General features: G+C 70.9%; 40 protein-coding genes. 17 read left to right on the forward strand and 23 right to left on the reverse strand.

Going from position 1 to position 40,399, the window contains the following annotated elements; translation table 11 throughout:
• Nucleotides 1-136 precede the first annotated feature (136 nt).
• From ACFSCV_RS14305 to ACFSCV_RS14340, 8 genes are all read left to right on the forward strand, one after another.
• Nucleotides 137-553, forward strand: a complete 417-nt coding sequence (locus tag ACFSCV_RS14305) for a Dps family protein (protein ID WP_378800248.1) — start codon at nt 137-139, stop codon at nt 551-553.
• Between the two features lie 88 nt (nt 554-641).
• Entirely contained in the window at nt 642-926 is a 285-nt protein-coding gene (locus ACFSCV_RS14310) for a hypothetical protein (RefSeq protein WP_378800249.1), read from the forward strand.
• A 175-nt stretch (nt 927-1,101) separates the two neighbouring features.
• Entirely contained in the window at nt 1,102-1,308 is a 207-nt protein-coding gene (locus ACFSCV_RS14315; RefSeq protein WP_378800250.1) for a NepR family anti-sigma factor, read from the forward strand.
• Nucleotides 1,305-1,853, forward strand: a complete 549-nt coding sequence (locus ACFSCV_RS14320) for a sigma-70 family RNA polymerase sigma factor (RefSeq protein WP_378800251.1) — start codon at nt 1,305-1,307, stop codon at nt 1,851-1,853. Before ACFSCV_RS14315 ends, ACFSCV_RS14320 begins: the two co-directional genes overlap by 4 nt.
• Before the next feature lie 45 nt (nt 1,854-1,898).
• A complete protein-coding gene (locus tag ACFSCV_RS14325) occupies nt 1,899-3,254 on the forward strand; it encodes a histidine kinase dimerization/phosphoacceptor domain -containing protein (protein ID WP_378800252.1) in 1,356 nt (451 codons plus the stop codon).
• 60 nt (nt 3,255-3,314) lie between these two features.
• The gene (locus ACFSCV_RS14330; protein ID WP_378800253.1) at nt 3,315-5,132 is read left to right on the forward strand and encodes an ABC-F family ATP-binding cassette domain-containing protein; all 1,818 of its coding nucleotides are present in this window, start codon (nt 3,315-3,317) and stop codon (nt 5,130-5,132) included.
• 22 nt (nt 5,133-5,154) lie between these two features.
• Nucleotides 5,155-5,970, forward strand: coding sequence for a TrmH family RNA methyltransferase (locus ACFSCV_RS14335; protein ID WP_378800254.1), 816 nt, complete (start codon nt 5,155-5,157; stop codon nt 5,968-5,970).
• A gap of 70 nt (nt 5,971-6,040) precedes the next feature.
• A complete protein-coding gene (locus ACFSCV_RS14340; RefSeq protein ID WP_378800255.1) occupies nt 6,041-6,328 on the forward strand; it encodes a hypothetical protein in 288 nt (95 codons plus the stop codon).
• A gap of 7 nt (nt 6,329-6,335) precedes the next feature.
• Here the strand turns inward: ACFSCV_RS14340 and recQ are convergent, their stop codons facing one another.
• The 3 genes from recQ to ACFSCV_RS14355 all read right to left on the reverse strand — a co-directional run bounded on the left by recQ (nt 6,336) and on the right by ACFSCV_RS14355 (nt 10,228).
• Nucleotides 6,336-8,171, reverse strand: a complete 1,836-nt coding sequence (recQ, locus tag ACFSCV_RS14345) for a DNA helicase RecQ (RefSeq protein WP_378800256.1) — start codon at nt 8,169-8,171, stop codon at nt 6,336-6,338.
• Between the two features lie 128 nt (nt 8,172-8,299).
• Nucleotides 8,300-9,715: a mannose-1-phosphate guanylyltransferase/mannose-6-phosphate isomerase gene (locus tag ACFSCV_RS14350; protein ID WP_378800257.1), complete on the reverse strand. Its 1,416-nt coding sequence runs from the start codon at nt 9,713-9,715 to the stop codon at nt 8,300-8,302.
• A gap of 69 nt (nt 9,716-9,784) precedes the next feature.
• The gene (locus ACFSCV_RS14355) at nt 9,785-10,228 is read right to left on the reverse strand and encodes an NUDIX hydrolase (protein WP_378800258.1); all 444 of its coding nucleotides are present in this window, start codon (nt 10,226-10,228) and stop codon (nt 9,785-9,787) included.
• 296 nt (nt 10,229-10,524) lie between these two features.
• On the opposite strand from ACFSCV_RS14355, the gene ACFSCV_RS14360 reads away from it, so the two are divergent.
• Nucleotides 10,525-10,902 (forward strand): hypothetical protein, encoded by a 378-nt coding sequence (locus ACFSCV_RS14360; protein WP_378800259.1) that lies wholly within the window; start codon nt 10,525-10,527, stop codon nt 10,900-10,902.
• An 80-nt stretch (nt 10,903-10,982) separates the two neighbouring features.
• Complete coding sequence (locus ACFSCV_RS14365; RefSeq protein WP_378800260.1) at nt 10,983-11,474, forward strand: copper chaperone PCu(A)C; 492 nt, start codon at nt 10,983-10,985, stop codon at nt 11,472-11,474.
• Nucleotides 11,475-11,524: 50 nt separating this feature from the next.
• On the opposite strand, the gene ACFSCV_RS14370 is transcribed toward ACFSCV_RS14365, so the two are convergent.
• Both ACFSCV_RS14370 and ACFSCV_RS14375 read right to left on the reverse strand, forming a co-directional pair.
• Nucleotides 11,525-12,010: a peroxiredoxin gene (locus ACFSCV_RS14370; protein WP_378800261.1), complete on the reverse strand. Its 486-nt coding sequence runs from the start codon at nt 12,008-12,010 to the stop codon at nt 11,525-11,527.
• A 96-nt stretch (nt 12,011-12,106) separates the two neighbouring features.
• Nucleotides 12,107-12,943, reverse strand: a complete 837-nt coding sequence (locus tag ACFSCV_RS14375) for a protein-disulfide reductase DsbD domain-containing protein (RefSeq protein ID WP_378800262.1) — start codon at nt 12,941-12,943, stop codon at nt 12,107-12,109.
• A 138-nt stretch (nt 12,944-13,081) separates the two neighbouring features.
• Here ACFSCV_RS14375 and ACFSCV_RS14380 point away from each other — a divergent pair, with 138 nt between their 5' ends.
• Nucleotides 13,082-13,705, forward strand: a complete 624-nt coding sequence (locus ACFSCV_RS14380; protein ID WP_378800263.1) for a YqgE/AlgH family protein — start codon at nt 13,082-13,084, stop codon at nt 13,703-13,705.
• Between the two features lie 13 nt (nt 13,706-13,718).
• Here ACFSCV_RS14380 and ACFSCV_RS14385 read toward each other — a convergent pair whose 3' ends face one another.
• From ACFSCV_RS14385 to coxB, 13 genes are all read right to left on the reverse strand, one after another.
• The gene (locus ACFSCV_RS14385; protein ID WP_378800264.1) at nt 13,719-14,291 is read right to left on the reverse strand and encodes a hypothetical protein; all 573 of its coding nucleotides are present in this window, start codon (nt 14,289-14,291) and stop codon (nt 13,719-13,721) included.
• Nucleotides 14,292-14,296: 5 nt separating this feature from the next.
• Entirely contained in the window at nt 14,297-17,215 is a 2,919-nt protein-coding gene (locus ACFSCV_RS14390; protein WP_378800265.1) for an EAL domain-containing protein, read from the reverse strand.
• 111 nt (nt 17,216-17,326) lie between these two features.
• On the reverse strand, nt 17,327-17,911 hold the full coding sequence (locus ACFSCV_RS14395; protein WP_271199069.1) for a GNAT family N-acetyltransferase: 585 nt from the start codon (nt 17,909-17,911) through the stop codon (nt 17,327-17,329).
• A gap of 11 nt (nt 17,912-17,922) precedes the next feature.
• On the reverse strand, nt 17,923-19,200 hold the full coding sequence (locus ACFSCV_RS14400; RefSeq protein ID WP_378800266.1) for a M16 family metallopeptidase: 1,278 nt from the start codon (nt 19,198-19,200) through the stop codon (nt 17,923-17,925).
• Nucleotides 19,197-20,615, reverse strand: a complete 1,419-nt coding sequence (thrC, locus tag ACFSCV_RS14405) for a threonine synthase (protein ID WP_378800267.1) — start codon at nt 20,613-20,615, stop codon at nt 19,197-19,199. Before thrC ends, ACFSCV_RS14400 begins: the two co-directional genes overlap by 4 nt.
• 79 nt (nt 20,616-20,694) lie before the next feature.
• On the reverse strand, nt 20,695-21,438 hold the full coding sequence (locus ACFSCV_RS14410) for an SURF1 family protein (protein ID WP_378800268.1): 744 nt from the start codon (nt 21,436-21,438) through the stop codon (nt 20,695-20,697).
• A gap of 4 nt (nt 21,439-21,442) precedes the next feature.
• Complete coding sequence (locus tag ACFSCV_RS14415; RefSeq protein ID WP_378800269.1) at nt 21,443-21,820, reverse strand: DUF983 domain-containing protein; 378 nt, start codon at nt 21,818-21,820, stop codon at nt 21,443-21,445.
• 111 nt (nt 21,821-21,931) lie between these two features.
• The gene (locus ACFSCV_RS14420) at nt 21,932-22,759 is read right to left on the reverse strand and encodes a cytochrome c oxidase subunit 3 (RefSeq protein WP_378800270.1); all 828 of its coding nucleotides are present in this window, start codon (nt 22,757-22,759) and stop codon (nt 21,932-21,934) included.
• A gap of 70 nt (nt 22,760-22,829) precedes the next feature.
• On the reverse strand, nt 22,830-23,420 hold the full coding sequence (locus ACFSCV_RS14425) for a cytochrome c oxidase assembly protein (protein WP_378800271.1): 591 nt from the start codon (nt 23,418-23,420) through the stop codon (nt 22,830-22,832).
• Nucleotides 23,421-23,427: 7 nt separating this feature from the next.
• The gene (locus ACFSCV_RS14430) at nt 23,428-23,601 is read right to left on the reverse strand and encodes a hypothetical protein (RefSeq protein WP_378800762.1); all 174 of its coding nucleotides are present in this window, start codon (nt 23,599-23,601) and stop codon (nt 23,428-23,430) included.
• The gene (gene cyoE, locus ACFSCV_RS14435) at nt 23,598-24,551 is read right to left on the reverse strand and encodes a heme o synthase (protein WP_378800272.1); all 954 of its coding nucleotides are present in this window, start codon (nt 24,549-24,551) and stop codon (nt 23,598-23,600) included. The genes ACFSCV_RS14430 and cyoE overlap by 4 nt, the downstream gene beginning before the upstream one ends.
• 206 nt (nt 24,552-24,757) lie before the next feature.
• On the reverse strand, nt 24,758-26,368 hold the full coding sequence (gene ctaD, locus ACFSCV_RS14440) for a cytochrome c oxidase subunit I (protein ID WP_378800273.1): 1,611 nt from the start codon (nt 26,366-26,368) through the stop codon (nt 24,758-24,760).
• 38 nt (nt 26,369-26,406) lie between these two features.
• A complete protein-coding gene (gene coxB, locus ACFSCV_RS14445; protein WP_378800274.1) occupies nt 26,407-27,261 on the reverse strand; it encodes a cytochrome c oxidase subunit II in 855 nt (284 codons plus the stop codon).
• A 335-nt stretch (nt 27,262-27,596) separates the two neighbouring features.
• On the opposite strand from coxB, the gene ACFSCV_RS14450 reads away from it, so the two are divergent.
• Nucleotides 27,597-28,097, forward strand: coding sequence for an invasion associated locus B family protein (locus tag ACFSCV_RS14450; RefSeq protein ID WP_378800275.1), 501 nt, complete (start codon nt 27,597-27,599; stop codon nt 28,095-28,097).
• Between the two features lie 319 nt (nt 28,098-28,416).
• Here the strand turns inward: ACFSCV_RS14450 and ACFSCV_RS14455 are convergent, their stop codons facing one another.
• Genes ACFSCV_RS14455 through pabB form a run of 3 tightly spaced genes read right to left on the reverse strand, consistent with a single transcriptional unit; the run spans nt 28,417 to nt 31,258 of the window.
• Nucleotides 28,417-29,244 (reverse strand): aminotransferase class IV, encoded by an 828-nt coding sequence (locus tag ACFSCV_RS14455; RefSeq protein WP_378800276.1) that lies wholly within the window; start codon nt 29,242-29,244, stop codon nt 28,417-28,419.
• Nucleotides 29,232-29,825 carry an anthranilate synthase component II gene (locus ACFSCV_RS14460; RefSeq protein WP_378800277.1) on the reverse strand — a complete coding sequence of 198 codons (594 nt, stop codon included), beginning with the start codon at nt 29,823-29,825 and terminating at the stop codon, nt 29,232-29,234. Before ACFSCV_RS14460 ends, ACFSCV_RS14455 begins: the two co-directional genes overlap by 13 nt.
• Nucleotides 29,822-31,258 carry an aminodeoxychorismate synthase component I gene (gene pabB / locus ACFSCV_RS14465; protein WP_378800278.1) on the reverse strand — a complete coding sequence of 479 codons (1,437 nt, stop codon included), beginning with the start codon at nt 31,256-31,258 and terminating at the stop codon, nt 29,822-29,824. The genes ACFSCV_RS14460 and pabB overlap by 4 nt, the downstream gene beginning before the upstream one ends.
• 160 nt (nt 31,259-31,418) lie before the next feature.
• Here pabB and ACFSCV_RS14470 point away from each other — a divergent pair, with 160 nt between their 5' ends.
• The 3 genes from ACFSCV_RS14470 (at nt 31,419) to chrA (ending at nt 35,755) form a co-directional block, all read left to right on the forward strand.
• A complete protein-coding gene (locus ACFSCV_RS14470; protein WP_378800279.1) occupies nt 31,419-33,251 on the forward strand; it encodes a monovalent cation:proton antiporter-2 (CPA2) family protein in 1,833 nt (610 codons plus the stop codon).
• A gap of 94 nt (nt 33,252-33,345) precedes the next feature.
• Complete coding sequence (locus ACFSCV_RS14475) at nt 33,346-34,218, forward strand: DUF937 domain-containing protein (protein WP_378800280.1); 873 nt, start codon at nt 33,346-33,348, stop codon at nt 34,216-34,218.
• Nucleotides 34,219-34,363: 145 nt separating this feature from the next.
• Nucleotides 34,364-35,755, forward strand: a complete 1,392-nt coding sequence (chrA, locus tag ACFSCV_RS14480) for a chromate efflux transporter (RefSeq protein WP_378800281.1) — start codon at nt 34,364-34,366, stop codon at nt 35,753-35,755.
• A 48-nt stretch (nt 35,756-35,803) separates the two neighbouring features.
• On the opposite strand, the gene ACFSCV_RS14485 is transcribed toward chrA, so the two are convergent.
• The gene (locus tag ACFSCV_RS14485; RefSeq protein WP_378800282.1) at nt 35,804-36,184 is read right to left on the reverse strand and encodes a twin-arginine translocation signal domain-containing protein; all 381 of its coding nucleotides are present in this window, start codon (nt 36,182-36,184) and stop codon (nt 35,804-35,806) included.
• Between the two features lie 167 nt (nt 36,185-36,351).
• On the opposite strand from ACFSCV_RS14485, the gene ACFSCV_RS14490 reads away from it, so the two are divergent.
• Nucleotides 36,352-36,660 (forward strand): hypothetical protein, encoded by a 309-nt coding sequence (locus ACFSCV_RS14490; RefSeq protein WP_378800283.1) that lies wholly within the window; start codon nt 36,352-36,354, stop codon nt 36,658-36,660.
• Nucleotides 36,661-36,663: 3 nt separating this feature from the next.
• Here ACFSCV_RS14490 and ACFSCV_RS14495 read toward each other — a convergent pair whose 3' ends face one another.
• Nucleotides 36,664-38,019, reverse strand: coding sequence for a protoglobin domain-containing protein (locus ACFSCV_RS14495; RefSeq protein WP_378800284.1), 1,356 nt, complete (start codon nt 38,017-38,019; stop codon nt 36,664-36,666).
• Between the two features lie 198 nt (nt 38,020-38,217).
• Here ACFSCV_RS14495 and flhA point away from each other — a divergent pair, with 198 nt between their 5' ends.
• Nucleotides 38,218-40,392, forward strand: coding sequence for a flagellar biosynthesis protein FlhA (gene flhA, locus ACFSCV_RS14500; protein ID WP_378800285.1), 2,175 nt, complete (start codon nt 38,218-38,220; stop codon nt 40,390-40,392).
• Nucleotides 40,393-40,399 lie beyond the last annotated feature (7 nt).

Genomic DNA, 40,399 nt, shown 5'->3' on the forward strand with positions numbered 1-40,399 from the left:
CGGCGAAGCCGGACGAGACGAGACGACACGACAGGGCAGACGGATGGCGAAGGCGAGCAACGTCCTAAACGTAAGACCTAAAGCGGCGAACGTTTCGACCGGGATCTCGGGCGACGACCGGAAGGCCGTCGCCGACATGCTGAGCGAGATCGTGGGCCAGACCTACCGGGTGCTGCTGCGCTCGCAGGTGGTGCACTGGAACGTGGTCGGCCCGCTGTTCCAGCTTGTCCACGTCCTCACCGAGCAGCACTACTCCGACATGTTCGCGGCGGTAGACACGCTGGCCGAGCGCATTCGTGCGCTCGGAGCGCCGGCCCCGAGCGCACGCGTCACCGCCGGGCTCGACAAGGCGCTGTCGCTCGAAGGCCGCCCGACGGTCAAGGGCATGGTGGAGGAGCTCATCGAGGATCACGAGGGCCTCGCCCGATTGATCCGCGAGGGCGCGGAGCACGCCGAGGACGCCAAGGACTTCGTCACCCACGATCTCCTCGCCGCCCGGCTCGCCTTCCATGAGAAGGCGGTGTGGATGTTGCGGGCGACGATCGCCGACTGAAGGCAACACGGACCAGAACACGCGGAGGCGCGACATGGCGTATGTTTCGCATGGTGCGTATCGTTCCTATTCCCTCGATCGCCGCTTCGTGGCGCGCCCTGTCGTCACGTCGTGGACGGCGGCGGCGGCGTTCGTCGCGGTGATGGGCGCGATCGCGCTCCTGACCCTGTCCGCAGGCGCGCAGCACGCCGCGGCCGGCAAGGGCGACCGGCTCGCGTCCCCCGCTGTCTCGACGGCGCCGGCGGTGACCTCCTCCGCGGCTACGACAGGCGAGGGCTTCGTGACGAATGTTTCGTCCCGGACCACGACCGTCGCCAAGGGCGCAGCGACGCCGATCGATCCGTCGTCGCCTTACGCGCGCGACACGAAATGAGGAGCCGCCCGGGAGCTTCCGTCACGGCGTTCTATAGAAAGCGGCGATCCTCGCCGCGCGCCGGAACCGCGCGGCGATTTGGCTTATGGAATATTGACGTTTATGCGCCATTTCGGCTGATGGCGCGCATCGACCTAAATCCGGCGGCCGGCGGGCTCCGCCGAGGGACCAGGAAATGAGTGAACGAAAGACCGCAGAGACGGAGGTGGATCAGGATGTGCAGGCGCATATCGGCCGCCAGCTCCGTGCGGGATACGTGGACATTCTGAACCAGCCTGTGCCGGACCGGTTTCTCGAACTGCTGGCCGAGCTCGACAAGGCGCAGGGCGGCGCCGCGGAGCGGCCAGACGACGAAGACATTCGTCAGAATGGCGCTCGATGACTGCGGCGCCGACGCGGCCTCCCCGCGACGAGCTTGTCACCCACATCCCGAGCCTCCGCGCTTTCGCCGTCTCGCTCTCCGGTCAGGTCGACCGGGCTGACGATCTGGTGCAGGAGACGCTGGTCAAGGCGTGGCGGAACCTCTCGAGCTTCACCGAGGGGACCAACATGCGGGCGTGGCTCTTCACGATCCTGCGCAACGTCTACATTTCGGACATCCGTCGGCGTCGGCGGGAGGTCCAGGACACCGACGGCGTGTTCGCCGAGAGCGTGTCCGTGCCGCCGCAGCAGAACGGCCACATGGACCTCGCGGACTTCAAAGCCGCGCTCGCCGATCTGCCCGAGGAGCAGCGCGAGGCGTTGATCCTGATCGGCGCGGCCGAATTTTCATACGAGGAGGCGGCGGAGATCTCGAACTGCGCCGTCGGCACGGTCAAGAGCCGCGTCAATCGCGCGCGCAACGCGCTGGCGAAACGGCTCAACATCGATACGGCCGAGATCGGGCTGGAGCCGACCCTGCGCGCCGCGCTCGGGTCTTCCGGGTAGCTTGACGGCCGGCGCCCCCTCCTCCTGCGCCGTCGCGGTGATGTCGTGTTGAAGACGCTGCGCGCGAACATCGCGCTTCTCCTGATCGCCGCCAACCTGCCCGTGATCGCCCTCGCGGTCTGGATCGGCGTGCGCGACTTCAGGGCCGCGGACCTTTCCGACCGCGACCGGCTGGTGCAGGCGGCCGAGCTCGTAGCGGCGCGCGCGACCGCGTTTCCCGTCGAGCGCGAGCCGCTGTCGCAGCAGGCGCGTCGCGTCATCTTCCAGGATCGCGGATCGCGGGCGATGATCTCGGTCGCGATCCTCGACGGCGAGGGCCGCGTGATCGCGGAGGACGCCCAGTCTCCCCTCGGCGGCCGATGGTTGCCTGCCGGCGCCCTCCCGGACAAGCGCCTACCTTCCGACGAACGCATCCTGAAAGGACGTGGCGCGGACGGGCGCGCCTATCGCTACGCCATCGCGCCGATCGAAGGCGCGGCCGCGCGGGTCGTCGCCGCGACGCCCTTCGATTTCATGGGCCGCAGCCAGACCCAGTGGCTGCTGCTCGCCTTGGGCCTGCCCGCATTGATGAGCCTGCTCTGCGTCGGCCTCGTCCTGTTCGGGATCGAGCGCTTCGTGCTGCGCTGGATTCGCGCGCTCCGGGTCACCGCCGAGGCCTATCAGGGCGGCCGGCTCGACGTGAAGGCCACGAAGCTCGATGGCGCGCCGGCCGAGCTCGCGCGGCTCGGCGACGCGCTCGACGCCATGTCGGCCCGCGTCGACGAGCGCTCCAACGCGCTGCAGGCCGCCGTCGCCGACCGCGACACGCTTCTGCGCGAGCTTCATCACCGGGTGAAGAACAATTTCCAGATGATCGCGAGCCTGCTCGCGCTCCAACGCCAGGAGGCGCCGCAGTCGCTGTCTGCCGTGCTGCGCGCCCCGGAGGACCGCGTGCGCGCCATGGCCGCCGCCTACAAGGCATCCTACGCCAGCGGCGAGATCGGCCATGTGGACGTCGCCACGCTGGTGCGCGACGTCGCGCTGCAGGCCCGGGACGTGGGAACCGAACGTTCGTTCGACGTGTCCGTCGCGGTCGCGAACGACATCGGCGAGATCGATCTCGACCGGGCGGTGTCCGTCGCGCTGCTGTCGATGGAGCTGCTCACCGCGGCCGGCGCCGCCGGCTCCACCGCCTCCGTCAGCGTGTCGCCGTGCGAGGACGGCCGCATGATGCTCAGGATCGCCGCCGACGCGCCGGGCTGGCTGCCGGCGACCGGCCTACCGATGCGCCTGATCCGGGCCTACGCCGACCAGCTCTCGAGCGCGATCGAAGACGACGGCGCGGGCGTCGTGGCCTTCGCCTTCGCGCCGGCGTCCGACAAGCCCTCCATCGGGATGAAGCCGCGCCAGGCGACCGGCTGAGGCGGCCGGCGCCCGCGCCGCCGCTTGCGGGGCCGCCGCGCCTCGGCGTAAGCAGCGCGGATGGCTCCTCCTCCCCTGCTTCTCCTCAAGGACATCCGCCTCACCTTCGGCGGCTCCCCGCTGCTCGACGGCGCCGAAATCTCGGTCTCGGCCGGCGAGCGCTTGGGCCTCGTCGGCCGCAACGGCTCGGGCAAATCGACCCTGCTCAAGATCGCGGCCGGCCTCGTCGAGGCCGACGGCGGCTCCCGCTTCGTGCAGCCCGGCGCGACCATCCGCTACCTGCCGCAGGAGCCGGACCTGTCGGGCTTCGCCACCACCCGCGCCTATGTGGAGGCGGGGCTTGCGCCCGGCGACGACGAGCATCGCGCGTCCTACCTGCTGACGGCGCTCGGCCTGACAGGCGACGAGGACCCCAAGACCCTGTCGGGCGGCGAAGCGCGCCGCGCCGCGCTCGCCCGCACGCTCGCGCCCGAGCCGGACATCCTGCTGCTCGACGAGCCCACCAACCATCTCGACCTGCCGGCGATCGAATGGCTCGAGGCCGAGCTGAAATCGTCCCGCTCGGCGCTCGTGCTGATCAGCCATGACCGCCGCTTCCTCGAGAACCTGACCCGCGCCACGCTCTGGCTCGACCGCGGCCGCACCCGCAAGCTGGAGAAGGGGTTCGGCGCCTTCGAGGCCTGGCGTGACGAGCAGCTCGCGCAGGAGGAGCTGGAGCGTCACAAGCTCGACCGTCAGATCGAGCGCGAGAAGGATTGGCTGCGCTATGGCGTCACCGCCCGGCGCAAGCGCAACATGGGCCGGCTGCGGGCGCTCGACGATCTCCGCGAGAAGCGCCGGACGCAGCGCAAGGCGCAAGGGTCCGTCCAGCTCACCGTGACCGAGGGCGCGACGTCCGGAGCGCTGGTCGTGGAGGCGAAGAACGTCTCCAAGGCCTATGACGGCCGCCCCATCGTGACGGGATTCTCCACCCGCATCGCCCGAGGCGACCGCATCGGCCTCGTTGGCGCCAACGGCGCGGGCAAGACCACGCTGCTCAATCTGCTCACCGGAGTGCTCGCGCCCGACGAGGGCGTGATTAGGGTGGGCGCCAATGTCGAGATCGCGACGCTCGACCAGAAGCGCGCCAGCCTCGACCCCTCGACCACCCTGCGCGACGCGCTGACCCACGGCCGCGGCGACACGGTGGAGGTCGGCGGCCAGACCAAGCACGTCGTGTCCTACATGAAGGACTTCCTGTTCGGCCCCGAGCAGGCGGGCTCGCCGCTCTCCGCGCTCTCCGGCGGCGAGCGAGGCCGGCTGCTGCTCGCCCGCGCGTTGGCGCAGCCATCCAACCTGCTGGTGCTGGACGAGCCGACCAACGACCTCGACCTCGAGACGCTGGACCTGCTGCAGGAGATGATCGGCGAGTATCCCGGCACAGTGATCCTCGTCAGCCACGACCGCGACTTCCTCGACCGCACCGTCGACGCCGTCATCGCCTCCGAAGGCGGCGGCCGCTGGCAGGAATACGCCGGCGGCTACGCCGACATGATCGCCCAGCGCGGCCGCGGGGTGGACGCCCGCGGGCCGGCCGCGGCGCCGGCGTCCGAGAAGCCGAAGGCCGCGCCCTCGCCCGCCGCCCAGCCGGCGGCGCGGAAGAAGTTGTCCTTCAAGGACCAGCACGCGCTCGACACCTTGCCGAAGCGCATTGAGGAGCTGGAGGCGGAGATCGCCCGGCTCGCCGCGAAGCTCGCCGACCCGCAGCTTTACGCCCGGGATCCGAAGGCTTTCGCGAAGACGAGCGACGACCTCGCGAAGGCCGAGACGGAAAAGGCCGCGGCGGAGGAGCGCTGGCTGGAGCTCGAGATGATGCGCGAGGAGCTGGCGGCGGGGTAAAACCCTCCGCCGGAGCGCTCAGATGATCTCCATCCATGATCCCAACGATCCGCGCATCGCGCCCTATCGCGCCGTGCGGGAGCGCGATGTGGTGGGGCGCGGCGAGCGCTTCGTCGCCGAAGGCGAGGTGGTGCTGAGGCTGCTGATCGAGGGCGGACGGGGCGTTCCTTGCCGCCACGCCGCCGAAAGCCTGCTGATCGCGGAGAACCGCATCGAGGCTCTCGCCGGTCTGCTTTCCAAGCTTCCGCCCGAGGTCCCGGTCTACGCCGCGGGCCAGAGCGTGATGGACGCGGTGGTCGGCTTCCACATCCACCGTGGCGTGCTCGCCATCGCCCGCCGCGCGCCGCCCGAGACCACCGCCGCCCTGCTCGCCCGCCTGCCGGAACGGGCGCTGGCCGTCGTCCTCGTCGGCGTCGCCAACCACGACAATGTGGGCGGGATCTTCCGCAACGCCGCCGCCTTCGGCACCGACGCCGTGCTGCTGGACGAAACGAGCTGCGACCCGCTCTACCGGAAAGCGATCCGCGTCTCGGTCGGAGCCAGCCTGATCCTGCCCTTCGCCCGCGGCGGATCGGGCGGCGACCTGCTCGACGCGCTCGACGCGGAGGGCTTCTCGACCGTCGCCCTCAGTCCTGCGGGAGCTCGTGACATCGCGGAAATCGCCCCCTCCCCGCGCACGGCGCTGCTGCTGGGAGCCGAAGGTCCCGGTCTCCCCGCCGACCTCATGGCGAGGACTACGACAGCGCGCGTGCCAATGGCGGCCGGCTTCGACAGCCTGAACGTGGCGACGACGAGCGGCATCGCCCTCTACGCGCTTAGCGCGTGGACACAGGCATAAGCACAGCTACGGATTGCGCGAACGCGTCGCCACGCTCCAGTCTCGACCTGAAACTTCCGGGGAGGGTGTCATGCGCATGAGAACGCTGGGATCGCGGCGGGCGCTGGCCGTCGCCATCGCCCTGCTTGCGGGCGCGACGATAGCCGAGGCGGGGCACACCAAGATCGTGCGCAAGGACGGCTCCAAGGTGGACATCGTGACGACCGGAAACGGCACGATCGCCAAGACCTACGATCCGTCAGGCAAGCTCATGGGCAAGAAGACGCACTCCGATCTCAGCCTGCAGACAGGCCATCAGGACGCGATCCGCCTCTACTCCAAGCCCGGCGACGCGGTGTCGACCGACTGGAGCCAATGACCTCCGGTCACCCGGCGTTCAGCGCCTTGAGAAACACGTCCCCGAAGGCGTCGAGCTTGGCCGCGCCGACGCCCTTGACCTTGGCGAGCGCCTGCGGCGTCCGCGGCTTGACGGCCGCCATCTCCACCAGCGTGCGGTCGGCGAAGATCACATAGGCCGGCACGGCGCGGGCGATCGCGAGCTCGCGGCGGAGCGCCTTGAGCCGGCCGAGCAGTTCGCCGTCCACGCCGTCGAAGCCCACGCTCTCGGCCGTCATGCGGCGGCGCTCGCGCTTCTTCTCCTTGGGCTTGGCGATCATGACGCCTTCGGCGCCGTCGAGGATGCGACCGCCCTTCGGCGTGAGCTGGAGCCCTCCATAGGCGCCGGACTCGACCTTCAGCGCGCCGAGCGCCACCAGTTGCCGGACGACGCCGCGCCACTCGGCCGCCGGCCGGTCCGCGCCCTTGCCGAAACCCGGCAGCCGATCGTGGCCGCGCCCCGTCACCGTCTCGGACAGGTGGCCGACCGCCAGCGCCACGATGTGGGCCGCGCCGAAGCGCTCGCCGGTCGCGGCGACGAGGCCGAGCAGCAGCCGCGCCTCGCGCGCTCCGTCGATCACCTCGGGCGGGTCGAGGCAGGTGTCGCAGTTGCCGCAAGGGCCGGTGGTCTCGCCGAAATAGGCGAGCAGCGTCTGGCGCCGGCAGGAGGTCGTCTCGCAGAAGCCCACGAGCGCGTCGAGCCGGCGCGCCTCGACCCGTTTGCGCTCGTCGTCGCTGTCCTGCTCGTCGATGAAGCGGCGGCGGGTGCGCACGTCTTCGAGGCCATAGAACATGAGGGCTTCGGCCGGCGCGCCGTCGCGTCCCGCGCGGCCGATCTCCTGATAGTAGGCCTCGAGCGAGCCCGGAATGTCGCCGTGGACGACGTAGCGGACGTCCGACTTGTCGATGCCCATGCCGAAGGCGACGGTCGCGACCATCACCACGCCGGGCTCGGCCAGAAACGTCTCCTGCGCCGCTGAGCGCTCGGAGGCCTCCATGCCGGCGTGATAGGCGAGCGCGTTGACGCCGGCGTCGCGGAGCCTGGCCGCGGTCTCCTCGACCTTCTTGCGCGATAGCCGGTAGACCACGCCGCTCAGGCCCGGCCGCGACGTGACGTAGCGTTCGATCGCCGTCCCGACGTCCCGCTTCTCCGCGACCGAGATCGCGATGTTGGGCCGGTCGAAGCCCGCCACGAAGCTCTCGGCGCGGCCCGCGAACAGCTTGTCCAGAATGTCGGCGCGGGTGCCGTCGTCCGCGGTCGCCGTCAGCGCCACGAGCCGAGCGTCGGGCAGCGCCTCCCGCAGCCGGCCAAGCGTCAGGTATTCCGCGCGGAAGCTGTGGCCCCATTGCGAGATGCAGTGCGCCTCGTCAATCGCGACCAGCGACACCGGCAGACGGCCGAGCGCGCCGAGCATGCGGTCGGTCATCAGCCGCTCGGGCGCCATGTAGACGATCTTCGCCTCGCCCGAGGCGACCCGCCGCCACGAGGCGACGTTCTCCTCGCGCGATTTCGCGGAGTGGATCGCCTCGGCGCAGACGCCGTCGAGCCTGAGGCCCGCCACCTGGTCGTCCATCAGCGCGATCAGCGGCGAGACCACCACAGCGAGCCCGCCCTTCACCAGCGCGGGCACCTGATAGCACAGCGATTTTCCTGCGCCGGTCGGCATGACCGCCAGCACGTCGCGGCCCGAGAGCAGCGCGTCGATCACCCGTTCCTGACCGGGGCGGAACTCGTCGAAGCCGAAGGCGGTCTTCAGCACGCGCCGCTTCTCCGCCTCCAGGGCGGGCGGCAGGGCGTTCGGGCGCAGCTCGATCGTGTCGGACACCGCCTATGGTTACGCGATTCGCGCCCTGCGGGGGATGCGGGAGCGGGCGCCGTCCCCAGTTCGCGGCGCGCCCGGCGCCGTTCGCGCGGGCGGGAAGGGCCCCGCCGGCGCGCTGCGGCATTGATCCGTCAGCCGCGGCGGTAGTCGTCGTCGACGCGGATGATGTCGTCCTCGCCGAGATAGCTGCCGGACTGCACCTCGATCAGCTCGAGCGGGATGACGCCGGGGTTCTCGAGCCGGTGCGTCACGCCGAGCGGCACGTGCACGGACTCGTTTTCCCGGAGCAGGCGCGTCTCGTCGCCGATCGTCACCTGCGCGGTGCCCCGCACCACGATCCAGTGCTCGGCGCGGTGCACGTGGCTCTGCAGCGACAGCCTGCGCTTGGGCTTGACCGTGATGCGCTTGACCTGGAAGCGCGCTCCGTCGTCGAGGATCTGGTACGAGCCCCAGGGGCGGTGCACCAGCGACGCCGAGGTCGCGGTCGGCTCGCCGCGCGCGGTCAGCGCGGCCACCATCGCCTTCACCTCGTCGGTCCGCTCGCGCGTGGTGACGAGCACCGCGTCCTGCGTCGCCACCACCACGACGTCGTCGACGCCGACCACGGCGGTGAGGTATTTGTCCGAGCGGACGTAGCAGTTGGTGCTGCCGATCGCGGCGGTCGGTCCGATCAACGCGTTGCCGTCGGCGTCCCGCGGCGCGATCTCCCACAGCGCCGACCAGCTGCCGACATCGGACCAGCCGAAGGCGCCGGGCGTCACCGCCATCAGCGGCGTCTTCTCCATCACGGCGAAGTCGATCGACTTCGCTTCGGCCCGCGCGAAGCTGTCCGGATCGAGCCGCAGGAAGTCGAGGTCCTGTCGGGCACCGTCGGCCGCGGCGATCGCGGGCCCGGCGATCCCCGGCGCGAGCCTTTCAAGCTCGTCCTGCAGCGTCTGCGCGCGCGTCAGGAAGTTGCCGGAGTTCCAGAGGCATCCCTCGGCGATCAGCCGCTCGGCGGCCTCCCGGGCCGGCTTTTCCACGAAGGCCGCGACCGCGCTGACGCCGGGCGCGCCGTCGAGCGGAGCGCCCGGGCGGATGTAGCCGTATTTCGAGGTCGGCTCGGTCGGCTCGACGCCGAAGGCGACGATGCGGCCCGCCTCGGCCGCCGGCAGGCCGCGGGCGACCGCCTCGAGAAAGCCCGGCTCGTCCAGCACCACATGGTCGGACGCGAGCGCGAGCACGGCGGCCTCCGGGTCGCGCAGCGCCGCAAGCCGGACCGCGGCGCCGAGCGCCGCCGCGGAATCCCGGCGCGCCGGCTCCAGCGCGATCGTCGCGCGCGAGCCGATCTGCGCGAGCTGCTCGGCCACGATGAAGCGGTGCTCGGCGTTGGTGACGACGATCGGCGCGTCGAACCGCGCTGGATCCGCCACGCGGAGAGCCGTCGCCTGCAGCATGGTGCGCTCGCCCGCGAGCGGCAGGAACTGCTTCGGGTAGCTCTCGCGCGAGGCCGGCCACAGCCGCGAGCCCGTCCCGCCGCACAGGATGATGGGTATGACCTTCGCCATGCTCGCGCTCCTCCCGTCGCGCCCGCCGGCGCCGGCCCCACCATCCACGAAGACGTTAAAGAACGCGGTTCAACCGTCCGCGAGATGCGACGGCAACGCCAGGATCAGCGCCGAGAGGTCGGGCTCGATGACGGCGGCAGCGGCGTCGGGAAGCGAAAACCACCGCCGCTCGCGCTCGTCCTTCTCCGGCCAGTCCGCCAGCTCCTCCGTCACCCGCAGCGGAAACACGCCGACGCGGCAGGGACGGTCGGCGCCGAACGCCATCCTCTTCACATACTCGAACTGGCCGACCTCGGGCAGCGGGTCGCCGTGGAGCCCGGCTTCCTCGAACGCTTCGCGCCTCGCGGCGTAGACCGGCGTGCGGCCTTTCATCGGCCAGCCCTTCGGGATGATCCAGCGCCGGGTCTCGCGGGTGGTGATCAGCAGCACCTCGACGCCGCCCGGCGCCTCCCTGAAAGGCAGGGCGCCATACTGCTGTCGAACCTTCTTCGCGAGCTTCTCGCGCTTAGCCATTCCCGGGGAGATCCCTTCCGAATCCTCGTCCCCCGAAGGAGACCGTGGAACCCGAGACATAGGGTCCCGCAGGCGTTCGGCCTCCCCATGACGACGCATCGCGGTTAGCCCGCCGTCGTCATGGTCCCGAACCCCGGTCGTCGCCCCCTCGACCATCCCGCCGACGATACGGGGATTCGCGTCCCGGGTCAGGCCGCGATCGACGTCTGCGCGCTGTCGATCCTCCGGACTTCCCGCCGTTCGCGCGCGACCGCGACGCCTAGGTTTCGAGCCGCCGCCATGCTAGGCCTCGCGCCATGACGGCGCAGGCGGCGGGCGGACATCGGGGCGGACTCTTGCGACGCGTCGGCGTCGTGCTCGCGGCCTATGCGCTCGTCGTCCAGTCCGCGCTCGCGGGCCTCGCGCATCATCACGCCGCCGCCGCTCCGCAGCGCTTCGACCTGGCGCTGACCCTGTGCTCGGGCGACGCCGCGAGCGCGCCGGCCCAGGACCGCGACCGTTTCGCCTGCTGCGGCGTCGGCTGTCTCGGCGCGCCGCAACCGGCGCCATCGCCTGCGGGCGGCGCCGCGCTTCTGGCCCGCCCCGCCGCCGTCGCGGCCACGCCGGGCGCGGCCGTCGAGCGCTTGGCCCAGCGGAGCGACGGCCCCGCTCTCGCGCGTGGCCCGCCAGCCTGACGGCGCCGACGACATCGCACATCCCACATGCCGACGTCGGGTCGAGGCCGGGCCTCCCCGCATTCGCAAGGACTGACGCCATGCTGAAACTGACGCTTCGCGCGGCCGCCGCCGCAGCGTTCGCCGCCTTCGCCCTCCCCGCGCCGGCGCACGAGTTCAAATCCGGGTCGATCGAGATCGACCATCCGTGGTCGCGCGCGACCCCGAGCGGCGCCAGGGTCGCCGGCGGCTACCTCGTGATCAGGAACGGCGGCGACGCGCCCGACCGCCTGATCGGGGCGAAAGCCGACGTCGCCGGACGGGTGGAGATCCACGAAATGACCGTGAAGGACGGCGTGATGACCATGCGGCCGCTGCCGGAAGGCGTGGAGGCCCCCGCGCACGGCGAGGTGGCGCTGAAGCCCGGCGGCCTGCATCTGATGCTGCACGAGCTGAAGCGCCCGCTCGCACAGGGCGAGACGTTCGCCGGCGCGCTGACCTTCGAGAAGGCGGGCGAGATCAAGGTGGAGTTCGTCGTCGAGGCGCTCGGCGCGCGGGGCCCTGAGGCCAAGGCCGGCGAGCACGCGCACTGACGCGCAAGCGTACGGGCGGGGCGCGCCCCGCCCGTACGCTTGGCAGGCCTTCAGAGCGACTCGAGCAGGCGTTCCGCGCTCGACAGGTCGGCCTTGCCGGGCGAATCCTCGACCGCGAGCGAGGTGACGACCATGTCGTCGAGCAGCATGGCGTAGCGCTTCGAGCGGATGCCGAGACCGCCGCCGGAGGCGTCGAGCTCGAGCCCGATCGCCTTGGCGAAATCGGCGTTGCCGTCCGACAGGAACTCGATCTTGCCCTTCGCGCCGGTGGCTTCGGCCCAGGCGTTCATGACGAACACGTCGTTGACGGAGGTCACGGCCACCACGTCGACGCCCTTGGCCTGAAGCGCGTCCAGGTTCTTCAGGTAGCCCGGCAGGTGGTTCTTGTGGCAGGTCGGCGTGAAGGCGCCGGGCACAGCGAACAGAACCGCCTTCTTCCCCGCGAACAGCTCGTCGGCCATCACGGTGGCGGGACCGTCGGGCCCCATGGTGCGGAAGGTGGTGTTGGGCAGGCGGGAACCGACCTCGATGGCCATCGCGGACTCCTGACGCAGTGAAGCCGGGAAGTCGGCGACGCCCCGGCGGGCGGAACGATTTCGTCTTAGAGGCTGTCTGGAGCCATGGATAGGGGTCTACGGCGTCCGGAGGATGGCGCCGAGAGGCACCGAGGTCTCGATCGCCCGCTCCGGCGCCGCGAGCGTCAGGCGGAGGCCGGAGGCCGGCAGCTCACGGTCGAAGGGAATGCGGAACCGCGCCTTGCCGGCCTCGCTCCCTCCAAGGGGTTCGGGCGCCCTCACGAAGCCGCCCTCCCCGGTCTCGGCGAACAGCGTCACCGGGCCGGGAGCGGCGGCGACCACCTCCACGGCCGGCTTCCCGTCCGGCCCGTCGCGGCGGCTGACGGAGGCGATCGACAGTCCTTCCGCGGCTGCGCCGAACGCGGTGCGCTTCGGGGTCTTCGCCAGCGCGCGGCGCACCGCGGCGGCGGCCGGGCCGGGATAGGCGCCCTCCGGCGCGAGGTCGAGCGCGGTCTCCGCGCGCACCGGCACGCAGACCTTGTCGCAGACGCCGTAGTTCGCCACCAGCGCCAACCGCACCGGCCGCGACGGGTCCTGCGCCCGCACCGTCGCCGGCAGCACCACCTCGCCGTGATAGACGTTGGCGATGCCGCTCTCGTCGGTCATGCGCTCCGGCGCGGGATAGGCGATGTCGACGCCCGCCAGATTGGTCGAGGCGGCGAAGTCGAACTGGGGCGGCACGCCGCTGTCGCCGGGCTGGCGCCAGTAGGTCTTCCAGCCGGCGTCGAGCCGGATCGCGACGCCGACCAGCCGGCCGCCGTCCGGCGCCGCGCCGGCGTCGATCAGGCGAAGCTCGGAGGAGCCGTCGCGGGTCCATGGGCTCGCCGGCTCGCCTGACGCGGGAGCGGCGACGAGCGCGGCGGCGGCCGCGGCGATGGCGAGGCGTGCGATCATTCCCGTTAGGTAGCGCCGCCGCGGCCACACGCCAAACGCAACTCGTCGTGACGCGGCCGGGGCGCGACAGCGGCGCGGCGACGCAGACGCGCGCGGCGTCTCTTTCAAAACCGCCGGCCCGGCCCTACTCTTTCCCACATGCCGGAAATTCTTCGCCAATCGAAGCTCGGACGTAACGCCAGATCAGGCTATCTCGACGGTCAGGTGCTCGTCGCGATGCCGGGGATGTCGGACGATCGGTTCGCGCGCACGGTGATCTACGTCTGCGCGCATTCGTCCGAGGGCGCGATGGGCATCGTCGTCAACAAGCCGGCGCCGCACATCAGCTTCCCCGACCTTCTGGTGCAGCTCGGCGTGATCGCCGAGGGCGACGAGATCCGGCTTCCGGACGCGGCGGGAGGCATCCCGGTCCTGCGCGGCGGCCCGGTCGAGTCCGGCCGGGGCTTCGTGCTGCACTCCGCCGACTTCATGATCGAGGACTCGACGCTCTCGATCGACGACGGCATCTGCCTCACCGCGACCCTCGACATCCTGAAGGCGATCGCCAAGGGCGGCGGCCCGAAGAACGCCGTGCTCGCGCTCGGCTACGCCGGCTGGGCGCCGGGCCAGCTCGAGACCGAAATCCAGGCCAACGGCTGGCTGAACTGCCCGGCCGACCGCGACCTCGTCTTCGGCGACAGCGTCGACACAAAGTACGACCGCGCGCTGGCGAAGATCGGCATCGACCTCGGGAAGCTCTCGGCCGAAGCCGGCCACGCGTGACGCGCGGGCGTCGTCAGTCCTCGACGCGAAAGCTCGCGACGTAGTCGCGACAGGTGGGCTTGGCCTGCTCGGCGATGGCCCCCGGGTATTCGCACACGACGGTGTACACGCCGACCTGCGTCTTGGACGCCCGCATCACGACGCCGCGAGACCGCCCCTGAAACTCGGCGTGCGCCACGTCTTCGTCGCCCACCCGTTCAGGTCTGACCTCCGGAACGGCGGCGCCCTGCTTGGCCGCGACATTGGCCACCAGTTGGCGGAGATCGACGTCCTTCTGCCGCGCCGTCCTGACGGTCTCGATCGCGCCGAACTCCATGCCGTCGGCGCTTTTGCCGCCCACTCCGTGCAGAACCAGCTCGCCGATGTTGGGGTCGTCGAAAGTGATCGAATAATCGTTGAAGGGGATCGGCGACAGGACGCTGAAGCGCCCTCTGGTCGACTTGGCCGGATACCAGCCGTCGGCGTCCTTGATCGCGACCTGCGTCCTGTGCATCTCGACCTTCGGCTTGGCCGGTTCGCCGCTGGCCGCCCCCGAAATCGCCGCTGTGGCCAGCGCCAGCGCCAACGCGCGCCGCTTCATCCGCATGCCCGTCACCTTCTCCGCAGCGCGCCCTGCATCACCCGACGGGCGACGCCCTCCGGCGCGAGGCCGAGCAGGCGGTCGCAATCCTCGGCGCTCATGGCCTCGCCGAAGGCGTAGCCCTGCGCGAACACGCAGCCGAGGTGGTAGAGCTCGACCGCGTCGCTGTCGGTTTCGACGCCTTCGGCGACCACCTCCATGCCAAGGTCGTGCGCGAGCCGCACGATCGATCGCAGAATAACGGGCCGCTCGCCGCGCCCGGTCGGGCGCACGAAGGACTTGTCGATCTTCAGCACGTCGAAGGGGAAGCGCTGGAGATAGGCGAGGCTCGAGTGGCCGGTGCCGAAATCGTCGAGCGAGAGCCCGGCTCCAAGCTCCCTGAGCCGCGTCAGCATCTGCGCCGCGTGCTCGGGGTTCTCCATGACGAGGCTCTCGGTCAGCTCGATCTTGAGCGTGCCGTGCGGCAGGGCGTAGCGGGCGAGCACGTTCTGGATGTCCTGCACCAGATCCTGCCGCAGGAACTGGCGGCTCGACACGTTGACCGACATGAACAGCGGCGGCTCGCCCGGCACCCGCGCCTGCCAGGTCGCAAGCTGGCGGGCGGCCTCGTCGAGCGCGAACAGCCCGAGGTCGACGATCAGCCCGGTCTCCTCGGCGATCGTGATGAACTCCGACGGCGACCGCCGGCCGTAGCGCGGATGCTCCCAGCGCAACAGCGCCTCGAAGCCGGCGATGGTGCGGTCCTCGAGCCGCACGATTGGCTGGAAGTGCACCTTGATCTCGTTCCGCTCCAGCGCGCGGTTGAGTTCGCCCGCGATCAGCACCCGGTCGGTGGTCGCGACCCGCATGGTGGGCTTGAACACCTCGATGTGGTCGCCGCCGAACCGCTTGGCGTGGTACATGGCCACCTCGGCGTTCTTCAGCATCTCATCGCCGGAGGCGCCGGAGCGGCCGTCGGTTAGCGCGAGTCCGATCGAGGCGGTCAGGAACAGCTCGCGGCCGCCGAAGGTGATCGGCGAGCGCAGCGTCCGCTTCAGGGTGTCGGCGAAGGCCGTGATGCTTTCGCCGTCGCGCTCGGAGAGCAGCAGCACGCCGAACTGGTCGCCGCCGAGGCGCGCCAGCGTGTCTTGCGGCTTCAGCAGCCGCGAGAGACGGCGAACCACCGTGATCAGGATGGTGTCGCCCGTGGTGACGCCGACGCTCTCGTTGATCTTCTTGTAGCGGTCGATGTCGAGCACCATCACCGTCGGCCGAAGCGAGGGCTCGCTCTGCGCATAGGCGAGCGCGGCGTCGAGCCGGTCCACGAACAGCTCGCGGTTCGGCAGGCCGGTCAGGTTGTCGTGCACGGCGTTCTGGAGCAGGCGCTCCTCGGTGGTCTTGGAATCGGTGACGTCGAGCAGCGTGCCGACGCAGCGCACAACCTCGCCGTCCGCGCCCACCACCGGCCGCGCGCGCAGCAGGTACCAGAGATAGTGGCCGTCGGGGCCGCGCAGGCGGAAGGTCTCGACCAGCCGGCCCTGCCGCTCCTCCACCAGCGCGTCGAGCGCGGCCCGGAAGCGGTCGCGGTCGGCGGAGTGGACGATGTCGAGCCAGCGCGCCGCCGGCCCCTCCAGCGCGCCGCGGCGCAGGCCGAGCGACTGTTCGAGCTCCGGTCCGGCGTTGACCCGGTCGGCCTCCACATCCCAGTCCCACACGATGTCGCCGGAGCCGGTGACCGCCAGCGCCCGGCGCTCGACGTCCGAGACCTGCCCCGGCGCGACGGCGCCGCCGGCGAATGCGTGCTGCATCACGGTGAAGCCGATCAGCAGCACGATCAGCACGAGCCCGCCCACCAGCGCCGGCGCGACGATGTCGTTCGACAGCGCGCCGCCGATCGTCGCGGCGCCAGCCATCGACCACGCCACCAGCAGCGCCCAGGTCGGCGCCAGCATCACGGCGCGGTCGTAGCCCTTGGCCGCGAACCAGACCACGATGCCGAAGCCGATGACCGCGACCGCGCCCAGCGACATGCGGGCGATGCCGGCCGCGACCGGCGCGTCGTAGGCCGCGAGCCACACCAGCGCGAGCAGGAACACCAGCCACGCGCCCATCACGTGGCTGTAGCGCACGTGCCAGCGGTTGAGGTTGAGATAGGCGAACAGGAACACCAGCATGGTGGCGGCGAGCGCCGCCTCGCTGCCGGCCCGCAGGATGCGCTCGAACTCCGGCGTCAGTTCGAAGATCTTGCGCCAGAAGCCGAAATCGACGCCGAGATAGACCAGCACAGCCCAGGCGAGCGCGGCCGCCGCCGGGAACATCACGCTGCCCTTCACCACGAACAGGATGGTCAGGATCAGCGCCAGCAGGCCGCCGATGCCGAGCATGATGCCGCGGTAGAGCGTGAACGAGTTGACCTTGTCCTTGAAGACGCCCGGCTCCCACAGCGTGAGCTGAAGGAGCTTCGGCGAGGCGAGCTCCACCACGTAGGTGACGGTCGCGCCGGGATCGATCGTCAACACGAAGACGTCGGCGTCGTCGGAGCTTTGCCGGTCGGGGCGTACGCCCTGGCTCGCGGTCACGTTGCGGATGCGGTCGTCGCCGAGATCGGGCCACAGCGCGCCGGAGCCGACGAGGCGGAAGTGCGGCGACACCAGCAGCCGGTCGATCTGCTCGTCGCCGTCGTTGCGCAGCGCGAACACCGCCCATTGTCGCCCGTCGCCGGTCCGTTCGGAACGCACCTCAATGCGGCGCACGATGCCGTCGGCGCCGGGGAAGGTGGCGACCTGGATGCGGTCGGCCTGCCCCATCGGGCGCTCGATGGCGCCGAGCAGGTCGATCGCCATGTCGTCCGGTCCGATGGAAAGCGGCTGCAGCGCCGCCGCGGGAACGGTCCCGGCCAGCGTCAGGATGGCGAGCAGCAGCGCCGGAAGCAGGGCGCGGACGATACGCAACGCGGGGCGTCTCCCAGAACTCCGGCGACGGCCGGCTCGGCGGCCCCGCGCGGCGAAGGGCCGGACGAAGCCTTGTCATGGCGTTCCGCCGGTCGGCGAAGCGCCGGTACGTTAGCCCAGCGCGGGCTCGCGCAGAAGCGCGTAGAGTAGGTGATCCTGCCAAACCCCGTCGATGCACAGGTATTGCCGCGCGTAGCCCTCGCGCTCGAAGCCGGTCTTCTCCAGCAGGCGGATAGAGGCGGCGTTGCGCGGCAGGCAGGCGGCCTCGAGGCGGCGCAGCTTCAGACCCTCGAACACGAACGGCTTCAGCGCGGTCACCGCCGCAGTCATCAGGCCGCGCCCGGCGTAGGGCCGGCCCATCCAGTAGCCGACCGAGCAGGTCTGGGCCACGCCGCGCCGCACCTGGCTCAGCGTCACTCCGCCCACAAGCTCGCCGCCGGCGCCGAACACGAAGAACGGATAGGCTTGGTCCTGTTCGAGCTCGCGCATGTAGCGCTTGATCCGGCGGCGGAAGGCGAGCCGCGACAGGTCGTCCGCGGGCCAGATCGGCTCCCAGGGCTTGAGGAACTCGCGGCTCGCCGCGCGAAGCTCCGCCCAGGCCTGATGGTCCGCCATCTGCGGCACGCGCAGGGAGACGCCCTCGCCGATGATGACCGGGATCGTCTCGGATGCGGCGAGCGTCCGGAAGAACGCCATGGCGCGGTCCGTCAGGCCGCAGGCCGGCGGGCGCCGAGGCGCTCGGCGATGCGTTCGGCGGCCATCAGCCGGCGGGTCGGGCCGATCGCCGCGAGCGTCGGCGGCGTCGCCAGCATCCGGCGCCCGGCAGCGCGGGCGGCCTCCGCCGTGACCGCCTCGATCTTCGCCACGGTCTCCTCCGCGTCGAGCGGTCGGCCATAGGCGAGTTGGTGGCGGGCGTGATGGTCGGCGCGCGCGGCCGGCTGCTCCAGCGCCATCAGCAGGCCGGCCTTCATCTGCGCCTTGGCGCGGGCAGTCTCGCGCTCGTCGGCGGCGTCCGCCGCGGCCTGCAGCACGTCGATCATGACCGGCAGGATCTCGGCGGCGTCCTCCGGCCCGAGCGCGGCGTAGGCGCCGAACATGCCGACGTCGGCGTAGGACCAGTGGAAGGCGTGGACCGAATAGGCGAGCCCGCGGCGCTCGCGCACCTCCTGGAACAGGCGGGACGACATGCCGCCGCCCGCGAGATTGGCGAAGACCTGCGCGGCGTAGGCGTCGTCCGCCTCGTAAGGCCGGCCCTCGAAGGCGAGGGTGACGTGAAGCTGCTCCAGATCGCGCTTCTCGCGCCGGACGTCGCCGCCGACATAAGAGGCGGGCGCGGGCTTCGGCGCCTCGCCGCCCGGCAGCGCCGCGAAGCGCTGCTCCGCCTCCGCGACCACCGCCTCATGCTCCACCGCGCCTGCCGCCACCACGACCGCGTTCGAGGCGCGGTAGCCGCGCGCGAGGAAGCCCGACAACGCGGCGCGGTCGAGCGCGCGCACGGTCTTGGGCGTGCCGAGGATCGAACGGCCGAGCGGCTGGCCGGGGAAGGCCGCGTCCTGCGCCATGTCGAAGACGAGATCGTCGGGCGTGTCCTCGACCGAGCCGATCTCCTGGACGATCACGTTCTTCTCGCGCTTCAGCTCCTCGGCGTCGAAGGACGGCTCGGTGACGATGTCGGCGAGGATGTCGAGCGCGAGAGCCACGTCGTCCTTCAGCACGCGGGCGGAATAGCCGGTCTGCTCGACGCCGGTGGCGGCGTTGAGGTCGCCGCCGACCTGCTCGATCTCCTCGGCGATCGCGATCGCCGAGCGCCGGGCCGTGCCCTTGAACGCCATGTGCTCGAGCAGATGGGCGAGGCCGTGCTCGTTCTCGGCCTCGGAGCGCGCGCCGGCGCCGAACGAGACCCCGACGGCGGCCGTCCCCAGCCCGGGCATCGCGTCGGTGACGACCGCGAGGCCGGAGGGGAGCATCGTGAGGCGGGCGCTCACGCGGCCGCGTCCCGCGCGACGCGGGCGTGTTCGGCGACATAGGCCTCGATCGCGGCGACGTCGTTCGGCAGGCGCGTCAGGCGCTCCGGCCGGTCCAGCAGGTCGGCGAGATGCGGCGGCAGCGCCGGGCGGATGCCGGACGCGGCCTCGACCGCGTCGGGGAACTTGGCGGGATGGGCGGTCGAGAGCACCACGGTCGGCGTCGCCGGATCGAGCGCCGCCGCGTCGGCGACCGCGTAGGCCACCGCCGTATGAGTGTCGAGCAGATAACCCGTGTCGCGCTTCACGCGCGCGATCGTCTCGCCGACCTCGGCCTCGCCGGCGCGGCCGGCGTCGAAATCCCGGCGGATCGCGGCGAGCGCCTCGTCCGCGATCGTGAACGACCGCGCCTGCGCGAGCGAGGCCATCGCGGAGCGCACCGTCGCGGGATCGCGGCCGACCGCGTCGAACAGCAGGCGCTCGAAGTTCGACGACACCTGGATGTCCATCGAGGGCGAGGTCGTCGCGGTGACGCCCGTCACCTCGTAACGCCCGGTTTCGAGCGTGCGGGCCAGGATGTCGTTGACGTTCGTCGCGATCACCAGCCGGCCTACGGACAACCCCATGCGCTTCGCCACATAACCCGCGAACACGTCGCCGAAATTGCCGGTCGGCACCACGAAATCGACCTCGCGGTGCGGCGCGCCGAGCGCGACGGCGGCGGTGAAGTAGTAGACCGCCTGGGCCAGCACCCGCGCCCAGTTGATCGAGTTCACGCCCGCGAGCGCCAGCCGGTCGCGGAAGGCGTGATGGTTGAACATCGCCTTCACATGCGCCTGCGCGTCGTCGAACGAGCCGTCGATCGCGATCGCGTGCACGTTCGCGTCCGGCACGGTCGTCATCTGGCGGCGCTGGACCTCCGAGACCTTGCCGTGCGGCATCAGGATGAAGACGTCGACGCGCGAACGGCCGCGGAAGGCCTCGATCGCGGCGCCGCCGGTGTCGCCGGAGGTGGCGCCGACGATGGTGGCGCGCAGGCCTCGCTCGGCCAGCACGTGGTCCATCAGCCGCGCAAGCAGCTGCATCGCCACGTCCTTGAAGGCGAGCGTCGGCCCGTGGAACAGCTCGAGCACGAAGCGGTTGTCGCCAGTCTGCACGAGCGGCGTCACGGCCGGATGCCGGAAGCTCGCATAGGCCTCCGCGATCATCGCCTTTAGCGTCGGCCGCGCGATGGCGTCGCCGACGAAGGGCGCGATCACCGCTTCCGCGACCTCGGCGTAAGGCCGGCCGGCGAAGCCCGCGATGGTCTCGCGCGACAGCGTCGGCCAGGTCTCCGGCACGTAGAGGCCGCCGTCGCGCGCGAGCCCCGCCAGCATGGCGTCGGCGAAGCCGAGCCTGGGCGCGTCGCCGCGGGTCGAGACATAGGCGATCGCCATGCCGAGAATGCTCCGTCAGAACCGAAAAGAGTGCGCCAAACTAGGCCCGAGGGGACCGCGTCGCAAGCGCGGGGACCGGCTAGCGGCCCCGCCGATCGCGCAGGATCCGCCAGGCGAAGGCGGCGAACACGCCGACCAGCGCAGCGGCGAGGCCGAACCAGGTCAGCGCGTATTCAAGATGGCGGTTGGGAAAGCTGACCCGCGTCTCGCCGCCCTGGGGGAAGCCGCCAGGGTTCGGCGTCGCGTCGGCGTCGATGGTGAAGGGCGCCGTGCGGTCGAGGCCGAGGCCGGCGGCGATCGCAGCCGGATCACGCGCGAAGAACAGCCGCTTCGCCGGCTGGTCGGCGGGCGTGAAGGGGTTGCGGTCCTCGGGCGTCCGCAGCACGCCCGTGACGGTGACGGGACCGGTCGCCTGCCCCTCCGCGCGGGTCGCAGGATCGGCCTTCGGTTCGGGCGTGAAGCCGCGGTTGACGATGATGCGGGAGCCGTCGGCGAGGACGAGCGGCGTCAGGATGAAGTATCCCGGGCCGCCGGCCGGTCCCCGCGGCTCCGACAGCGCGACATAGACCCGCGCCTCGCGGGCGTGGTCGAAGATGCCCTCCACCCGGACGCGGCGGTAGGCCCATTGGTCAACGTCGAGGCCGGCCCACTCCGCTTCCGCCGGCGGCGCGGCCGGCTCCGCGGCCATCCGGCTCTCGATGCGGGCGACCAGCGCCTCCTTCCAGGCGAGCCGCTGGAGCTGCCATAGGCCGAGCCCGACCAGCAGCGCGAAGGCCGCGAGCGCGGCCGCGCCGACGACCGCGAGCTTCACCGGCGGCTTCACGCCGTCACCGGTCGAGCCGCGCTTCGGCGGCGGCGTTGCGGTGCTGGAGCACGATCAGCACGCCCTTCATCAGCCGGAGCAGCGCGAGGCAGACCAGCACGACCGCGGGCAGCGACACGACGAGATGAACCCACATCGGCGGCTCGAACGCGAACTCCAGCCAGAGCGCGAAGGCGAGCGTGACGAAACCGCCGATCAGCGTGACGAACACCGCCGGCCCGTCGCCGCTGTCGGCGAAGCCGTAGTCGAGGCCGCAGGACTCGCAGGCGGGCTTCAGCGCGATGTAGCCGTCGAACAGCGCGCCCCGGCCGCAGGCGGGGCAGCGGCCGAGCAGTCCCGCGGCGGCGGTCGCCCCGGCGGAGGGCCGTGCGGGATCGGTCATGGCGTCGGCTCCTCGTGACGGTCCCGGCGGTATGGCGCGCCGACGCGCCAAAACGCAAGAGGCCGCCGGCGCGGAGCCGGCGGCCTCCCGTTCATAGGTCGTCGCGGGCCGTCAGTGCGGCGCGCCGGCGCCCCAGACGTAGATCGCGGCGAACAGGAACAGCCAGACCACGTCAACGAAGTGCCAGTACCAGGCCGCGGCTTCGAAGCCGAAATGGTGCTGCGGCGTGAAGTGGCCCTTGTAGACCCGCGCCAGGCACACGGCGAGGAAGATGGTGCCGACGATCACGTGGAAGCCGTGGAAGCCGGTCGCCATGAAGAAGGTCGCGCCGTAAATGTTCTGCGAGAAGCCGAACGCGGCGTGGCTGTACTCGACCGCCTGAACGAAGCTGAAGATGACGCCGAGCGCGATCGTCAGCCACAGGCCCTGCTTCAGGCCCTTGCGGTCGCCGTGCAGCAGCGCGTGGTGCGCCCAGGTGATCGTGGTGCCCGACGTCAGCAGGATCGTGGTGTTGAGCAGCGGCAGGTGCCAGGGGTCGAAGGTCTCGACCCCCTTCGGCGGCCACACGCCGCCGACGAACTCGGTGCGCTGGAACTGGTGCGCCTCGTTTGGGAACAGCGCGACGTCGAAATAGGCCCAGAACCACGCCACGAAGAACATCACCTCGGAGGCGATGAACAGGATCATGCCGTAGCGGTGGTGAAGCTGGACGACGCGGGTGTGGAAGCCGGTGTTGGCCTCCTTGATGACGTCCGCCCACCACGAGATCGCGGAGTAGAGCAGGCCCGCGAAGCCGATCGAGAAGATCCACGGCGCCGAGCCGTGCATCCACAGCACCGCGCCGATCGCGGTGACGAAGGCCGCCATCGACGCCAAGAACGGCCATGGGCTCGGATCGACGAGATGGTAGTCGTGGTGCTTGGCGTGGGCGTCGGCCATCGAGGTCTCCCCTTGAATTCTTCTCGTTCTGGTCCGCTCAGGCGGCTGAAGCGTCGCGGCGCCGTGCGGTCTAGAGTCTGGGTCGGTCGGTCCCGGCGGAGGCGAGCGGCTTCGGCTTCACCGGGAAGAAGGTGTAGGACAGCGTGATGTGGTTCAGCCGGTCGAGCTCGCGGTTGTCCGCGATCGACGGATCGATGAAGAAGGCGACCGGCATGTCGATCTCCTCGCCGGGCTTCAGCGTCTGCTCGGTGAAGCAGAAGCACTGCAGCTTGGCGAAATAGCCGCCGGTGGTCTCCGGCGTGACGTTGTAGGTCGCGGTGCCGGTCAGCTCGCGGTCGGAACGGTTGCGGGCCTTGAAGATCACCAGATTGCTCTCGCCGACCTTCACCTTCATCTGCGTGGTCTCGGGCCGGAACGACCAGTCGAGCCCCTGGCCGACATTGCTGTCGAAGCGCACGGTGATCTCGCGGTCGAGCGCCGCGGCGGGGGCCGCGGTCGCGACCTGCGTCGTGCCGCCGAAGCCGGTGGCGCGGCAGAACATGTCGTAGAGCGGAACGGCGGCGTAGGCCGCGCCGACCATGGCGGCCACGAAGGCGACGCAGCCGACCGCGATGCGGGCGTTGCGGCGGTTCATGTCGGCCGGGCTCGGGGTCTCGCTCATGCTCTCCTCACAGCGGCCGGTTCAGCACGGCGCCGCCGAGCTTGAACACCGTCACCAGCCAGAAGATCACGACCAGCGACCCGAGCGCCAGGGCGAGCGCCACATTGCGGCGGTTGCGCTGGCGCTTCTGCTCCGGTGTCAGCACGACGCCGCGGTCTTCGGGCTCGGTCATCGCGCTCACGCCCAGCTCACGGCCGGCAGGCCCGCCAACTTCTCGACCAGCACGGCGGCGAGAAGCGCGAACAGGTAGATCAGCGAGAAGCCGAACAGGCGGCCCGCGGCCTTGCGGGCGAGCTCGCCCTCGCGACGGCGGTACACGGCGACGGCGTGCGCGACGAAGGCGAGGCCGCCGACCGCCGAGATGGCGAGGTACGCCCAGCCGCCGAGCCCGATGAAGGCCGGCGCCACGCCGAGCGGCGCGAGCGCGAGCGCGTACAGCAGGATCTGCCTGCGGGTCTCGTCCGGCCCCGCGACCACCGGCAGCATCGGCACGCCTGCGCGGGCGTAGTCATCCGACTTGATGAGGCAGAGCGCCCAGAAGTGCGGCGGCGTCCACATGAAGATGATCGCGACCAGCAGCGCGCTTTCAAGGCTGACCGCGTTCGCCATGGCGGCCCAGCCGACCATCGGCGGCATCGCGCCGGCGAGCCCGCCGATGACGATGTTCTGCGGCGTCCAGCGCTTCAGCCACATCGTGTAGATCACGACGTAGAAGAAGATCGTGAAAGCGAGCAGGCCGGCCGCCAGCCAGTTGGCGACCAGGCCGAGGGTGAGCACCGAGCCGACCGAGAGCGTCATGCCGAAGGCGAGCGCCTCGCCGGGCTGGACGCGGCCGGCGGGCACGGGCCGGGTCGCGGTGCGCGCCATGACGGCGTCGATGTCGGCGTCCCACCACATGTTCAGCGCGCCGGAGGCTCCGGCGCCGATGGCGATGCAGAGCAGCGAGATCGCGCCCAGCACGGGATGCAGGCCTTCAGGCGCCGCCACCATGCCGACGAGCGCGCTGAACACGACGAGCGACATCACCCGCGGCTTCAGCAGCGCGAGATAGTCCTCGACGCCGGCGAGGCTCGGCCCGGGCAGAGCCGGCAGCGCGCCGGTCTCGATCGGTTCGTCGTGAGCGAAGGACATGAACGCGGCAGGCCTCTTTCTGCGGCCGGAACGGGACGGTCGTCCCGGTCAGGCCTCATGCAATGCGTCACGCCCGAACCCTCGCGGGGCCGGATCGCCCCGTCCAGCGACATGACACGGGACGGAAGCGCGATGCGTGACGGCGGCGCCGGATCGGGGCGCCGCCCGATGTGGTCCGGGCGGCGCGAACGCCGCCCGGAGGGATGTCACTTGACGCGCGGCAGCGTCTCGAACTGGTGGAACGGCGGGGGAGAGGACAGCGTCCACTCCAGCGTCGTCGCGCCCTCGCCCCACGGGTTGTTCCCCGCGACGCGCTTCTTCGAGAAGGCCTCGAACACGCCGTAGAGGAAGATGAACACACCCGCGGCCGAGATGTAGGAGCCGATCGACGACACGAAGTTCCAGCCGGCGAACGCGTCCGGATAGTCGACGTAGCGGCGCGGCATGCCGGCGAGGCCCAGGAAGTGCTGCGGGAAGAACACGAGGTTCACGCCGACGAACGTGACCCAGAAGTGCAGCTTGCCGATGGTCTCGTTGTACATGTAGCCGAACATCTTCGGGAACCAGTAGTACCAGCCCGCGAAGATGGCGAACACGGCGCCGAGCGACAGCACGTAGTGGAAGTGCGCCACCACGTAATAGGTGTCGTGCAGCGAGCGGTCGATGCCGGCGTTGGCGAGCACCACGCCCGTCACGCCGCCGAGCGTGAACAGGAAGATGAAGCCGATCGCCCAGATCATCGGGGTGCGGAGCGAGATCGAGCCGCCCCACATGGTCGCGATCCAGGAGAAGATCTTCACGCCGGTTGGAACCGCGATGACCATGGTGGCGAACACGAAATAGGCCTGCGTGTTCACCGAAACGCCGGTCGTGTACATGTGATGCGCCCACACCACGAACCCGACCACGCCGATCGCGACCATGGCGTAGGCCATGCCGAGATAGCCGAACACCGGCTTGCGCGAGAAGGTCGAGATGATGTGGCTGATGATGCCGAAGCCCGGCAGGATCAGGATGTACACCTCGGGGTGGCCGAAGAACCAGAACAGGTGCTGGTAGAGGATCGGATCGCCGCCGCCGGCCGGCGCGAAGAAGGTCGTGCCGAAGTTGCGGTCCGTGAGCAGCATGGTGATGGCGCCCGCGAGGACCGGGAGCGACAGCAGCAGCAGGAAGGCGGTCACCAGCACCGACCAGGCGAACAGCGGCATCTTGTGCAGCGTCATGCCCGGAGCGCGCATGTTGAAGATGGTGGTGATGAAGTTGATCGCGCCGAGGATCGACGAGGCGCCGGCGATGTGCAGGCCGAGGATCGCGAAGTCCATGGCCGGGCCGGGCTGGCCGCTGGTCGAGTACGGCGGGTAGATCGTCCAGCCGCCGGAGACGCCGTGGGAGCCGGGCGCGCCGGGCACGAACAGCGAGATCAGCAGCAGGCCGAGCGCCGGGATCAGCAGCCAGAACGAGATGTTGTTCATGCGCGGGAACGCCATGTCCGGCGCGCCGATCATGAGCGGCACGAACCAGTTGGCGAAGCCGCCGATCACCGCGGGCATCACCATGAAGAAGATCATGATGAGGCCGTGCGCCGTGGTGAAGGCGTTGAACGTGTTCGGGTTGGTGAAGATCTGCATGCCCGGCTCCTGGAGCTCGAGCCGCATTCCGATCGACAGCGCGCCGCCGATGATCCCCGCGATGATCGCGAAGATCAGGTACATCGTGCCGATGTCCTTATGGTTCGTCGAATAGACGTACCGCCGCCATCCCGTGGGGTGCGCGTGCCCGTCGTGCGTCGTCCCGTGGGCGTGAGCCGCAGTGGCCATAGCCTCGTCTCCCTAGATACTCGTTCCGCCCGACGCGCTCAGCGCTGAGCCACGGTCGCGGCGGCGCCGCCGACCGAAGCCTCAAGCAGTTTCTTCGCTTCCTCGGTGCTGTTCTTCGCGGCTTCGAGCCACCGCTTGTAGAGGTCGTCGTTCACGACGCGGATCACGATCGGCATGAAGGCGTGGTCCTGGCCGCAGAGCTCGGAGCACTGGCCGTAATAGACGCCTTCCTTGTCGGCGCGGAACCAGGTCGAGTTCAGGCGGCCCGGCACCGCGTCCACCTTCACGCCGAAGGCCGGCATGGCGAAGGAGTGCAGCACGTCCTCGGCGGTCACGTCGACGTGGACGACCTTGCCGACCGGCACAACCGCCTCGTTGTCGACCGCGAGCAGGCGCGGCTTACCGTTAAGCTCGCTCTCCTGGAGCATCACGGCGGTCAGCGTCAGCTCGTTGGCGTCGGGATAGACAATGTCCCAGTTCCACTGGCGGCCGACCACCTTGATCGTCACGTCGGCCGGGGGCGGCGAATACTGCGCGTAGAGCAGCCGGAACGACGGGATCGCGATGACCACGAGGATCAGCACGGGCGCGATCGTCCACACCACCTCGAGCATGGTGTGGTGCGTGGTGCGCGACGGGGTCGGGTTGTTCTTCTCGCTGAAGCGCACGACGCAATAGACCAGCAGCGCCAGCACGAACAGCGTGATCACGGTGATGATCACGAGGATGAAGTTATGGAAGGAGTGGATCTGCTCGAAGATCGGCGACGCGGCGTTCTGGAAGCCGAGCTGCCAGGGCGAAGGCTGACCGTCTCCGGCGAGCGCGGGGCCGGCGGCGAGACCCGCGGCGGCGGCCGTCAGCATGAGCGTCGTCAGACGTCCGGTTGGGAACATGAGCCAGCCTCTCGTCGCATCCCTAAGGGCCGGTGTCGCCCTTGTTGTTGTCATCACGCACCGGGGCGGCGCGGCAAATGCGCCATTCGTCGAAGGTTTTTGAGGGCGCGTCGGTTCGAGCCGAATCCCGCGCCGCGCGTGGCCGCGCGTCGCCCCCCGCACCTTTGAAATCATAAAGAGTACGAAAGCTCAATGTGGTCGCACCGGCCTCCATGCGGCATAAGGGCGCGAAAAACTAAGTCTTGACCGGCCGCCCGGAACCGGGCTGGTCGCCTTGACAGGACGCCCCGCTCTGCTACCCCCAGCGTCCGCGCGTACCAGGAGATGTCGCCGCCGTGCCACGCATTTTCTCCGCAGCCGCCGCAGCGGCGGCCGTTCTCGTCGCGCTGGCGCAGCCGGCCTTCGCCCAGGGCGCGGTCAAGGCCACCCATGGCGACTGGCAGATGCGCTGCGACACGCCGGCGGGCGCACAGGGCGAACAGTGCGCCTTGGTCCAGAGCGTGACCGCCGACGACATGCCGAACGTCGGCCTCACCGTGATCGCGCTGAAGACCGCGGACAAGAAGAGCCGCCTGCTGCGGGTGCTGGCCCCTCTCGGGGTGCTGCTTCCGTCGGGGCTCGGCCTGCGCATCGACCAGACCGAGGTCGGCCGCGCCGGCTTCGTGCGCTGCATGACGAACGGCTGCGTGGCCGAAGTCGTGCTGGAGGACCAGCTGATCAACCAGCTCAAGAGCGGCCAGAGCGCCACCTTCATCATCTTCCAGACGCCTGAGAAGGGCATTGGCGTGCCGGTGTCGCTGAAGGGCTTCGGGCCGGGCTTCGACGCGCTGCCGTGAGCCTCAGCTCACGGCGCTGACGACGAGGGACGCGATCCCGTAGAGGATCGCGGCGGCGCAGAACGCCTTGCTCGCCGTCGAGGCCCCACGCCGTCGCGGCGGCGCGATGTCCGGAATCGCCTGACGGCGCCCGAACGCAGGCCGCTCCTGCGAATGAGGCGCGGCGCTCGGCGGTTTGAGGTGCTTGTAGACGTGAGCCATCGGCGGACGCGGTGTTGGGGCTTACGCCTCCCACTTACGCCGTACGCCGCGCCGCTCAAGCCCCTGTGCGGCAAAATTTGATCACGTGATTACAAAAAACCGAGCGCGGCCGCCCGGTTCAGGCCGACGCGCCGCAGGCCTCCGCCACGGCGGCCCGGAGGCGGCCAGCCGCGTCGCCGTCTCCGCCCAGCGCCCGTCCGTCGAGCGCCGTCGCCGGCATCACCAAACGCACGCTGTTGGTGGCGAAGACGGCGTCGGCCCCGAACAGATCGTCCACCGCGAGCGGACGCTCCTCGGCGGCGAGGCCGAGGCTGGCGCAAACCTCCAGCACAAGCGCGCGTATCACCCCCGGCAGCACGCCCTCCGAAACCGGCGGCGTGACGATCGTCCCGTCGAACGCAGCGAACAAGTTGGCCATAGCGGTGCAGGCGACCCGGCCCGAGACGTTCAGCATCAGCGCGTCGTCGGCGCCGGCGCGCCTCGCCGCGTCGAAGGCGAGCACGCTGTCGAGATAGGAGAGCGTCTTGGCGCGCGCGGCGAACGAGGTCGGGTTGCGGCGCACGGAAACGGTCGCGAGCCGGATCGGCGCGTTCAGCGCGCCCTTCGGATAGGGGCTCGCCGCGGCGATGACCGTCGGCTCTCCGCCGTCCGGGATCGCGAGCCCGCGCGCGCCGGCGCCGCGCGTCACCGTCAGCCGGATCACGCAGTCGCCGTCCGCCGACGCCGCGAGCGCCAGCGCCTCGGACTCGCAGAACGCGCGATCCACGGGCAGCCGGATCTCGGCCGCCGCCGCCTCCAGCCGGTCGAGATGGCGGGCGAGCAGCACCGGGCGCCCGCCGAACACCGGAATGGTCTCGAACAGGCCGTCGCCAAGGGTGAGCCCGCGATCGGCGAGATCGAAGACCGCATGCGCGCCGTCGACCGGCGCGCCGTTCAGGCGAAGCACGCCTGCCGCCTCTCCGCTGCGTCGAAGAAATTCCGCAGCAGCCCGTGGCCCGATTCGGTCAGGATCGATTCCGGATGGAACTGCACGCCGTATGTCGGATGCTCGGCATGCTCCAGCGCCATCACCTCGCCCTCCTCCGAACGCGCGGTGACACGCAACGGGCCGGCGTAGCTCTCGTCGAACTCGACGATCAGCGAGTGGTAACGCCCGACCGTCAGCGGGCTGGCGAGCCCCTCGAACAGACCGGTTCCATCGTGGGCGACGCGGGAGGCCCGGCCGTGCAGCGGACGGCGGGCGCGGACCACGCGGCCGCCGAAGGCCTCGCCGATCGCCTGATGCCCAAGGCAGATCCCGAGGATCGGCAGCCGTCCCGACAGCGCCCGCACCAGCGGCAGCGACACGCCGGCCTCGGTCGGCGTGCAGGGGCCGGGCGAGACCACCACCGCCTCCGGACCCAGGCGCACGACCTCCTCGACGGTGATCGCGTCGTTGCGCGCCACCGTGACCTCGCGGCCGAGCTCCTCGATGTAGCGGGCCACGTTGAAGACGAAGCTGTCGTAGTTGTCGACGACGAGAATCATCGCAAGCCTCCCGCGGCGGCGGTCCGCGGGCGGTCGGCGGCCCCCGCCTCCTCGAGCGCGCCGCCGAAGGCCTCGAACACAGCGCGCGCCTTGGTCAGGGTCTCGTCGTACTCGGCCGCGGGATCGGACAGCGCGGTGATGCCGCCGCCGGCCTGGAACAGCGCCTTGCCGTGGGCGATGGTCGCGGTGCGGATGGCGATGTTGAAGTCGGCGTCGCCGGAAAAGCCGATCCAGCCGATCGAGCCGCAATAGACGCCGCGGGCGTGGCCCTCGAGCTCCGCGATGATCTCCATGGCGCGGAGCTTCGGCGCGCCGGTGATCGAGCCGCCGGGAAAGCTCGCGCGCAGCAGGTCGGCGACGCCGAGGCCTTCGCGCAGACGTCCGGTGACGACCGACACGAGGTGATGGACCGAGGCGTAGGTCTCAAGCCCGCAGAGCGTCGGCACCTCGACGCTGCCCGGACGGCAGACGCGGCTGAGGTCGTTTCGCAAGAGATCGACGATCATGACGTTCTCGGCGCGGTCCTTCTCGGAGGCGAGCAGCGCGCGCGAGGAATAGCCGTCGGCGATCGGGTCAGCCCAGCGCTTGGCGGTGCCCTTGATCGGACGGGCCTCGACGCGGTCGCCCTCGACCGCCACGAACCGCTCCGGCGAGGACGAGGCCACCACGACGTCGCCGAAGGCGAGATAGGCCGCGAACGGCGCGGCGTTGCGCACCCTGAGCCACCGGTAGAACGCCCAGGGGTCGAAGCCCGCGGGCAGATCGGCGAGGAAACGCTGGGCCACGTTCGCCTGGAAGATGTCGCCTGCGAGCACGTATTCGACGCAGGCCGCGATCGCCGCCTCGTAGGCCGGCCGGTCGAAATTCGAGCGGAAGCTCACCGGCGGCTGGACGGCCGGCGCGCGGAGCGCCGCCGGCTCCGAGAGCCGCGCAAGCGCCGCTTCCGCGCGGGCCTTGGCGCGGCCGGCCTTCGCGGCGGGCTCCGTCTCCGGGGCGCCGGTCGAGATCAGCCAGGCCCGGCCCTTCCCGTGGTCGCAGGCGACGACCCAGTCGTAGAGCGGCAGCACCGCGTCCGGCAGTTCGAGATCGTCGACCGCGGGAGCCGGCAGGCGCTCCAGGCGGCGGCCGTAATCGTAGGAGATAAAGCCCGCGGCCCCGCCCTGGAACGGCGGCAGGTCGGGCAGCGCCGCGGTCCGCGAGGCCTTGAGCGCGGCGTCGAGGGCGGCGAGCGGATCGCCCTCGACCGGCCGGCCGCCGAAGCGCGCGCCGTCGCGGCCGACCTCCAGCACCGCGTAAGGGTCGGCGGCGAGATAGGAATAGCGGCCGAGCCGGGCGTGCGGCATCGCGCTGTCGAGCAGCACGAGATGCGGCAGGCCGGCGAGCCGCTCGGCCAGTCCGGCCATATCGATGGTGGGTAGTTCGGTGATGTGCATCGCGCGCCCGCTCGGACAGGGCGTTCGCCCGACCGGCTTCCTTGCGCCTATGATAAGCGCCTGTGGCGGCTTCGTCATGTGCGCCCCCGCGCCGCGCCCGCTTGCTCCGCGGGCGGCCTGAGGCGCAGATGGCTCCCCGCCTCGCGTCCGGAGACCGCCGATGCACCACGCCGCCGCGACGAGCCCGCTGATCGGCGCGCTCGTGCTCCTGATAGCGGCCGTGATCGCCGCCCCGGTCGCGCGCAGGCTCGGGCTCGGCGGCGCGGTCGGCTACCTGTTCGCGGGCGCCGCGATCGGGCCGTCGGCGGCGGGGCTGATCTCCCATCCGGACGCGGTGCTGCAGGTGGCGGAGCTCGGCGTCGTCATGCTGCTGTTCCTGATCGGCCTTGACCTCAAGATCGAGCGGCTGGTCGCGCTGCGGCTGCAGGTCGTCGGCTTCGGCGGCGGGCAGATCGCGATCACGACGCTCGCGCTCGCAGGCGTCGCCATGGCCTTCGGCTACGATCCGAAGCCCGCGCTCGCGCTCGGGCTGGCGCTCGCCTTCTCCGGCACCGCCATGGCGCTGCAGATTCTCGACGAGCGCGGCCACCTCAACCGACCCTATGGCGAGCAAACCTTCGCAGCCCTGCTGGCGCAGGACATCGCGGTGGTGCCGGCGCTCGCGCTGGTGCCCTTCCTCGGCGCGGGGGCCGGCGGCGGCGCGGAGCAGAGCTGGCCGGAAACGCTGCTCGCGGCGGGCGAGGCCATCGCAGTCCTCGCCGGCATCGTGGTCGCCGGCCGCTACCTGCTCGACCCCATGTTCCGCCTGCTCGCCCGCACCGGCGCGCGCGAGGTGATGACGGCGGCCGCGCTGCTGGTGGTGCTGGGCGCGGCGGAGGCGGCCCACGCCGTCGGCCTGTCGATGGCGCTCGGCGCCTTCCTCGCCGGCGCGCTGCTCGCCGGCTCCTCCTATCGCCACGAGCTCGAGGCCGACATCGAGCCGTTCCGCGGGCTGCTGATCGCGCTGTTCTTCATGGGCATCGGCATGACGATCAAGCTCGGCGAGGTCGCGGCGCACTGGGCGCCGCTGATCGCGACGACGCTCGGCTACCTCGCGCTCAAGATCGCGATCGCGGCCGCCCTCGCCCGCCCGTTCGGCGCGTCGTTCGCGGACGCGCTCCGGATCGGCGCGCTGCTCGGCGCCGCCGGCGAATTCGCCTTCGTCCTGATCCCGCTGACGCTCGCGAACGGCCTGATCGACGCCGACACGGCGACGCTGCTGTCGGCGACCGCGGCGCTCAGCCTCGTGGCGGCGCCGGCGCTGATCGCGCTCTCGGAGCGGCTTGCCGACCGCGCAGAGCCGCCGTCCGGCGCGCCGGGCGAGGACGAGGACTATTCGGGCGCAAAGGGCGAGGTGATGGTGATCGGCTTCGGCCGGGTCGGGCAGGTCGCCGCCCAGCTCCTGCTCGCGGAAGGCGTCGAGACCACGCTGATCGACGCCAACCCCGAGCGCGTCGCCCAGGCGGCCCGGTTCGGGTTCAAGGTCTATTACGGCGACGGCTCGCGACTCGACGTGCTGCGCGCCGCCGGCGCGGACCGGGCGCGGGCCATCGTGGTCTGTGTCGACGACCGCGAGGTCGCGAAGCGCGTGGTCGAAATCACGCAGACGAGCTTTCCCCTCACGAAGCTGATCGTGAAGGCCTATGACCGCGGCCATGCGCTGGAGCTCTATGCGCTCGGCGTAGCCGACGTAGCGCGCGAGACCTTCGAGAGCGCGCTGGTGATCGGGCGCATGGCGCTGGAGGCGATGGGCGTGGACGCCGATCGCGCGGCCGAGATCGAGGAGGACGTCCGCCGCCGCGACGCGGCGCGGCTCGAGGTCCAGCGCGTCGAGGGCATCTACGCCGGGCGCGAGTTCTCCTACACCAACAAGCCGACCCCGCAGCCGCTGTCGCAGCCGAAACGGAAGGGCGCGATGCTCGACGGCGGGACCGCTGGCGAGCCCGTGAAGTGAACGCGCGGCCGGCGGATTTGTCGCCGCGCCGCCCGGCGCGCTAGGCTGTCGCGACACCACGGCGACGACGCCGAAAACGAGACGCGGCAAGGCCATGATCAACTTTTACGAGCTGATGCGGCAGGCGCAGGGCGGCGCGGCGTTCGACAACATCGCGCGCGCCTACGGGCTCGATCCCGCGCAGATGCGGGCTGCGACCGCGGCGCTTACGCCGGCCTTCGCGCAGAGCTTCCAGCGTCAGGCCCGCAACGACCATGCGGCGCACCGGCTGAACGAGCTGTTCGGCGCCGATGTCTACGCCCGCGCCTTCGAAGCGCACGCCGCCGCCCTCGATCCGACAGCCCGGGCGGCGGGCGACGACGCGCTCGGCGCGCTGTTCGGCTCCAAGGAGGTGTCGCGCGCGGTCGCGGCGCAGGCGGCGGCGGCCTCCGGCGTGCAGGCCGAGATCATCCGCAAGGTGCTGCCGGTGCTGACCAGCATCCTGATCGGCGGCTTCATGAAGGCGACGCAGGGCGCCTCCGCGCCGGCGCCCTCCCCCGGCGGCGCGGCCGGGCCGTTCGGCCCGTTCTGGGACCAGATGTTCGGGCAGACGGCCGCCGACGGCCGCAAGGGCGGCTCGGACAACCCGCAGAACCCGTTCCAGGACTGGATGGGCGGCTTCGGCAAGCCGGCGGAGGAGCCGGAGCCGCGCGATCCGCCGGCGAATCCCATGGGCGACGTCATGGCCGACATCTTGAACGGCATGTTCGGCGGCCCGCGCCGCGACGGGACGCCTCCGCCCGACGAGCCCCCGACGGAGGAATCGTCCGCGGGCGCCGCCGACGCGCCTGAGGGCCAGGAGCCCGACGCCTTCGCGGCCTCGTTCGACCAGATGGTGCAGACCGGCCGCGAACTTCAGGCGCAGAACGCCCGCGCCATGGAGCAGATTTTCGACGCCTTTCTCGGCGGCGGGAAGAAGCCGGGCTGAGCCTCCCAGCGACCGTTTCGAGCGGATTGACGCGCGCCGCGGCCGCATGCTTACCCTGTCCTGCAGGGGTTTTCCGCGACGTCCCCTTCAGGCGAAAGCCCAAAGCTCGCGTCCACGATCTCCTTCTCAAGGAGGCGGACGCCCCATGCTGTCTACACCCCATGATTCCCCGCTGGCCGATCCTCCCGCGACGGAGGCTGTTCCAACGCTTTCCGAGGCGCTCGGCGTCTGGGCGCGGATCGGGCTGCTGAGCTTCGGCGGTCCCGCCGGGCAGATCGCGCTGATGCACCGCGAACTCGTCGAGCGGCGCCGCTGGATCGGCGAGGAACGGTTCCTGCACGCCCTCAACTACTGCATGCTGCTGCCCGGCCCCGAGGCGCAGCAGCTCGCCACCTATATCGGCTGGCTCATGCACCGCACGGTCGGCGGCGTGATCGCCGGCCTGCTGTTCATCGTCCCCGGCGCTCTGGTGATGATGGCCCTCAGCGTCGTCTACGCCCTGTGGCGCGAGGCGCCGCTGGTCGAGGCGGCGTTCTACGGCGTCAAGGCCGCAGTGCTCGCCGTCGTGGTCGAGGCCGTGCTCCGCATCGGCCGGCGCGCGCTGCGGAACCGCGTCATGGTCGGCGTCGCCGCCGCGGCCTTCTCGGCGCTGTTTCTGTTCGGGGTCCCGTTCCCGATCGTGATCCTGCTCGCAGGCCTGTTCGGATGGTTCGGCGCGCGCCGGGCGCCCCATCTGTTCGCGGCCGCCGGCCACGGCGCGGGAGCCGGGCCGCAGACCGTCGGCGTGGTCGACGCCATGTTCGAGCGCGGCGAACTCGCCCATGCGACGCCGTCGCGTCGGCGCGCGCTCGGCGTGCTGGCCGTCTGGCTGCCGATCTGGCTCGGCCCCGTGCTGCTGCTGTGGTCGTTCGCGGGCGCGGACAGCGTGTGGACCCAGATCGCCGGGTTCTTCAGCTCCATGGCCGCGGTCACCTTCGGCGGCGCCTACGCGGTGCTGGCCTATGTGGCGCAGGCCGCCGTGGAGACGTTCGGCTGGCTCCGTCCGGGCGAGATGGCGGACGGGCTGGGGCTGGCCGAGACCACGCCCGGCCCGCTGATTCTCGTCACCCAGTTCGTCGGCTTCCTCGCCGCGAACCGCGCTCCCGGCGCGCTCGACCCGCTCGTCGCCGGCGCGCTCGGCGGGTTGCTCACCACCTGGGTGACTTTCGCGCCGAGCTTTCTGTGGATCTTCCTCGGCGGCCCCTACATGGAGCGGCTGCGCGCCAATCGCCGGCTCGCCGCGGCGTTGTCGGCAATCACCGCGGCGGTCGTCGGCGTCATCCTCAACCTCGCGGTCTGGTTCGCGCTCCATGTGGTGTTTCGGGAGACTTGGTCGCCGGGCTTCGGGCCGGACCTGCCCGTGCTCGGTTCAGTCGACCCGTGGGCGGCGCTGCTCGCTGCAGGCGCCATGGTCGCGATGCTGCGCTTCCGCGCGGGCATGGGCCCGACGCTCGTCGTCTGCGCGCTGGCCGGCGTCGTGCTCAAAAGCCTAGGCTGACGCCGCGCGAAAAGCCCGGCGCCAGGGCGCCGGGCTTGCGTCGTCAGGTCACCAGCAGCGGCGAACGTAGCCGTAAGGCGTCCAGCGGGTGCGGCACCGGCGACCCCAGTAGCCGTAAGGACGGCGGCGATAGTAGCGGCGACGCCCGTAATAGCGGCGGCGGCCGTAGTAGCCGTAACGGCCGGGGTGACGGCGGTAGCGGCGCCTGTGGCCCCGCCTGTGGCGGCGGCCGCGGTGGTCGCGCGCCTGCTCGATCTCCGTGCCGTCCGGCGCGCGGCCCGCCGTCTCGGCTCCAGCGTCCTCCGGCGCACCCGGGACGGCGCGCTTCAGATCGTCCAGCGGCAGCGCCTTCGCCGGCGCGGCGAGGCTCGTCACGATGGCCGCTCCGCCTATTCCGAGCAGGCCCGTAAGGAAGGATCGTCGATCCATTCGGCTTCTCCCTGTCGTCTCCGCCCCGCGTCAGTGTCCCATCGGGCCCGGCGTTCCGTCTATGCGCGCCGCAGCATGCGCGGGAGACGTGGCGGCGGAGGGCGCCGGCCCTATCTCAGGTAACGGAGCCGCGCCTCGCGCGGGTATCGCGGAAGGACATGGAGCGCATGACCGTCTCGTCCATATCGCGCCTCGTCGCCGCATGCGCCGCGGCCGTGACGCTTGCGGCGGGCGGCGCCTCGGCCGACCCGCGGCCCTTCGCGCCCGCTCTCTCGTGCGGCGCGCTGCAGGACCTTGTGGCGGCGCGCGGCGCGGCGGTGATCAGCACCAGCCGCACCACCTACGACCGCTTCGTCAGCGACTCCCGAGGCTGCTACCGCACGCAGGTGACGGAGCCGGCCTGGATCCGCTCCGCCGACGACCGCCGCTGCTTCATCGGCTACACCTGCCGCGAATACGCCCGCGACGACCTCTGACCCTCAGGCCGCGCGCACCTTGCGGAAGAAGTCCTGCACCTTGGCCTCGATCTCGTCGACCCGCAGCTTCACGTCGCCTGCGACCGCGCGGACGTCGGCCGAAGCCGAGGTCGTGGCTTCGTTCGACTGCTTCACCACCATGATCGAGGCGCTGACCTCGCCGGTGTGACCGGCCGCGCCGTGGGCGTTCGATGCGATCTCCTGCGTCGCTGCCTCTTGCTGCTCGACGGCCGCGGAGATCGAGCCGGCGACGACCGCGATCTCTGAGATGGTGTCGAGGATGCGGGCGATGTCGCCGACCGACGCCCGCGTGGAGTTCTGAACCGCCGCGATCTGCGAGGTGATCTCGTCGGTCGCCTCCGCCGTCTGGCGGGCGAGGCTCTTGACCTCGGCGGCGACCACCGCGAAGCCGCGGCCGGCGTCGCCGGCGCGCGCGGCCTCGATCGTGGCGTTGAGCGCGAGCAGGTTGGTCTGGGCGGCGATGCTGGAGATCATGCCGACCACGGAGCCGATACGGTCGGTGGTCTCGGCGAGCTCTGCGATCGTGCCGCTGGTGCGGGTCGCTTCGGTCGACGCCTGCTGCGCCGCCTCGAGCCAGCGCTTGGCCTGACCGCTGATCTCGCGGATGGAGGCGGCGAGCTCCTCCGTGGCGGCGGCGGAGGAGCGCACGATCGCCGCCGTGTCGGCGGCGGCGCCGGCCACCGCGTCCGAGCGGCTGTCGGTCGCGGCGGCGGCCTGTTCGAGCGTCGCCGCCGTCGCCGTCATCCGCGACGAGGCGCCCGCCATCTCGGTGAGCGAGGCCCCGACGGCGCGGTCGAACTCGTCGATCGCGGCCTCGATCGCGGCGTTCTTGGCCGCGAGGTCGCCCATGATCTTGTCCTGATAGGTCGAGATCGCGAGCTCCATGTCGAGCATCACCGCCTTCGCGATGGCCCGCATCATCCGCGCGGCGCGATCGCCGGAGAACCGGCTCGACCGGCCGATCGCGTGGAACATGCGGTCCTGCACATAGGCGTAGCCGCCGATGTACCAGCGCGGCTCCAGCCCGATCCGGACATGGGCCATGCCGATACGGCGCGCGCCGTCGAAATAGGCCGCGTCGAAGGCGCCCGAGAACAGCCGCGCCCAATGGCCGGCCTGCGCCGACTTCAGCCGCGGCTCGTTGCCCCGGATCCGCTGCGCGAGCTCGGGCTGGCCTAGCAGATGGCGGTAGAACCCGTCGAGAATGTCCGACAGATGCGGCTCGACAACCGTCCAGGCCGCCCCGAGGTCGGCCTTCGCCGTTGCGTCGAGCTGGAGGAAGGCCAGCCGCGCGTTCGCGTCGCCGGCTCCGCCGCCTGGATGTCCATCGTCCATCATGCGCATGTCAGCCCCCCGGCCTTGTGATGTCCGGGCGACGTTAGGCGGCTCTGGTTAATTCGCCGGGAAAATCCGGCGTTCACGTCAACATCCCCGCCGGCCCGGACGGGGACGACGGGGAGCCGCCGTTAACCACCCGCTAACCATGCGCCCGGCAGTTTCTGCCGGGCGCTGTGTCGCAGAGTGCGAGGGTGGACGATGTCGGACGTGACAGTGACGGGACGCGGACCGACCCCCGTCCCCGCGACGGCGTCCTCGTCCGGCGGCGTCGCCCTGCCCGCCCCGCTCGCCAAAGTCTGGAACATCCTGCGCCGCGGCGATCTCGGCCTCGCGCTCGGCGTGCTCGTCATCCTGTGCGTGCTGATCGTGCCGCTGCCGCCGCTACTGCTCGACCTGCTGCTCGCGATCTCGATCACGCTGTCGGTGCTGATCCTGATGACGGCGCTGTTCATCGAGAAGCCGCTGGAGTTCTCCGCCTTCCCGACCGTGCTGCTGGTCGCGACCATGCTGCGGCTCGCGCTGAACCTCGCCTCGACGCGCCTCATCCTCGGCCATGGCCACGAGGGCCCCGACGCCGCCGGCCATGTGATCGAGGCCTTCGGTTCGTTCGTGATGGGCGGCAATTTCGTGATCGGCGTGATCGTCTTCGCGATCCTCGTCATCGTTAACTTCATCGTCATCACCAAGGGCTCCGGCCGCATCGCCGAGGTCGCGGCGCGCTTCACCCTCGACGCCATGCCCGGCAAGCAGATGGCGATCGACGCCGATCTCTCCGCCGGCCTGATCGACGAGGCCACCGCCAAGACCCGCCGCAAGGAGCTCGAGGACGAGAGCACCTTCTTCGGCGCCATGGACGGCGCGTCGAAATTCGTTCGCGGCGACGCGGTCGCCGGCATCCTGATCCTGTTCGTCACGATCATCGGCGGCATGATCGTCGGCATCGCCCAGAACGGCCTCGGCTTCGCGGAGGCTGCGCACTCCTACACGCTGCTATCGATCGGCGACGGCCTCGTCAGCCAGATCCCGGCCCTGATCGTCTCGACCGCCGCCGGCCTGCTGGTCTCCAAGGCGGGCGTCTCCGGCTCGGCCGACCGTGCGCTGGTGCGCCAGCTCTCGGGCTACCCGAAAGCGCTCGGTCTCGCCGCCGCGGTCATCGGCGTGATGGCGCTGCTGCCGGGCATCCCGTTCATCCCGTTCATGGGCCTCGCCGCCGGCGTCGGCTACATGGCCTATCGCGCCTCAAAGACGCAGGACATGGCCGAAGCCGAACGGGTCGCGCAGATCGTCGGCGCCGCCGGCCCCGGTCAGGCTGAAGCCGCGGCGGCCGCGGCCGCGGCCGACGATCCGGCCTCCGCGCTCAAGATGGACGACGTCAAGATCGAGCTCGGCTATGCGCTGCTGCCGCTCGTCGACTCCAAGGACGGGCCCGATAAGCTCACCGAGCAGATCAAGGCGCTGCGTCGCACGATCGCGGGCGAGGTCGGCTTCCTGCTGCCGCAGGTGCGGCTGCTCGACAACCTGCAGCTCGCGCCGAACGCCTATGTGGTGAAGGTGAAGGAGGTCGAGGCCGGCGGCGGCTCGGTCTACCCAAACCAGTTCATGGTGATGGACCCGAGCGGCCAGCAGGTGAAGCTGCCGGGCGTCCACACCGTCGAGCCCACCTTCGGCCTGCCCGCGACCTGGATCGACGCCTCTCTGCGCGAGGAGGCCAACATCCTCGGCTACACCGTGGTCGACGCCACCACCGTGCTCTCAACCCACCTCAACGAGATCGTGCGCGGCAACATGCCGGACCTGCTGTCCTACGGCGAGGTGACGAAGCTGCTGAAGGAGCTGCCCAAGGAGCAGCAGAAGCTGGTGGAGGACATCACGCCCGCGCAGATCTCCACCACCGGCATCCAGCGCGTGCTCCAGCTCCTGCTCACCGAGCGGGTCTCGATCCGCGACCTCGGAACCATCCTCGAGGGCGTCGCGGAGGCGGTCTCCTTCACCCGCGCCCCGGCGCAGATCGTGGAGCACGTCCGCACCCGGCTCGGACGCCAGCTCTGCGCCCAGCATCAGGCGATGGGCGGCTACGTCCCGCTCGTCACTCTGTCCCCGCAGTGGGAGCAGGCCTTCGCGGAATCGATCGTCGGGACCGGCGAGGACAAGACGCTCGCCATGGCGCCGTCCAAGCTCCACGAGTTCATCGCCGCCGTCCGCGATCGGTTCGAAGAGGCCGCCCGCCAGGGCGAGACGCCGGTGCTGCTGACCTCCGCCGCCGCGCGGCCCTTCGTGCGCTCGATCGTCGAGCGCTTCCGCAACCAGACGCCGGTGATGTCGCAGAACGAGATCCATCCCCGCGCGCGGCTGAAGACAGTCGCGAGCGTCTGACGCGAAA

The sequence above is a fragment of the Methylopila henanensis genome, from assembly GCF_042681025.1.
GTDB classification, from domain to species: Bacteria; Pseudomonadota; Alphaproteobacteria; order Rhizobiales; family Methylopilaceae; genus Methylopila; species Methylopila henanensis.

What these genes read in the sequence shown, in the direction of transcription:
- ACFSCV_RS14335 (WP_378800254.1), top strand. Translation starts at nt 5,155, where the DNA reads ATGATCTCCATCCATGATCCCAACGATCCGCGCATCGCGCCCTATCGC.
- ACFSCV_RS14375 (WP_378800262.1), bottom strand. Translation starts at nt 12,943, where the DNA reads ATGATCGCACGCCTCGCCATCGCCGCGGCCGCCGCCGCGCTCGTCGCC.
- ACFSCV_RS14425 (WP_378800271.1), bottom strand. Translation starts at nt 23,420, where the DNA reads ATGAGCGAGACCCCGAGCCCGGCCGACATGAACCGCCGCAACGCCCGC.
- ACFSCV_RS14395 (WP_271199069.1), bottom strand. Translation starts at nt 17,911, where the DNA reads ATGGCGTTCTTCCGGACGCTCGCCGCATCCGAGACGATCCCGGTCATC.
- coxB (WP_378800274.1), bottom strand. Translation starts at nt 27,261, where the DNA reads ATGTTCCCAACCGGACGTCTGACGACGCTCATGCTGACGGCCGCCGCC.
- ACFSCV_RS14370 (WP_378800261.1), bottom strand. Translation starts at nt 12,010, where the DNA reads ATGGCCATCGAGGTCGGTTCCCGCCTGCCCAACACCACCTTCCGCACC.
- ACFSCV_RS14495 (WP_378800284.1), bottom strand. Translation starts at nt 38,019, where the DNA reads ATGATGGACGATGGACATCCAGGCGGCGGAGCCGGCGACGCGAACGCG.
- pabB (WP_378800278.1), bottom strand. Translation starts at nt 31,258, where the DNA reads ATGCACATCACCGAACTACCCACCATCGATATGGCCGGACTGGCCGAG.
- ACFSCV_RS14470 (WP_378800279.1), top strand. Translation starts at nt 31,419, where the DNA reads ATGCACCACGCCGCCGCGACGAGCCCGCTGATCGGCGCGCTCGTGCTC.
- ACFSCV_RS14385 (WP_378800264.1), bottom strand. Translation starts at nt 14,291, where the DNA reads ATGCGGATGAAGCGGCGCGCGTTGGCGCTGGCGCTGGCCACAGCGGCG.
- ACFSCV_RS14350 (WP_378800257.1), bottom strand. Translation starts at nt 9,715, where the DNA reads ATGGCGAAGGTCATACCCATCATCCTGTGCGGCGGGACGGGCTCGCGG.
- ACFSCV_RS14420 (WP_378800270.1), bottom strand. Translation starts at nt 22,759, where the DNA reads ATGGCCGACGCCCACGCCAAGCACCACGACTACCATCTCGTCGATCCG.
- ACFSCV_RS14475 (WP_378800280.1), top strand. Translation starts at nt 33,346, where the DNA reads ATGATCAACTTTTACGAGCTGATGCGGCAGGCGCAGGGCGGCGCGGCG.
- ACFSCV_RS14340 (WP_378800255.1), top strand. Translation starts at nt 6,041, where the DNA reads ATGCGCATGAGAACGCTGGGATCGCGGCGGGCGCTGGCCGTCGCCATC.
- ACFSCV_RS14365 (WP_378800260.1), top strand. Translation starts at nt 10,983, where the DNA reads ATGCTGAAACTGACGCTTCGCGCGGCCGCCGCCGCAGCGTTCGCCGCC.
- ACFSCV_RS14490 (WP_378800283.1), top strand. Translation starts at nt 36,352, where the DNA reads ATGACCGTCTCGTCCATATCGCGCCTCGTCGCCGCATGCGCCGCGGCC.
- ACFSCV_RS14485 (WP_378800282.1), bottom strand. Translation starts at nt 36,184, where the DNA reads ATGGATCGACGATCCTTCCTTACGGGCCTGCTCGGAATAGGCGGAGCG.
- ACFSCV_RS14315 (WP_378800250.1), top strand. Translation starts at nt 1,102, where the DNA reads ATGAGTGAACGAAAGACCGCAGAGACGGAGGTGGATCAGGATGTGCAG.
- flhA (WP_378800285.1), top strand. Translation starts at nt 38,218, where the DNA reads ATGTCGGACGTGACAGTGACGGGACGCGGACCGACCCCCGTCCCCGCG.
- ACFSCV_RS14460 (WP_378800277.1), bottom strand. Translation starts at nt 29,825, where the DNA reads ATGATTCTCGTCGTCGACAACTACGACAGCTTCGTCTTCAACGTGGCC.
- cyoE (WP_378800272.1), bottom strand. Translation starts at nt 24,551, where the DNA reads ATGTCCTTCGCTCACGACGAACCGATCGAGACCGGCGCGCTGCCGGCT.
- ACFSCV_RS14360 (WP_378800259.1), top strand. Translation starts at nt 10,525, where the DNA reads ATGACGGCGCAGGCGGCGGGCGGACATCGGGGCGGACTCTTGCGACGC.
- thrC (WP_378800267.1), bottom strand. Translation starts at nt 20,615, where the DNA reads ATGGCGATCGCCTATGTCTCGACCCGCGGCGACGCGCCCAGGCTCGGC.
- ACFSCV_RS14330 (WP_378800253.1), top strand. Translation starts at nt 3,315, where the DNA reads ATGGCTCCTCCTCCCCTGCTTCTCCTCAAGGACATCCGCCTCACCTTC.
- ACFSCV_RS14415 (WP_378800269.1), bottom strand. Translation starts at nt 21,820, where the DNA reads ATGACCGATCCCGCACGGCCCTCCGCCGGGGCGACCGCCGCCGCGGGA.
- ACFSCV_RS14305 (WP_378800248.1), top strand. Translation starts at nt 137, where the DNA reads ATGCTGAGCGAGATCGTGGGCCAGACCTACCGGGTGCTGCTGCGCTCG.
- chrA (WP_378800281.1), top strand. Translation starts at nt 34,364, where the DNA reads ATGCTGTCTACACCCCATGATTCCCCGCTGGCCGATCCTCCCGCGACG.
- ACFSCV_RS14380 (WP_378800263.1), top strand. Translation starts at nt 13,082, where the DNA reads ATGCCGGAAATTCTTCGCCAATCGAAGCTCGGACGTAACGCCAGATCA.
- ACFSCV_RS14320 (WP_378800251.1), top strand. Translation starts at nt 1,305, where the DNA reads ATGACTGCGGCGCCGACGCGGCCTCCCCGCGACGAGCTTGTCACCCAC.
- ctaD (WP_378800273.1), bottom strand. Translation starts at nt 26,368, where the DNA reads ATGGCCACTGCGGCTCACGCCCACGGGACGACGCACGACGGGCACGCG.
- ACFSCV_RS14355 (WP_378800258.1), bottom strand. Translation starts at nt 10,228, where the DNA reads ATGGCTAAGCGCGAGAAGCTCGCGAAGAAGGTTCGACAGCAGTATGGC.